The sequence below is a fragment of the Desulfosporosinus shakirovi genome, from assembly GCF_020595055.1.
GTDB lineage: Bacteria > Bacillota > Desulfitobacteriia > Desulfitobacteriales > Desulfitobacteriaceae > Desulfosporosinus > Desulfosporosinus shakirovi.
Genome location: NZ_JAJDOO010000009.1, coordinates 57,672 through 115,342, shown reverse-complemented (window position 1 = coordinate 115,342; position 57,671 = coordinate 57,672). Strand labels below are relative to the sequence as shown.

56 protein-coding genes (2 of these 56 cut by a window edge) are annotated in these 57,671 nt (G+C 41.1%); 50 read left to right on the top strand and 6 right to left on the bottom strand.

The window, feature by feature from the left end; genetic code table 11:
• From LJE72_RS10210 to LJE72_RS10175, 8 genes are all read left to right on the top strand, one after another.
• Positions 1–649 carry the 3' portion of a phosphotransferase enzyme family protein gene (locus LJE72_RS10210; RefSeq protein ID WP_229247480.1) on the top strand. It extends 560 nt beyond the left edge of the window, so the window shows 649 of its 1,209 coding nt (coding positions 561–1,209); its start codon lies off the left edge, out of view; the stop codon is at positions 647–649.
• Between the two features lie 64 nt (positions 650–713).
• On the top strand, positions 714–2,156 hold the full coding sequence (locus tag LJE72_RS10205; protein ID WP_229247479.1) for a trimethylamine methyltransferase family protein: 1,443 nt from the start codon (positions 714–716) through the stop codon (positions 2,154–2,156).
• A gap of 50 nt (positions 2,157–2,206) precedes the next feature.
• Complete coding sequence (locus LJE72_RS10200; RefSeq protein ID WP_229247478.1) at positions 2,207–2,833, top strand: corrinoid protein; 627 nt, start codon at positions 2,207–2,209, stop codon at positions 2,831–2,833.
• Positions 2,834–3,161: 328 nt separating this feature from the next.
• The gene (locus tag LJE72_RS10195; RefSeq protein ID WP_229247477.1) at positions 3,162–3,965 is read left to right on the top strand and encodes a methyltetrahydrofolate cobalamin methyltransferase; all 804 of its coding nucleotides are present in this window, start codon (positions 3,162–3,164) and stop codon (positions 3,963–3,965) included.
• A gap of 142 nt (positions 3,966–4,107) precedes the next feature.
• Complete coding sequence (locus LJE72_RS10190; protein ID WP_229247476.1) at positions 4,108–4,728, top strand: HAD family hydrolase; 621 nt, start codon at positions 4,108–4,110, stop codon at positions 4,726–4,728.
• A gap of 161 nt (positions 4,729–4,889) precedes the next feature.
• A complete protein-coding gene (locus tag LJE72_RS10185) occupies positions 4,890–6,722 on the top strand; it encodes an ASKHA domain-containing protein (RefSeq protein ID WP_229247475.1) in 1,833 nt (610 codons plus the stop codon).
• A gap of 120 nt (positions 6,723–6,842) precedes the next feature.
• Positions 6,843–8,408, top strand: coding sequence for a methylenetetrahydrofolate reductase C-terminal domain-containing protein (locus tag LJE72_RS10180; protein ID WP_229247474.1), 1,566 nt, complete (start codon positions 6,843–6,845; stop codon positions 8,406–8,408).
• A 71-nt stretch (positions 8,409–8,479) separates the two neighbouring features.
• Positions 8,480–8,797 carry a DUF6951 family protein gene (locus LJE72_RS10175; protein ID WP_229247473.1) on the top strand — a complete coding sequence of 106 codons (318 nt, stop codon included), beginning with the start codon at positions 8,480–8,482 and terminating at the stop codon, positions 8,795–8,797.
• 220 nt (positions 8,798–9,017) lie between these two features.
• Here the strand turns inward: LJE72_RS10175 and LJE72_RS10170 are convergent, their stop codons facing one another.
• The gene (locus tag LJE72_RS10170) at positions 9,018–9,257 is read right to left on the bottom strand and encodes a DUF2922 domain-containing protein (RefSeq protein WP_229247472.1); all 240 of its coding nucleotides are present in this window, start codon (positions 9,255–9,257) and stop codon (positions 9,018–9,020) included.
• Positions 9,258–9,292: 35 nt separating this feature from the next.
• Positions 9,293–9,517 carry a DUF1659 domain-containing protein gene (locus tag LJE72_RS10165; protein ID WP_229247471.1) on the bottom strand — a complete coding sequence of 75 codons (225 nt, stop codon included), beginning with the start codon at positions 9,515–9,517 and terminating at the stop codon, positions 9,293–9,295.
• A 284-nt stretch (positions 9,518–9,801) separates the two neighbouring features.
• Here LJE72_RS10165 and LJE72_RS10160 point away from each other — a divergent pair, with 284 nt between their 5' ends.
• The 5 genes from LJE72_RS10160 to LJE72_RS10140 all read left to right on the top strand — a co-directional run bounded on the left by LJE72_RS10160 (position 9,802) and on the right by LJE72_RS10140 (position 14,648).
• On the top strand, positions 9,802–10,674 hold the full coding sequence (locus tag LJE72_RS10160) for a DUF3102 domain-containing protein (protein WP_229247470.1): 873 nt from the start codon (positions 9,802–9,804) through the stop codon (positions 10,672–10,674).
• Between the two features lie 136 nt (positions 10,675–10,810).
• Positions 10,811–11,113 (top strand): ArsR/SmtB family transcription factor, encoded by a 303-nt coding sequence (locus LJE72_RS10155; protein ID WP_229247469.1) that lies wholly within the window; start codon positions 10,811–10,813, stop codon positions 11,111–11,113.
• Between the two features lie 168 nt (positions 11,114–11,281).
• Positions 11,282–12,037, top strand: coding sequence for an EFR1 family ferrodoxin (locus LJE72_RS10150; protein WP_229247468.1), 756 nt, complete (start codon positions 11,282–11,284; stop codon positions 12,035–12,037).
• A gap of 152 nt (positions 12,038–12,189) precedes the next feature.
• Complete coding sequence (locus LJE72_RS10145) at positions 12,190–13,287, top strand: MBL fold metallo-hydrolase (RefSeq protein ID WP_229247467.1); 1,098 nt, start codon at positions 12,190–12,192, stop codon at positions 13,285–13,287.
• A 1,145-nt stretch (positions 13,288–14,432) separates the two neighbouring features.
• The gene (locus LJE72_RS10140; RefSeq protein ID WP_229247466.1) at positions 14,433–14,648 is read left to right on the top strand and encodes a hypothetical protein; all 216 of its coding nucleotides are present in this window, start codon (positions 14,433–14,435) and stop codon (positions 14,646–14,648) included.
• 172 nt (positions 14,649–14,820) lie between these two features.
• Here LJE72_RS10140 and LJE72_RS26740 read toward each other — a convergent pair whose 3' ends face one another.
• The 3 genes from LJE72_RS26740 to LJE72_RS10130 form a co-directional block, all read right to left on the bottom strand.
• Positions 14,821–14,955 (bottom strand): DUF6199 family natural product biosynthesis protein, encoded by a 135-nt coding sequence (locus LJE72_RS26740; RefSeq protein ID WP_396390806.1) that lies wholly within the window; start codon positions 14,953–14,955, stop codon positions 14,821–14,823.
• Positions 14,956–15,073: 118 nt separating this feature from the next.
• A complete protein-coding gene (locus LJE72_RS10135) occupies positions 15,074–15,523 on the bottom strand; it encodes a hypothetical protein (RefSeq protein WP_229247465.1) in 450 nt (149 codons plus the stop codon).
• Between the two features lie 236 nt (positions 15,524–15,759).
• Positions 15,760–16,104, bottom strand: a complete 345-nt coding sequence (locus LJE72_RS10130; protein WP_229247464.1) for a helix-turn-helix domain-containing protein — start codon at positions 16,102–16,104, stop codon at positions 15,760–15,762.
• Between the two features lie 771 nt (positions 16,105–16,875).
• Between LJE72_RS10130 and LJE72_RS10125 the strand changes: the two genes are divergently transcribed.
• The 7 genes from LJE72_RS10125 (at position 16,876) to LJE72_RS10095 (ending at position 21,750) form a co-directional block, all read left to right on the top strand.
• Positions 16,876–17,805, top strand: coding sequence for an ABC transporter ATP-binding protein (locus tag LJE72_RS10125; RefSeq protein ID WP_229247463.1), 930 nt, complete (start codon positions 16,876–16,878; stop codon positions 17,803–17,805).
• A gap of 1 nt (position 17,806) precedes the next feature.
• On the top strand, positions 17,807–18,757 hold the full coding sequence (locus tag LJE72_RS10120; protein ID WP_229247530.1) for an ABC transporter permease: 951 nt from the start codon (positions 17,807–17,809) through the stop codon (positions 18,755–18,757).
• A 367-nt stretch (positions 18,758–19,124) separates the two neighbouring features.
• The gene (locus LJE72_RS10115) at positions 19,125–19,784 is read left to right on the top strand and encodes an acetate uptake transporter (RefSeq protein WP_229247462.1); all 660 of its coding nucleotides are present in this window, start codon (positions 19,125–19,127) and stop codon (positions 19,782–19,784) included.
• 370 nt (positions 19,785–20,154) lie between these two features.
• Positions 20,155–20,409, top strand: a complete 255-nt coding sequence (locus tag LJE72_RS10110; protein ID WP_229247461.1) for a helix-turn-helix transcriptional regulator — start codon at positions 20,155–20,157, stop codon at positions 20,407–20,409.
• Positions 20,390–20,848: a peptide deformylase gene (gene def, locus LJE72_RS10105; RefSeq protein WP_229247460.1), complete on the top strand. Its 459-nt coding sequence runs from the start codon at positions 20,390–20,392 to the stop codon at positions 20,846–20,848. Before LJE72_RS10110 ends, def begins: the two co-directional genes overlap by 20 nt.
• Positions 20,849–21,337: 489 nt before the next feature.
• Positions 21,338–21,514, top strand: coding sequence for a hypothetical protein (locus LJE72_RS10100; RefSeq protein WP_229247459.1), 177 nt, complete (start codon positions 21,338–21,340; stop codon positions 21,512–21,514).
• Positions 21,496–21,750, top strand: coding sequence for an RNA polymerase sigma factor (locus LJE72_RS10095; RefSeq protein WP_229247458.1), 255 nt, complete (start codon positions 21,496–21,498; stop codon positions 21,748–21,750). The genes LJE72_RS10100 and LJE72_RS10095 overlap by 19 nt, the downstream gene beginning before the upstream one ends.
• A 208-nt stretch (positions 21,751–21,958) precedes the next feature.
• On the opposite strand, the gene LJE72_RS10090 is transcribed toward LJE72_RS10095, so the two are convergent.
• A complete protein-coding gene (locus LJE72_RS10090) occupies positions 21,959–24,049 on the bottom strand; it encodes a glutamine synthetase III family protein (protein WP_229247457.1) in 2,091 nt (696 codons plus the stop codon).
• A 269-nt stretch (positions 24,050–24,318) separates the two neighbouring features.
• Here LJE72_RS10090 and LJE72_RS10085 point away from each other — a divergent pair, with 269 nt between their 5' ends.
• From LJE72_RS10085 to LJE72_RS09940, 30 genes are all read left to right on the top strand, one after another.
• Positions 24,319–25,911: an ATP-binding protein gene (locus LJE72_RS10085; RefSeq protein ID WP_229247456.1), complete on the top strand. Its 1,593-nt coding sequence runs from the start codon at positions 24,319–24,321 to the stop codon at positions 25,909–25,911.
• A 47-nt stretch (positions 25,912–25,958) separates the two neighbouring features.
• Complete coding sequence (locus LJE72_RS10080; RefSeq protein WP_229247455.1) at positions 25,959–26,654, top strand: response regulator; 696 nt, start codon at positions 25,959–25,961, stop codon at positions 26,652–26,654.
• Positions 26,655–26,779: 125 nt separating this feature from the next.
• Positions 26,780–27,808 carry a TRAP transporter substrate-binding protein gene (locus tag LJE72_RS10075; RefSeq protein WP_229247454.1) on the top strand — a complete coding sequence of 343 codons (1,029 nt, stop codon included), beginning with the start codon at positions 26,780–26,782 and terminating at the stop codon, positions 27,806–27,808.
• Positions 27,809–27,912: 104 nt separating this feature from the next.
• The gene (locus tag LJE72_RS10070; protein ID WP_229247453.1) at positions 27,913–28,947 is read left to right on the top strand and encodes a DctP family TRAP transporter solute-binding subunit; all 1,035 of its coding nucleotides are present in this window, start codon (positions 27,913–27,915) and stop codon (positions 28,945–28,947) included.
• Positions 28,948–29,052: 105 nt separating this feature from the next.
• Positions 29,053–29,553 (top strand): TRAP transporter small permease, encoded by a 501-nt coding sequence (locus tag LJE72_RS10065; protein WP_229247452.1) that lies wholly within the window; start codon positions 29,053–29,055, stop codon positions 29,551–29,553.
• Positions 29,554–29,557: 4 nt separating this feature from the next.
• A complete protein-coding gene (locus tag LJE72_RS10060; protein WP_229247451.1) occupies positions 29,558–30,838 on the top strand; it encodes a TRAP transporter large permease in 1,281 nt (426 codons plus the stop codon).
• Between the two features lie 206 nt (positions 30,839–31,044).
• On the top strand, positions 31,045–31,650 hold the full coding sequence (locus tag LJE72_RS10055) for a succinate dehydrogenase (RefSeq protein WP_229247450.1): 606 nt from the start codon (positions 31,045–31,047) through the stop codon (positions 31,648–31,650).
• 70 nt (positions 31,651–31,720) lie between these two features.
• Entirely contained in the window at positions 31,721–33,460 is a 1,740-nt protein-coding gene (sdhA, locus tag LJE72_RS10050) for a succinate dehydrogenase flavoprotein subunit (RefSeq protein WP_229247449.1), read from the top strand.
• A 12-nt stretch (positions 33,461–33,472) separates the two neighbouring features.
• Positions 33,473–34,225, top strand: coding sequence for a succinate dehydrogenase iron-sulfur subunit (gene sdhB / locus LJE72_RS10045; protein WP_229247448.1), 753 nt, complete (start codon positions 33,473–33,475; stop codon positions 34,223–34,225).
• 139 nt (positions 34,226–34,364) lie between these two features.
• Positions 34,365–34,565 (top strand): hypothetical protein, encoded by a 201-nt coding sequence (locus LJE72_RS10040; RefSeq protein ID WP_229247447.1) that lies wholly within the window; start codon positions 34,365–34,367, stop codon positions 34,563–34,565.
• A gap of 291 nt (positions 34,566–34,856) precedes the next feature.
• A complete protein-coding gene (locus LJE72_RS10035) occupies positions 34,857–35,702 on the top strand; it encodes a CvfB family protein (RefSeq protein ID WP_229247446.1) in 846 nt (281 codons plus the stop codon).
• A gap of 59 nt (positions 35,703–35,761) precedes the next feature.
• Complete coding sequence (locus tag LJE72_RS10030; protein ID WP_229247445.1) at positions 35,762–36,220, top strand: YaiI/YqxD family protein; 459 nt, start codon at positions 35,762–35,764, stop codon at positions 36,218–36,220.
• A 110-nt stretch (positions 36,221–36,330) separates the two neighbouring features.
• Positions 36,331–38,178, top strand: coding sequence for a molecular chaperone HtpG (htpG, locus tag LJE72_RS10025; RefSeq protein ID WP_229247444.1), 1,848 nt, complete (start codon positions 36,331–36,333; stop codon positions 38,176–38,178).
• A 442-nt stretch (positions 38,179–38,620) separates the two neighbouring features.
• Positions 38,621–39,166 (top strand): RsbRD N-terminal domain-containing protein, encoded by a 546-nt coding sequence (locus LJE72_RS10020; protein WP_229247443.1) that lies wholly within the window; start codon positions 38,621–38,623, stop codon positions 39,164–39,166.
• A gap of 17 nt (positions 39,167–39,183) precedes the next feature.
• Complete coding sequence (dsrM, locus tag LJE72_RS10015) at positions 39,184–40,185, top strand: sulfate reduction electron transfer complex DsrMKJOP subunit DsrM (protein WP_229247442.1); 1,002 nt, start codon at positions 39,184–39,186, stop codon at positions 40,183–40,185.
• 6 nt (positions 40,186–40,191) lie between these two features.
• Complete coding sequence (gene dsrK, locus LJE72_RS10010) at positions 40,192–41,811, top strand: sulfate reduction electron transfer complex DsrMKJOP subunit DsrK (protein WP_229247441.1); 1,620 nt, start codon at positions 40,192–40,194, stop codon at positions 41,809–41,811.
• Entirely contained in the window at positions 41,811–42,293 is a 483-nt protein-coding gene (gene dsrJ, locus LJE72_RS10005) for a sulfate reduction electron transfer complex DsrMKJOP subunit DsrJ (protein WP_229247440.1), read from the top strand. The genes dsrK and dsrJ overlap by 1 nt, the downstream gene beginning before the upstream one ends.
• Positions 42,290–43,090, top strand: coding sequence for a sulfate reduction electron transfer complex DsrMKJOP subunit DsrO (gene dsrO / locus LJE72_RS10000; RefSeq protein ID WP_229247439.1), 801 nt, complete (start codon positions 42,290–42,292; stop codon positions 43,088–43,090). The genes dsrJ and dsrO overlap by 4 nt, the downstream gene beginning before the upstream one ends.
• Positions 43,083–44,243 carry a sulfate reduction electron transfer complex DsrMKJOP subunit DsrP gene (gene dsrP, locus LJE72_RS09995; protein WP_229247438.1) on the top strand — a complete coding sequence of 387 codons (1,161 nt, stop codon included), beginning with the start codon at positions 43,083–43,085 and terminating at the stop codon, positions 44,241–44,243. The genes dsrO and dsrP overlap by 8 nt, the downstream gene beginning before the upstream one ends.
• Positions 44,244–44,423: 180 nt before the next feature.
• Positions 44,424–44,741 carry a TusE/DsrC/DsvC family sulfur relay protein gene (locus LJE72_RS09990; protein ID WP_229247437.1) on the top strand — a complete coding sequence of 106 codons (318 nt, stop codon included), beginning with the start codon at positions 44,424–44,426 and terminating at the stop codon, positions 44,739–44,741.
• Between the two features lie 300 nt (positions 44,742–45,041).
• Complete coding sequence (locus tag LJE72_RS09985) at positions 45,042–46,307, top strand: hypothetical protein (protein WP_229247436.1); 1,266 nt, start codon at positions 45,042–45,044, stop codon at positions 46,305–46,307.
• An 82-nt stretch (positions 46,308–46,389) separates the two neighbouring features.
• Positions 46,390–47,130, top strand: coding sequence for an ABC transporter ATP-binding protein (locus tag LJE72_RS09980; protein ID WP_229247435.1), 741 nt, complete (start codon positions 46,390–46,392; stop codon positions 47,128–47,130).
• Entirely contained in the window at positions 47,102–47,854 is a 753-nt protein-coding gene (locus LJE72_RS09975) for an ABC transporter permease (protein WP_229247434.1), read from the top strand. Before LJE72_RS09980 ends, LJE72_RS09975 begins: the two co-directional genes overlap by 29 nt.
• Positions 47,855–47,863: 9 nt before the next feature.
• Positions 47,864–49,288, top strand: a complete 1,425-nt coding sequence (locus LJE72_RS09970) for a sensor histidine kinase (protein ID WP_229247433.1) — start codon at positions 47,864–47,866, stop codon at positions 49,286–49,288.
• Between the two features lie 15 nt (positions 49,289–49,303).
• Entirely contained in the window at positions 49,304–50,005 is a 702-nt protein-coding gene (locus LJE72_RS09965) for a response regulator transcription factor (protein ID WP_229247432.1), read from the top strand.
• An 81-nt stretch (positions 50,006–50,086) separates the two neighbouring features.
• On the top strand, positions 50,087–50,737 hold the full coding sequence (locus LJE72_RS09960; protein ID WP_229247431.1) for a class II aldolase/adducin family protein: 651 nt from the start codon (positions 50,087–50,089) through the stop codon (positions 50,735–50,737).
• A gap of 259 nt (positions 50,738–50,996) precedes the next feature.
• Complete coding sequence (locus LJE72_RS09955; RefSeq protein WP_229247430.1) at positions 50,997–52,256, top strand: adenosylhomocysteinase; 1,260 nt, start codon at positions 50,997–50,999, stop codon at positions 52,254–52,256.
• A 490-nt stretch (positions 52,257–52,746) separates the two neighbouring features.
• Entirely contained in the window at positions 52,747–55,083 is a 2,337-nt protein-coding gene (locus LJE72_RS09950) for a type IA DNA topoisomerase (RefSeq protein WP_229247429.1), read from the top strand.
• Positions 55,080–56,456 carry an MATE family efflux transporter gene (locus LJE72_RS09945; RefSeq protein ID WP_229247428.1) on the top strand — a complete coding sequence of 459 codons (1,377 nt, stop codon included), beginning with the start codon at positions 55,080–55,082 and terminating at the stop codon, positions 56,454–56,456. The genes LJE72_RS09950 and LJE72_RS09945 overlap by 4 nt, the downstream gene beginning before the upstream one ends.
• A gap of 490 nt (positions 56,457–56,946) precedes the next feature.
• Positions 56,947–57,671: the 5' portion of a BCCT family transporter gene (locus tag LJE72_RS09940; RefSeq protein ID WP_248286302.1), read on the top strand. It continues 859 nt past the right edge of the window; the window shows 725 of its 1,584 coding nt (coding positions 1–725); its start codon is at positions 56,947–56,949; its stop codon lies beyond the right edge, outside the window.

The following is a 57,671-nucleotide window of genomic DNA, read 5'->3' as shown; positions in this document are numbered from 1 at the left end:
TTTTGATCCGCAAGGTCTGGAGCGAATAGAACCGAAGATTATGGAATTTCTCCCGACTTTGCCGGAAAAATATAAAGAATTAGCCCGGAAGGATATCGACACGAAGTTTCACAAATATTACAGGAGTAAACTGGACTCAATTTTGAAGGTCATTGAGAGCTCGCAAATTCCTCAGGATGTGCTGGAAAAAATGCCGCTCACACCTTGTCACAATGATTTTCATGCGGGTAATTTAAAATACGTAAATAGCAAGGTTGTAGGAATCTTCGACTTTGATTGGTCTAAGATTGACCATAGGCTCTTTGATGTAACTTTAGGGATGGCTTATTGCTGCAGCTCATGGCAAGATGAACAAGATGGGGTGTTGCTTCTCGATAAATGTGCTATTTTTCTTAAATCTTATCAGCAAAAATTGATTGAATTGAAAGGGCTAGAACCTTTGAATGCCGTGGAAATTGAGTATCTGCCCACGATGATCGCCGCCTCAAATATGTATTTGATAAATTGGGATGTAGCAGCATACTATGCCGGAACTGATCTGAATGAATATGAGTATATTGCCTATCTGCAGCATAATGTTCGGTTGATGAATTGGATTGAAAAGCATAAAGCAGAGATATTAGAAGTGGCAAAATCCATATTAGTGTAGTCGATTTAAACCCAATAGCTCGACTGAAGCATCAATCCGAGCAGAAGGAAAGGGGATTTTAATTGTGGAGTTCACTAAATTATTTAGTCAGTCAGAAGTAGAGCGCGTACATGAGGCCTCATTGGAAATTCTGGAAAACGTCGGGATGCTGGTTCGTAATCAGAAAGCAATGGAAATATTTTCCAAAAATGGCTGCCAGGTTGACATGGAAACAATGATGGTTAAGTTTCCCCGAGAGGTTGTTGAGAAGGCAAGAAAAACCTTTGTTCCTACCTATACTTTTACTGCTCAAGATCCAAAATTTGATGTCACAATGCCCGGCGACCGCCCGATTGTCGTAACAGGGAGTTCCGCTCCCAATATTATCGATCCGGAAACAGGTGAAGAACGTCGCGCTACCTCTGATGACATAGCTAATATCGCTTATTTGATTAATGAACTGCCTGGATTTGATGTCTTTTCAATATCAACTCTGGCGGAGGATGCCCCAGAAGGACAGTTTAGTCTGTCCCGTTTTTATCCTGCCTTGAAAAACTGTAAAAAGCCTGTACGAAGCAATACTCCTAACATGGAGGACCTTAAAGCAGTACTGGATTTAGGAGCCCTGATCGCAGGAGGGGAAGAAGAGTATCGTAAGCGTCCATTTATTAATCATCATTATTGCCCGGTTGTTTCACCGTTGACCTTTGATGTGGATTCTACTGAAGCAGTTATCTATCTGATTGAACAAGGACTGCCGGTCTACGGAACAATTGTTCCAAATGCCGGCATGACTTCTCCTCTAAGCTTGATGGGGACTTTGACCTTAGGCAATGCAGAATTCCTGGGACTTGCAACCCTGACTCAAATGATTCGTCCGGGAGCCCCCATGATCTATGCTGTCTTGTCCACAGTTGCGGATATGCGGACAGGAGCCTATGCCCCAGGTGCTATCGAAACGGGAATGCTGCAAATGGCGCATACAGAAATGGCGAGATTTTACAATGTTCCTTCCGGCGGATATATCGGCTTGACCAATGCCCATTCTAATGACGCTCAATCAGGGTATGAGACAGGAATGAACACCACAGGCGCTTTGCTTGCCGGAGCAGACTTATTCAATATGGGGGGGCTTTTAGGGAGTCTGATGGCCTTTGACTTTGCTAAAGCTGTGATCGACAATGAAATAGCCTTGATGCTTAAACGAATGAAAAAGGGTTTTGAATACAACGAAGAAAACTTGTGTTTAGACTTGATTGCGAAAGTTGGCCCCGGTGGGAGTTACATGGATTTGGATCATACTATGAAAAATATGCGAACCATTGCCGTTTTACCCAAAGTGGCAACAAGAGAAATGCGTCGCCGTTGGGAAGATCAAGGGAAACCAGACGCTCACAGCCGTGCAATGAAAGAAGCCGCAAAAATCTTAAGTAAACCGAATAAGTCGCGCTTTTCAGAAGAACTGGATGCTAAAGTTCGCGGCCATTTCAAAGGACTTGTTGCAGGGGATGCTAAGTGGGGAATTTAATCTTTACACAACGTGACGGTCTTGTGACTGAAAGGAAAGGGAGATAATTAATGAGCGTACAGACTATTTATGATGCAGTAATAGAATTTAACATTGATAAAGTAGTGTCTCTGGTTGAAGCTGAAATTAAGATTGGCACGGATGTCTCGGAAATTCTAAGCAATGGATTAATTGGGGCAATGGACGAAGTCGGGCAACGCTATTCTGAAGGAGAATTCTTTGTTCCGGAAATGCTCATGGCTGCTAAAGCCATGAAAGCTGGACTTGAGGTATTAAAACCATTATTATCACATGGAGAAAGCGAAAAAAAGGGAACGATTATTATCGGAACCGTCAAAGGGGACTTGCATGATATTGGCAAGAATTTAGTCTCCATGATGATGGAAGGCGCCGGATTCGAGGTTTATGATCTGGGGGTAGATGTGGATACAGAGAAATTCCTGGCCACCGCAAAAGAGAAAAAAGCCGATGTCATCTGTATGTCCGCTTTATTAACGACGACCATGCCCTTTATGGAAGTAACTGTGAAAGCTATTCGCGAACAAGGGTTAAGCTTTAAGACCATGGTTGGCGGAGCACCCGTGTCAGAAGATTTTGCAAAGAAAATCGGAGCGGATGGTTGGAGCACTGATGCCCCCGGAGCGGTAGAGACTGCTCGTAAACTTACGGCTAAATAAGACATCCTGTGAGATGCTGTTAAATAGTCTATAGAAGCTAAAAACTTCAGAACTGACTTCTAAATTTAAGTCTCATCGACTTAGTTTTGACGTCAGTTCCTTTGGTGTAAGTCTATCCTGACTTGTTTTTAAGTATCTGATATTCCAAAACTTAATAAATTAAGCTTAATAGGGACCTGGAATGTTGAAAACTCACTGGAAATCAAGTAATATTTAGCTAAGTTTTCATCGCAACATAATTGGCACGGAATTTGCAGTATTAGTCTTCTTAGAAATCCTAGTTCTAAAGAAATAATAATTAAGAGCTGAATATGAGGAGGAAAAATTCATGTTAGTAGTGGGAGAATTAATTAATGCAAGTCGTAAAGCCGTCGGAGAGGCCATCAAAGCACAAGATGCTGAATATATCAAACAGGTGGCTAGGGATGAACATGAAGCAGGAGCAGATTATATTGATGTCAATGCCGGTATCTTTGTCGGTAAGGAACCTGAATACCTGCAATGGCTTGTAAAAACAGTTCAAGAAGCTGTAGAGGCACCTTGTTGTATTGACAGTCCGGACCCCAAGGCTATTGAAGCTGCTCTATCTGTACATAAAGGTATCGCCATGATTAACTCGATATCCTTAGAAAAAGAGCGCTATGACGCCTTGATTCCTGTCATTGCAGGCACCGACTTAAAAGTTGTAGCTCTTTGTATGAGTGATGAAGGTATGCCGGAAACTATGGACGCTCGTCTAAGAATCGCCGAAAAGCTGATTGATGGACTTGTCAAAAACAATGTACCTCTTGAAAACATATATGTAGACCCGTTGGTTCAGCCAGTTTCTACTAACAGTACCTTTGCCGTTGAGTTTATTAATTCGGTAGAGGCGATCATGACTCGCTTTAAAGGAGTTCATACCATTTGCGGTCTGTCCAATGTATCTTATGGTTTACCCGTGCGTAAATTTATGAACCATGCCTTTGCTATTATGGCTATTGGCAAAGGTCTGGATGGCCTTATTATTAACCCTCTGGACAAGATGATGATGGCAAGTTTAGTTACTGCTGAAACACTTGCCGGGCGAGATGAGTATTGCGTCAATTATCTTAAGGCCTTTCGCAATAAACAATTTGAGTTCTTAGGTTAATAGTTTTAAGTTCAATCAAACTGGATAAAAATGAATACATTAGGTTAGTATTTGTATAAGATCCCCTTCTCTATAAGAGCAGGGGATCTTATACAATCAGTTTCTTTTAATACACGGCAGTGATTTTCAAGGAGGTAAAGGTGTGGCGCTCGTAATGTTTGATTATGATGGGGTTATTGTGGATTCCCTGGAGGTTTTTATTTCGCGTTTTTCACAAGCCTGTCTTGAGAATGGGTTCCGGGGAATCAATGAACCAAAAGATGTCATTTCATTATTCGAGGGTAATGTTTATGAGACAATGATGAGTCGAGGGATCAGTGAAGTTGCCATAAATGACATATTGAAGAGATATGAAATATTACAAGGTGAACAATTGACAGACCTTGAACTCTTTGACGGGATTGGGAAAGCCTTACAGAGGATCTCGGAAAAACACCATGTATATGTTATTACTTCAAATCTTTCCGGTGCAACCAAAGAGATTTTGAATAGGAACGGAATTACTTGTTTTGAGGATGTTATTGGAGCAGAAAAAGAGAAAAGTAAGATCAAAAAAATTCACAACACTATGGCATTGCATCCGGGTATCTCGGCCTATTATGTAGGGGATACCAAAGGGGATATGATAGAAGGTAAACACGCAGGTACACAAACGATTGGAGTGACCTGGGGATGGCATACTCCTCAGAAAATTAACGAGGGCAACCCGGATTTTCTTGTTAATTCCCCGGAAGAACTTGCGGATTTTCTGGTTAAGGTATGAAGTAAAGAAGGAAAATAAGGGAATAGATCGAATTGTATAAATAAGGCATTGAATTCATAATAATGGGATAAGGCAGTTTTGTGCATTTGGCCGATTCATGTGTTCTGCTTGATCTTCGTTTTTAGGAATTTACTGACCTAAAATTCTTCCAGGAGGTAATTATGGAAATAAAAATACTCCCAAATCGGGTTATTGAAACTAAAGATACAGAGACTTTAATGGAAGCTCTCATTCGTCATCAACTTCCCGTCGATAACATCTGTAATGGTAAAGGAACCTGTGGTAAGTGTAAAGTTCGAGTGATGGAAAATGCTTCAGAGCCAAGTGCTCAGGATTTAAAACATCTTAATGAGGTCGAACTCCAAGCGGGATTCCGACTTGCTTGTACTGTGGTTCCCGAAGAGGGCATGGTTATTCAGCTGAATTTCGTAGAAAGTCAGGATCGAAAAGAAAGTGCACTCTTAGGAATGAAAGCATCTGTCTTAGATCCGCGGGTGGAAAAGATTTGTTTGACCATCAGTAAACCTTCACTTGAAGATGAACGGGGAGACTGGGATCGCCTGGCAGATGCTCTCAGCACTTCCACAGGGAGGAGCTATAACTCCCCGAGTCTGTATATCCTTAATAAAGTGTCGGATGTTTTGAGAGAGGATAAGTATGTCCTAACAGTTACTATTTTTGAAAATGAGATCTTGGAGATTGAGCCGGGAGACACTGGGAAGAGATTGTATGGAGTTGCCGTCGATATAGGGACAACCAGTGTTGGGTTGGCTCTATATGACTTGATTGAAGGTGACCTCATAAAGGTCGTCTCAATTGAGAATGAGCAGACCGCCTATGGTGCAGATGTTATTTCTCGTATTTCCTTCGCTAAAGAAAGCCAAGAAAATGCTTTGGCCATGCGCAATGCTGTCAGAAGAACTATTAATCATTTGTTAAAAGAGCTTGAATTAAAAACTGATGTAAGAAAAAACGAAATCGTGAAGATGTCTATAGTAGGCAATACGACGATGCATCACCTCTTAATCGGCTTAGATGTGTCTCATTTAGCGGTATCCCCCTTTGTTTCCGTTTGCAATAGACCGTTAGAATTCTCAGCGCATGAATTGGGAGTAGAAATCAATCCTCAAGCTAAAATATTCTTCCTTCCTAATATAGGAAGTTTTGTTGGGGGGGACACAGTAGGGGCTATCGCAGGGGCTCCTGAGGTACTGGAGCCGGGAAATCACTTACTCATTGATTTAGGCACTAACTGTGAATTGTTTTTGAAAACTGACAACTTGATGATGGCCTGTTCTACAGCAGCCGGACCAGCCTTTGAAGGTGCGGGAATAGCCTACGGAATGAGGGCAAAGCAGGGAGCCATCGAAAGTGTGAGTATTACTGACAAGGGTGTGAACTGTGAAGTAATCGGGGGACAGGAACCTATCGGGATTTGCGGATCAGGTCTTATTGAAGCAATTGATGAGATGAAAAGAGCCGGAGTAATAAATAAACAAGGGAAAATTGCTGTTCCTGAAACAGCAGATCATCTTTCGGTTGAGCTTCGCAATCGGATACGGCCTGCTGAAAAAGCACGTGAATTCATCTTGGCCTACGGAACAGATCAAAGCTCAGATGTAACTATCAGCCAAAAGGATGTCGGGGAATTACAACTGGCTAAAGGGGCAGTCTGCGCAGGAATTAAAACTTTGGTTGAAATGGCGGGCATCAGTGTTGCTGAGCTGGATTCGGTTATATTATCCGGGACCTTTGCCACTTATCTTAAGGCTAACAACATTTTAAACATTGGTCTCGTACCGGATATCCCGCCTAAAAAAATAAAAATGGTTGGGAATGCGGCTCATGTCGGTGCAATACGAACACTTCTAAATCACCGGGAGATGAATATGACAGAAGAATTATACAGGAAGATTCGTCATATTGAATTAGGAGGCAGCGCCACATTTTCCAGTTATTTTATGAATAGTTTATACCTAGAACGATTGAGTTAGTTAAAAGTTAAGAAAAAACTGAAAATGTCTTAAAATATTGTCTGAGAAGAGTTATAATGGTTAGAGAATTAAAGGACAATCTTCGGAGTATAAATAGGTGATAAGGGAGAGGAACAAGGAATGGAAAATAAATTTAAAGAGTCATTACTTGACAAAAACACCCTATCCGTGACATGGGAACTCGTACCAGGAAGAGGAGCGAATGAAAAAGCTCAACTAACCGCCATTGCCTCGGCAGAGCAAGCAGCTAAAGGCGGCAGGGTTCATGCTCTTACTATCACGGATAACCCCGGTGGTAATCCGGCAATTCTCGCTGATTATTTGGGAATGGAGATCCTTAAATTGGGGATCGAACCATTAGTACATTTTACTTGTAAGGATAAGAACCGGAACCAGATGGAAAGCCAACTTTATGCCTTAGATCGTGCAAATGTTCGTAATCTCTTGGTTATGACAGGAGACTATACCTATTCAGGGTTCAAAGGACGCCCTAAGCCGGTTTTTGACCTGGATCCTTCTAATACCTTACAACTGATAGCCGACATGAATAAGGGCTTAGAAGTTCCGGGTATGAAAGGGCCAACTTATCACGCTCCCAGTGACTTTTTTGCGGGGGCGGCTGTTTCCCCTTTCAAGTCAACTGAGGCTGAGCTTATGGTTCAGTACTATAAGTTGAAAAAGAAAATTCAAGGCGGCGCACAATTTGTCGTTACACAACTGGGGTATGATGCTCGAAAATGCCACGAAGTCATCCAGTTCCTGAAGGTTAATAACCTGGATATTCCGGTTGTGGGAAATATCTACGTTCTTCCTTATGGAGCGGCAAATGTTATGAATCAAAACAAGTTGCCGGGTTGTGTCGTCACAGACAAACTTTTAGCAGAACTCAATGAGGAAAAAAGTGCCGCGGATAAAGGGGTTGGCCAGCGGATGTTGAGGGCCGCCAAATTGTATGCGATCTTGAAAGGTATCGGTTGTGCAGGCGTTCATATCGGCGGGCATAATCTTAAATACGAGCAATTAGAGTACATTCTTGACAAAGGGGAGGAACTTTATCCGAACTGGCAAGATCTGGTCAAGGAGTTTGATTATCCTCAAACCAATGGATTCTATTATTTTGAAAAGGACGAGAAGACAGGTCTAAACACAGATCAACCTGTGAATCGTGCTAACCGCCCCTTAGACGCACCTGTCGGAGCAATGAACTCGCTGATGAGAGGGATGCACAGTCTCATGTTCACACCTGATAAGAAGCTTTTCCCTATGATGCGCAGCATGTATCATGCAGCAGAAGGTAAGAAAAAAGCTGAAAAGAGACTTCACGCCCTTGAGCACATTGCCAAAGTTATCATGCTTGATTGCAAGGATTGCGGCGATTGTGCCATACTGGATATAGGCTATCTCTGTCCTATGTCACAATGTCCAAAAAATCAACGTAACGGTGCTTGTGGCGGAAGCTTGGATGGCTGGTGTGAAGTTTTCCCGAAAGAGAAGAAGTGCGTTTGGGTCAGAGCTTATGCCAGACTGAAGAAATATGGAGAGGAATCAACCTTAGACGTTCCTCCGGTACCGCCTGCTAACTGGGATTTCTATCAGACGTCCTCTTGGTCTAATTTTTATTTAGGAAAAGACCACTCAGCGCCTGTCTTGGGTATCAAACCCCCGGAAAGCAAAATTAAAAAATAAGTTTAAGTGCAAGGTTCACCGCGAATTACGGCATTTCCTAAGGGAAGCTTAACTATAGGAGGAGCATTATTATGGCAACAGGAGTTATTAAAGCCGGTGCTTGTGGTTTTACTATTAATGTTAAAGCAGAGAGCGGTGATGGTCACAAAGTAAAACTTGAGATATCAAGTGACTGCCCGAATTACCAAAAAATAGCGGCAGAACTGGTTGAAGTCGATGCCTTTGAAGAGATTTTCAAGAAACTCCATATGGGAAAAGTTTATGAAGTCTTTGCCAAGCATAGCCCCCATCCCAGTTGCCCAGGTGTTTCTGGAATAATGAAGTCGATAGAAGTTGCGGCGGGCTTGGCTTTGCCACAGAATGCAAGCATTAGCGTAACTAAGGAGTAATTTTTTGAATCGAAGGGATGTCGCAGAAGGCCACATGGATGATTAATGAGATCGTCTATGGGCCTTTTTTCTGTTGTTAACCTAATAATCTAGGTCAGCAACCCGGACAAGGTAATCTTTGCCGACCCGGAAACCACCCAAAGGGAAGGGATTGGCTTTGATCCAGTGGCGTCCGTTATATGATGGCGGCCGCCCAGCCGCCGTTTCGAGGTCGATCCGCCTAAACCTGGGGCGGATCGAATAGATCGTTAGTCGAGGTATCTATCACCCGGATATCCCGTTTTTCAACCAATTCGCCGCCGTTCGTAATGAAGATATTTTTCGAAATAATCGTATCCATTACAGCTTCGGCTTCAGCCTTCGTCAGGTCTGTCCGCGGATTGGGCAGCGTGATTGAAAAGGTCTTACCGGCAACAGTGGTAAATGTCAACTTGATCACTTTATTGGTTGTAACTGCCATTATATCACCCCCTTCCATGCAAATATTGGGGATAGTTACTCTTTATTCAGTTCGAAATTTTTTCTCAGGAGCACCTGCAGCAGCGGATAATCAACTAGACTGAACAATGCCTCAGCTACATCATAGAGGTCTTCTTCCGTAGCGTCGTGTTTCACACCATTCAAGCCTTTCTGTCTGATCACCGGGGCACCGGCGGGTGTCAGTTCGAGCTGGTATTTCACAACCAGCGCCGAATCTAAGGGCAACGCTTCTACGGCCATGCTTTTCGCCTCCTTTCTGCGCACTCTCAGGCTAAGTGTACTCTGCCTGTCCTATAGCGTATGAGTCAGATTGCCCGGAGGTTACAAGGGGAAGGGAATATATGAGAAAGTTTGGGACTGAAGCCGGAAGAACCCTGCTGCGGCGGCAGCAAGCTTCTTATAGATAGCAGGTTGTTCAAGAATCGACAGCGCTGTCGATTCTTGCAACCTGGCTATGAGCTTGTCACACTCTTAAATCCGGATACATATTATGAGAATAAAGTAAGAGCAGGGAGGAAGTTGTGATGAGCGATTTAATTAATGGCCGCACGCCCTTCGTCATCGCGACAGAAATAAATACGATTAAATACCAGGTGGGGAAAATCTTTCTGCAGAGTATTATCGAGATTGGGTGCCGCCTGAAGGAAGCCAAGGGGTTGCTTCAGTATGGGGAATGGGGCAAGTGGTTGGAGGAATCCGTCAGCTATTCTCAGAAAACGGCGGAAAGAATGATTCGGGTTTTCGAGGAGTACGGGCCTAAACAGCTCGAATCCGCCGACGCCCAATCTCCCACCGCCGACACCCAGGCGCAAGAACTGCCGAATTTGAACTTCACCCAGGCACTTATTCTCCTCGGAGTCCCGGAAGAGGCCCGGGGTGAGTTCATTGATGAGCTGGATATGGATAATATAACCACCCGAGAGCTGCAAAAGAAGGTCAATGATTGGAAACTGGCCCGGGAAGAACGGGATCAGGCCCGACAGGAAAACACCGGCCTCAGGAAGGTTGTGGATGAACAGGCGAACCAAATAACTCATCTGACCAAGGCTAATGAAAACCTGAAGACCAAGTCGGAAGAGTTAAGTGAGTCCAACCGGGCTCTGGAGCAGGAAACCGGAAATAAGCAGGCAGAGTTGGAGAAAATAAAAAATAGGGCATCTTACCAGACCGTCGAAAAGATGAGTAAGCGACTTACTGAGGTGTATAACAAGGCAGTGGCTAATAAAGTGGCTTTTTTATACGAAAACCTGGAAAAAACATTCAAGGAGCTGATGTGGGAAATGAAAGAGCTCGCCGCCAAGGAACCGGAGACTCATGACATGTTCCAAAAGAGTGTGATTGATTTTTTGATGAAGTCCTTGAAGGAGAATGTGCATACGGAGAATGAGCAGGCATAAGATTTATCAGGAAAAGAATTATAAAGAATTTAATATCAAAAGGAAATTCAGTGGGCTATTGACAGGAGCATTTAGAAAAGTTACAATATATTTCGATAGTTATCGAATCGTTATAGTATGAGTTTGGAGTTGGAATATGGACACGAAAAAAGCGGCAAAGATATTTAAGGCACTATCGAATCCCAATAGACTAGAATTGTATTTTAAAATTGCTGAGATGCATGAATCTAGTTTTCCAACCGATACCGATTCGGAATGCTTTGTTACGGATATCATCCGTTCGTTGAATATTGGTGCTCCGACTATTTCACATCATATCAAAGAGTTAGTAAATGCAGATTTAATTAGTACAGAGAAAAAAGGGAAGTTTTTGATCTGCAAAGTAAATGAAGAGTTAATTGAGGAAGTTCGTAAGTTGTTATCATTACAGCAGCAATAATTTAGCGCAGCTTTAAAAATGCATAACGATTCGATAGTTATAAAATTATAGAATCGTTTTACCCTTAAACCATCTATTGGCACTCATAAGAAGTATTAGGGTATTTCGAACATTCATGTGTTTGAATTCTATTCAACAAACGAACGATAAAATTAATGGAGGTACATTATGAAAGTGTTTTATTTTACAGCGACTGGTAACAGTTTAGATGTTGCAAAAAGATTTGGAGGAGAAATTTATTCGATAGCAAACGTCTTAAAGGGTGATCAATTTCATTTTGAAGACGAAAAGATAGGGATTATATTTCCCTGTTACGGCTTTGCAGCTCCAAAGATTGTCCGGGAATTTATTGAGAAAATTACACTTAAGAGCCCTTATATTTTTGTCATCATGACCTATGGAAACAAGCTTGCTGGCGGTGTCAATTGGTTTGTACGGTATGCTGAGGAAAATGATATTCATGTTCAATATGCAGAGGGTTTACTCATGATTGATAACTATTTACCATTTTTTGATATTGAGAAGCAAAAGCTGAAAAAGAAATATACTGAAGAAAATTTGAACCGTTTGTTAAATGATGTTAATCAAAAGAAAGAATATATCAGGAATGGGTCATTCACAGATTCAATGTTGACCAAAGCTATTCAGTATTTCTACAGAAGAAACCCAAACTTTAATACCGATAAAGATTTTTCTGTCGGGAACGACTGTAATCAATGTGGAACGTGTGTAAAGGTTTGCCCGCGTAACAATATAAAACTCGATGAGCATAAACCAGCCTATGGGGGTAATTGCGAATTTTGTCTGGCGTGTATAAACCTTTGTCCGCAAAAGGCGATCCGATTAAAAAAAGAAAGTAATCCAAATGCACGTTATTTGAATGAAAATATTACGCTAAAAGAAATTATTGCGGCAAATAATTAAATAAGGTTTGGTTAAACGAATTATCAATTAATGGGCCAATATTTGAAAAATGGAATTTGAGCGATCAGTGATAGCTAGGCAATAACATTTCAGCAGTAATGAAGAAATAGTAGATGGCAGTCTAATCCAGAAAAGGAATGAGGAGTTGAATCATGATCCTGCGGGTTATGCTTAGTTTGGTTATCGGGATTCTCCTGGCTGGTTTTCTATTCCTGAAATATCATCCAGTCTTTGGTGGAAAAGCATCTAAGGAGAAAGCTAACGCCTTAAGTCAATCTGAAAATTTCGCCAGGAATAAGTTTATCAATCAGATCCCGACGGTAATGGATACTCGAATAAGGACGATGGTTAGCATGTTGAGAGATCTTATGAAAGGTAATCCAAAGGGTAAGCCAAAGAGGGCAATTCCTGTGGAGCCTTTAAATTCTGTCATCATGCCAGATAAATATTCAAAAGTTACATGGTTTGGTCACTCGACTTTATTGTTGGAGATGGACGGGAAACGATTATTATTAGACCCAATGTTTTCTAAGACTCTTTCTCCCTTTTCTTCGCTCGGGGGTAAACGCTATAGTAAGATATTACCCATCGAACTCGAGGAGCTATCTGCCATCGATGTTGTCATCCTGTCTCACGATCATTATGACCATTTGGATTATCAGTCAATAAAGAAACTGAAAGACAAAGTCAGTCAGTTCTATGTTCCCCTTGGCGTTGGAAATCATTTGGCAAGATGGGGTGTCGAAGCAGAGAAAATTAAAGAGTTCGACTGGTGGAATGAATATAAACTTGATGGTTTGACATTGGTCTGTACTCCGGCTAGGCACTTTTCAGGTAGGAGTGTGTTCGATCGAGACACCACACTATGGAGTTCTTGGGTGATCGTAGGGCAAGAATCACGGGTCTATTTCAGTGGAGATACTGGTTATGGTCCTCATTTTGCAAAGATCGGAGAAAAGTACGGACCTTTTGATTTAACTCTCATTGAATGCGGTCAATATGATGAACGATGGTCTGCTATTCACATGATGCCAGAGGAAACAGTTCAGGCTCATTTTGATGTGAAGGGAAAAATTCTGATCCCCATACATTGGTCAGCCTTTACGTTAGCCTTTCATGATTGGACAGATCCCATTGAACGGGTAACGAAGGCAGCGAGAAAACGCAACTTAGACATTTCAACACCCAAAATTGGGGAAACAGTGTTGATAGGCTCGGTGGAGTACCCTAACTCTATTTGGTGGAGATAATTATGAAGTCTGCTATTCCTGCATATCCTGGCGGAGATATTACTATGCAAAATAAACTTTGGAATGGAACCAAAATACTTTAGCGGTAGGGATTTCCTTGTTTTACAAACAAAATCGATCTAGAGGTAGATGCTCCAGAAAATATTCGCAAGATTCGTTTCCGGCAGCATTATCTAGTCTTTGTAGTTCGTAAGTGAATGTGAGATGAATGTTTCGGAAGATATGGAGGGAATGAGAAAAGACCCCTTGATGAGGAGGTCCTCCATTTGAATGTTCAAATAATTAAATATTTGAACTATTTCCCCAAAAAATATGATATAATTTTCAATGTGGTTAGCGTCCCATACCACCTCAATAAGTTGTGTATTGGTGAGGAGTTCTTCTTTCTTTTCTTTATTCTCACGAGTCCATAAGGGAAGGAGGTGGAAGGCATATGGATATTATTCTTTTTAATACGCTCGGTACGCTGTTTGGTAGCTTATTGTCATCGTACGTAATCTACAAATTAGCAAAGAAAAAGAGCGTCCTGAGAAAACGCCCTAACCACATAGACTTTTAGTTTTTACACAAGAGAGGGTTGCCGCCCTCTCATTTATTATTATATCACAAAAACTTATGAAAAATAAATATTTTCATAAGTTTTTTATAGGTTTTTATAAGTTAGGATATTATCTCATTCTGCCATCTTTTTCTGTCGAATCTCTCAAACTCTGTCTAATTTATAGTAGGATTGGAAGGAGGTGAGAGAGATGAATAGAATACCTGTAAGTTCTAGCACAATATACAGACAGTACCGCCTCGCCTCCACCAAATAAGTGATATAAAATATAAGAACATAAAAAGTCCAGTAATACTGGGCTTTTCGGCTTTTTAGGGTACACATCGCTTGAAGCGGTTCTTTTTGTGTTTTTGCACCCTAATCGTTAAAAGATGCCCCCCCGGTGAAATACGTTCCGTTCAAATTAGAAAACCCTACCATCAATTGGAAGAGCAGAACCATGAAAAAGAGTGGACAGTTGAAGAAGATGCATGAGCTTTTCTGACAGATGCTGGATTAGTCGGTCGCCTGACAATGGCTCAACAGGGGTGTTGGTCGACAAAAACACGTTGGCGTTATTTAATTGCAAGATTTATTGAGGTTATCTTTGTTTCCGTGGACAGCGCATTATGGCACAAGCGTCGTTGGAATTTTGCAGTTGTGGGTTTCACGGAGCATCTGTTTTACCAACAGGGATTCACTACTGGAAGAGTTTGATGATGAAATATTTAGTGCGTTGGTTGAGAAAATAGAAATTCTCACGCCAACGCATTTTGTTTTTGGATTGAAAAGTGGGATGAGGGTTGAGGAGATATTGGGGTGAAAAATTTTATCAAAATGGTTGTTTTTACTTACGTTGAGTGTTGACGACGCGTCATATCCCTACAGACTGCCAAGTGTCGCTAACCCTTGGTTGTCTGATTAAGTCTCAAATACTAGATCAACTAAACGCCATCTTTCCATCTTTAGTAATAGAATAGTTAGCCCTTAAATGGTTATCGGGTGAAAGCACCAAAAAGAAAAAATGCGATTCCAATTATCGAAAAGACAGCTCCAACAATTCGTCTAATCATAAAATAGGAATCCTGTGGTTCTTTTGTTGCTTTCCAACTTTCAGTTATTTTCCACATGAACCTGGGGATTTATTACATTACTAATTGCAATAGCAATCCAAACTAACATAAAAAGCGTAGTAAATATGTTTATAATGTTTAATGGATTAACATTCATAGATTTATATCCCCTATCCTAAATCTCTAGTCGAGTATTATTCTCTGATTTTGTGGTAAAAATTGATTGGTTCTTGTAAAAACTTGTGACAATTGAATATCCTAAAATTAATGCTGAAACCGTAGAAAATAAATTACCATTGTAAATGAAGCTTGGAATTGGAATTACAAAAGTAAAAGCCAAGGGAATGTAGAAAGCAAAAATAGCTGATGGAATTCCTAGTATTATTAGCCTTGCAATATTTACTGACCATTTCCCTTGGCTACGATACTGTATTACAAAGTGTTCTAGCCCTATCAAAATTCCTATAAAAACAAAAATCAAACTTGTACCAATAAACCCTGGTATAGGTCTATAGGTTCGACCTACCCAGATTTTAAGCATATTTGTTGCCCAGGTACTAACAGCCAAAGTTCCAAATAAAACAATCAAATACATGAGATAAGTCAGTATCTTTGAAGTTTTCATACAAATCGCTCCCATTAATTCTATTTCTACCTGATCATTCTAGATAAGAACCTTTCACATAATGATTCACCCTGACCCAGGGTTATACTTATTCAGGCCATCTTTTACATAACGTTCTGCATATTCCCGAAGTCTGGTTATTACCTCATATTCTCTCCGATTTTGGGAATATGCTGTTGGAGGATGTGCCAACAAACCTCTTAGCAAATCTTACTCATTGCATTCCCTACTTATATTTATATTTTCAATCTGAATTTAGATATTGAAACCAACCATGCTGTAAGGGACTCTTTACTAAACCTTACTTCATTATTTATTGAATAATATGGAATTGCTATGTCACCACTATACAGTTCAGCTGTTTTAATTAGGTCTTGCAGTCGTGCTTCAGATATGTTCAAAAATGAAGCTGCCTCGGTTGTTGTAAGCATATCATCATTTATATTTGAAATATTATTGACTCTAGTAGAATCATAATCAATCTGTTTCTCAGTTTTTAGAATATCACCCAAATAGAAACTGCTTAATAAGATTGAAGCTGACAAAATTATTATAGAGATTGGTGTCCATTTATTTCCCATTTTTAAACCCACCTTTGGTTTGTATAAAATTCTCCGATATTGGCATTTTCTCCCTAACAGATTCATTACGAACTTCGTTAATGGTACTCTGAATAAACTTATATAAGACCAGTTCGTATATTTTACCTTTACTGGCACATGGAATTTATTGGTCAGTTAGGAGTTGTTCTCCTTAATTTACTCCTAGAGTCCTATAACCAACATTTGTCGTAAAGTCCATCAAAACTGTATTCTCCGTATTCGGCCAAATACCTCTCTGACAGCCGATTTACAATGGCGCTTGTTTCCTGTTTTTACCAATTCTGGTCACTCTAATCCTTGGGGCGTGGATAGTGCCGGCCTGGGCATTTTACTCCAGAAAATTGTATATTAAGTGAGGGATTCTCACACCGACGCATTTTGTTCGAGTTGAAGAGTTGGATGAGGTAGGTAGAAAACTATTTTACTGTAAGTCGGAAAGCGAAGTCAGAAAAAGTGGTGTATAAGGAAAGGGTACCGAGCGGCGTATTGACGGTGGTGACTTTGATTAGGGCACTTCATATGTACAACTAGTCCTTATTGACAATTAGAGGAAATAAAAAGCTTAGTATTATGCTTTAAGTATGGGAAAGTTAAATAAACGAGGATTAGAAATACAACGGAAGTAAGAGCAACTTGAATTTTCAAAGTGGAAGGCATAAATGTTAAAAGCTGAATAAAAAATTAGTGTTTTTGCAGAGATCTGGAAGTGGTATGAATCTCGTGTAATCATTAATAGAAAAGAGGGAACCTGTGCAAACAAAACCTGTTGCCCAATTTAAGAACATTAAAAAGAGAATTGGCAGTAAACTTATCATTGATGACATATCCTTTGAGGTTAATGCGGGCGAGATCTTTGGTTTCTTGGGACCTAATGGAGCGGGCAAAACGACCACCATTCGTATGCTTTTTGGACTTATTTCTATATCTGAAGGAGAAATAAGTGTTAACGGTTTTAGTATAACCGATGATTTTGAAAAAGCGATAGCAGGCATGGGCGGAATTGTTGAGAACCCTGAGATGTATAAGTATTTAACGGGATACCAAAATCTTGTCCATTATGCCAGAATGTATGGCAATCTCACAAAAGAGAGAATTGATGAAGTTGTTGCTTTGGTGGGACTTGAGCAAAGAATTAAGGATAAAGTTAAAACATATTCGCTGGGCATGCGCCAAAGGCTAGGTTTAGCTCAAGCTATCCTCCATAAACCAAGTTTAATAGTCTTAGATGAACCTACTAATGGCTTAGATCCCGCAGGAATTCATGAGTTTAGGATGCATTTAAGACAACTTGCTGAAAAGGAAAATGTTGCGGTCCTGGTATCAAGCCATCTACTTGGAGAAATGGAATTAATGTGTGACCGCATCGGGATCATTCAAAATGGAAAATTGGTTGATATCCAAACCGTCAACGATTTTCTTGCCAAAGATGAAGTCGTCATGCGCGTAACGTTTACCGTAGATGATGTTATTAAGGCGAAAGCTTGTTTAAATAAGCTGTATAAGGATCAAGATACTATAGTAAAAGAAACTTCAATTTCCATATTGATGGATACAGTTCGAATTCCTGACATTGTAACGGCTTTTGTCCATGAAGAAATAAGAGTTTCTGGCATTGACAAAGAAACCCAAACCCTCGAAGATAAATTTCTTAAGATAACAGGAGGGTCTGGAATTGCGTAGAATGCTTAATTTAATTCAAAATGAGAACATGAAGATCTATCACCAGATGAGTACCTACATTATGTTGGGTCTAATGATTGTGGTGGTTATTGCCGGCGGATTTATTTCCACAAATGGTGGACCAGGACAACAAGCTACGACAAACTCAGATTGGCGAACTGAGCTTACTGAGCAGAACACTAATCTTCAAGAAACGTTGAAAGGGATTCAGTCACAAGGTATTGCTGTAGAAAGTGCCCAAATTGAGAAACTTATTAAAACTAACAATTACCGCCTTGAGCATAATTTGCCTCCGGAGTATGGCGTATGGGGGTTTGTAACGGAGTTTTCCGTTTTAGTAGACTTAGTCTCCTTGTTCGTAATTATTATTGCCGCAGGGATCGTCGCAGGAGAATTTAATACTGGAACCATAAAACTATTGCTGATCAGACCAATAAAACGATGGAAGGTTTTGTTATCGAAATACATAGCTGTTTTATGGTTTGCTTTCGTTGCGCTGATTCTTCTTTTCGTTGCGACATTTGTAGTAGGTGGAATATTTCACAGCTTTAATGGCTTAAATCAACCTTATCTTGGGTATAAGAATGGAAATGTGACTGAAATAAATATGCTGTGGCATATTTTCATAAACTATGCCTATGCTTGCGTTAATTTGCTGATGATGGTCACCTTTGCATTTATGATTTCCGCTGTTTTCCGTAACAATACTTTAGCGGTAGGGATTTCCTTGTTTTTGATGTTTACGGGTAATTTATTGGTGGGTTTGCTTAGCAACTATAGCTGGGTGAAATATATCCTCTTTGCCAATATAAATTTGACAGTCTACACAGATGGAACTCCCGTCGTTAAAGGGATGACCATGACATTCTCTTTGATGGTACTGGCGGTCTATTTTATAGTCTTCAATCTCATCTCTTGGTATGTTTTTATGAAAAGAGATGTAGCGACTTAAATTCTTACATTTGGCAACGATCCTCAAGCTTCCTCAACTGAAGATACACATGACACTGACTAAGTTTCGTTCATGCACAAAATAAGACTTAACAAAAAAACTAAATAATAGGGAATTTTTAAAATAGGCGAATCGCTTGTGCTCCAAGCGATTCGGCTATTTTTCTCCCTCAACTTCTAAAGTCAGGACAGATGTTAAGAGAAAATTCTCTATATTCAGAACAATGGTTTCAGGGTATAATGATATTGGTACTCTGGAGATAAGATTTTAGAGGGGGGGGAGAATTGATAAATTTAGTGATTTACGCGGATTTATTCTAATACTAATATTACCTATTAAACAATATGAAAATTAAGGAGGAAAATTAATGAGTGTACAAGAAGTAAAAGTAGCTTATACAGGTGCAGATCCTACAGCGTTTGGAGTTATGGGTTTGTCGTTGATATGTTTTGTGGCTTCATCTTCTAAATTAAGCTTTACTGATCCTAAAGCAACCGGTTTACTTGTTATTTGGGCAGCATTGTTGGGCGGACTTGTTCAAATTATAGCTGCATTGATTGACTTCAAAAAGGGTAACGTATTTGGCGGCACAGTTTTAGGTGCTTATGGTTTTTTCTGGGTTGGAATGGCTTTTTCATGGGCAACTTTGAATGGTATGTTAGGTGAAGGCATGAAAGCTGTAGCTGATCCTAAACAGTTAGGTGTAGTATTTGTTGGTTATCTTATTTTCTCTCTGTTTATCACGATAGCTTCTTTCGAAACGAACGTACCTTTTATTATAATATTACTTCTCATTGACGTTCTATTTTTCACCCTTGCTTGCGTATCATTTAAATGGGGTCCTGTCGCTTTGTATGCACAAATCGCTGGCTGGGCAGAGTTTGCTATCTCCTTAGTTGGTTTCTATGCTGTCGGGGGAATATTTTTCAAGAACTTCTACGGTCGTAATATATTACCTATGGGCGCACCAATGGGTCTTATCAAAAAAGCTGCTCCTGCTCCTGCTGCTAGAACTAAAAGTGTCTAAGATAATATCATCAAAGTTTAGTGTAAATAAAAAGATCGAGCAATGCTCGATCTTTTTAGCGGGTGGGAATCCCGCCAAAACAAGGTTTGGCTAGTAAGCCCTTGATAAAATTCAAGGACAGTGACGGTTGCCAGGGAAAAATAAGCCGGTTTATAATGGGCAGGGTGCATAAGGAAGCAAGTACCACATAGCAAAAATAAGATAGACAGTCAATAGACGGTAATGTTTTTCAAAGTATTTTAGGAAGACGTCTGATAGAATTGTATAAAAAGTTTTGACTATATGTAAGGTTAGGTTGACACTGAAATTGTATTATGCTAAAATTGCATTGTAAGGTTAGCGTGACATTTTAGGAGGTGGAACAACCATTATGAAAAATAAAATTCGGCAATTACGAGAGGCGTTAGGTATGACACAAGAACAGTTGGGTAAAATGGTCGGAACATCAAGACAGGCCATCAACGCTATTGAAACAGAAAAAAATGAGCCTTCCATATGGCTTGCGTATGACATAGCTCAAGTTTTCAATGAACCAATTGAAGGTGTTTTTCTATTTGAAGAAAGTGAACGAAAATCCCGTGCAGATATCAGCAGGAGGCATGCCTATGGCTCTCAGAGAGATTAGAACATTTGATGATGAATTTTTACACAAAGTAAGTAAGCGTGTTGATAAGGTAGATGACCACGTCAGAGAAATCCTTAATGACATGGCAGAAACAATGTATAGCACACAAATTGGTGGTGGATTAGCTGCTTGTCAGGTTGGAATATTACGCCGCTTAGTTGTTGCTGATATGGGACAAGGCTTATTAAAACTGGTGAATCCTCAAATTGTTGAATCCGAGGGAAAACAACTTGTTATTGAGGGTTGCCTAAGCTATCCCGGTATCTGGGGCAAAGTGTTGAGGCCCCAAAGAGTATTGGTTAAGGCTCTTGATGAAAATGGGGAAGCCATTACTATTGAGGCTTTTGACGAACTTGCAAAATGCCTTTGTCATGAAACTGACCATTTAGATGGAATTTTATTTACAGATAAAGTAATCGAGTATGTGGAAATCAAATAGGATTCGGCCTACATTTCAGATGGTGGCCAACATCTAAAATGTAGTAGTATATAACTGCCAATAACATGGCGGTTTCTTAAATGCGCGCTTTTAAAGACCTTCCAATGGCAGTTATGCGATTGGAGGGCCTTTTTATGCACACAAGCATTTTTTGTTGGCTGTTGGAGGAGCCGCCACTTTACCGTGACGGTTTGGCATAGCTGATGGTCTAAGGCTATATAAATTCAAAAAATCATATCAAAAAATGGGCGGCTACTGCGCACATTTTTCATTCGACACCTTTCAGGGATTTTCCCTCAAAGGTGTTTTTTTGCGCCCTTTTTTGACCGCCGTTTTATCGGACAAGCCCCTTTATCACTTCGGGCCAACTTGGCCCGAAGTCAACCGCTTCCGCTTCTGGACAACATGTCCAGAAGTGCGCTGCCGCTCCCCGCCGCGCTCCGTTCGATTTTTAACGCTTACTCTCAAAAATCGAATGGAGGTTTACTTATGGTAACAATCAATTTGCGGGATTTTTACCCGTGGTGCAAGGAAGATGTTTTCGTAGAAATCATCGAGGAAATGCTGGAAGCTATGAAAGCGGCTGACAGGCAGGAATCCGCATATAAGCGGCGCACGTACCGTTACAAGGCCATTACACCCTCGATATGGGCGATGGCATTGTAAACGAGTGCGTTATCAAGCCGGAAACGCCGGAAGAAATCTACATCAGCGAAGAAGCGACAAGGGAGCTTTTCGCCGCTATCGGCAAGCTCACGGAGATACAGCAGCGGCGGCTAATCGCCTACTACTTTGAGGGGATGAACTTCCGGCAGATTGCGGAAGCGGAGGGCGTAAACGCCGGAAGCGTAACGCAATCGGTCAAGGCCGCGCTGAAAAAGCTGAAAGGCTTTAAGGCATAGCGGAGCTTGACCCGCGCCGCCGTTTCGGCGCGTAGCGGATCGGCGGCGCACCATCAAATGCTGTGCACCCCGTCAAGAGGACAATGAAAAAGTCGCTTGAAAGCGATAAATAAAATGGGGCTGAAACAACATGTTCAAGTTGTTTCAGCCCCATAATTCATATAATATTTGCAGTTACGTGAGGACTAATTTCATGGTTTGCTCAATATTAAAGCATAAATAACATTTCTGCATACGTGGGAAGCGGCCATAGTTCAGAATCAACAATCGTCTCAAGTTTATCTCCGTCAATCCTGAGAGTTCCCATGGCTTTAAAAACTACATCTCGATAATTAGCAGCTTGCTCAAAGGCATCTGTCAGAGACGCAGCTTGCTGAGTAACGGTTTCAAGGGTGGTTAAATTTGTTTTAAGGGAAACCAAAGTTGAGCAGAGGTCGATCAAGAGGCCTTCTTGGACAGATACATCGACAGCACTCGAAGCGGATTTTATGGCATTGATTGAACTAGCTAATTCAGTGGAATATTTGACGGCGGCAGGAATGATTTTATGCTTAGCCATGTCAATCATGGTTAAAGCCTCAATGTTAATTTGTTTAGAATATTGCTCTAAGCTGATTTCATAGCGGGATTCTAATTCTATTTTATTCAGAACTTGATGTTTTTCATATAGTTTAATGGTAGACTCCCGTAGCAGAACTCGTGCGGAATCAACAGTTGAAGTGATATTGGGAAGTCCGCGTTTTGTTGCTTCTTCAACCCATTCCTCAGAATAGCCGTTACCATCAAAGAGGATTCGATGATGCTTAGTAGCTGTTTCCTTAAGCAACTCGAGGAGGGCTTGATCGAAGTCCGTTGCTTTTTCGAGGCGATCTGCAAATTGGGAGAAGACTTCAGCAAATATAGTGTTGAGTACTACGTTTGGACCTGAGATGGATTGAGAAGATGCTACCATTCTAAATTCGAATTTGTTGCCGGTAAAAGCGAAGGGGGAAGTGCGATTACGGTCTGTAGAGTCTTTACGGAAGGCGGGCAGGGTGATTACACCGCTGGCTAATCTCTCCCCTTGAAGGGAACGAGTGACTTCCCCATTTTGCAACTGTTTAAAGATATCAGAGAGCTGTTCACCCAGGAAAATAGAGATGATGGCTGGAGGGGCTTCGTTTGCACCAAGACGGTGGTCATTCCCTGGAGTAGCTGCTGAAAATCTGAGTAATTCTGCATAATCATCGACAGCTTTAATGATAGCACATAATATCGTTAGGAATTGCAAGTTTTCATGGGGAGTCTTACCAGGATCCAAGAGGTTAAGTCCATCGTTGGTGGACATTGACCAGTTGTTGTGCTTGCCGGACCCATTGACTCCTGCAAAGGGTTTTTCATGAAGCAAGCAAACCATGTCATGACGCAGGGCAACTTTTTTCATGGTATCCATGACAATTTGGTTATGGTCCGTGGCCATATTTGTTGTTCCGAATATAGGAGCCAACTCAAATTGTCCCGGAGCCACTTCGTTATGTTGAGTTTTGGCAAGAACGCCCAGCTTCCATAAATCAATATTTAAGTCATGCATAAAGGCAGCTACCCGAGCTTTTAAACTACCGAAGTAATGATCTTCAAGTTCTTGCCCCTTTGCTGACATCGCTCCGAAAAGAGTCCGGCCTGTGAGCATAAGGTCCATACGTTGGTCGAAGAATTTCTTGTCAACGAGAAAATACTCTTGCTCTGCACCGACTGTGCTGGTGACACGGGTAGAGGTTGTATTGCCGAAGAGTCGTAATAAACGCAAAGCTTGTGTAGAGAGGGTTTGCATAGAGCGTAAGAGAGGGGTTTTTTTGTCGAGTGCTTCACCGGTGTATGAGCAGAAGGCTGTTGGAATACATAAGGTTAAGACACCGCCGTCTTCTTTAAGAAAGGCTGGAGATGTACAGTCCCAAGCGGTATAACCTCTAGCTTCAAATGTAGCGCGAATCCCGCCACTTGGGAAGGACGAGGCATCCGGCTCACCCTTTATTAATTCCTTACCAGAAAACTCCATAACCACACGGCCATCTTGGGTAGGAGAGATGAAAGAATCATGCTTTTCTGCAGTGATTCCGGTCATAGGTTGAAACCAATGGGTAAAATGGGTTGCTCCCTTTTCAATGGCCCAATCTTTCATACTGTTGGCCACAACTTCAGCTACATCAGGGTCTAGAGGGAGTCCCTCTTCAATTGTATTGCGTAAAGATTTGTAAGTAGCTTTTGGTAAACGCTCTCTCATTATTGCGTCATTAAAGACGTTCTCCCCAAAAATATCCATTGATCATTGCCTCCTTCAGTTTTAGCTTTTTTGTAAAAAACAAAAAAACGCTCCCCTCAAAGATTATACAATAAATCTTCAAAGAGCGTCATTGCTCTATTTGAATATGATATAAACTTAACATTTTATTGAACCGTTGACAAGAGAAAATTTTATATGTATACAGTATAAAAATTTGAAGAGATTCCAGGGCATAATCAGAAGGTATTTTAATTGAATTAACGAATTAATATGTATATTCAGAAATATCTGAGAAAGGAGAACGGTTCTTGAAAGTACCTCATTTAAAATTGGGAACGAAAATTGCAATCCTCTCCTTTATTTTAGTTTTGCTGTCTGTGGTATTGGCTGGAATGGTTATAGTCAACCGTATTTCAAGTAAGATGGAACAAGAGATTGGACATAGGGCTATGGCAATCTCTCGTACTGTGGCTCAATTGCAGGAAGTTCAAGAAAATCTATATAAGCAAGAGGGCTCTAAGTGGATTCAACCACTTGCTGAGCGAATACGCATTGCAACTGGGGTTGAATATATTGTGATCTTTAATATGGAAAGAATGCGTTATTCTCATCCCTATTTAGATCGGATAGGAACTATTTTTAATGATGGAGATGAGGGACCATCCTTAGAAAGAAAAGAATATCTTTCTCAAGCGGTTGGGGTAATGGGCCCATCAATACGTGCGTTTGTACCAGTTCTGACGGATGAAGGAACCCGCCAAGTTGGAGTAGTAGCGGTGGGAATTCTCGTGCCGACAATTAGAGATATAGTGGGTACATTAAGAATCCAACTTTATTCTTCGTTGTTAGTAGGATTAGCCTTTGGAATCATAGGCTCATTTTATTTAGCGAGAAACATAAAAAAAAATATGTTTTCCCTTGAACCTAATGAGATTGCCAGGATACTAGAAGAACGTGTAGCTATTTTCCAAGCCATGGATGAAGGGGTCGTAGCATTAGATATCGAAAACCGCATTACAGTGATTAATGATAAAGCTTATCGAATAGCCGGTATCAATAGAAAGGTTCTGGGAGTTCGTTTAGAGGATTTTGAAGTACTTTGTGTTCTTGCTGACCTTCTGGAAGCAAACGGTTCTTCGGAAACCACGGAACTGCTCCTTAATCAAACATGGGTCCTTATTAATTTTCTCAAGGTGAAGGTTAACGATCAGATCGTAGGGCATGTCATTACAATTAAAGACAAAACAGAAGTGCGTAAAATGGCGGAGGAATTGACGGGAGTTAAGACCTTTATAGAAGCCTTAAGAGTCCAAAATCATGAGTCCTTAAATAAATTGCACACTATTTCAGGGTTAATTCAGCTAAATAAGGCTCAAGAAGCTATGGATTATGTTTACAAAGTGACTGAGGAACAACAAGAAGTTACGAGATTCTTAAGTCATAAGATGAAACACCCAAGCGTGGCCGGCTTACTTTTAGGAAAATACAACCGTGGTAAAGAACTTAAAGTTGACGTATTTTTTGAGCAGGATTCCTGCTTAGGGGAGTTACCTGAGACCTTGGATACTAACTCGCTAACAATTATCTTAGGGAACTTACTGGAAAATGCCATGGAAGCGGTGGTGGGTAAGGCCTTATGTGAAGTGCACTGTCGTATCAAACAAGAGGAGACAGAATTGATTCTTAGCATCGAGGATACTGGGGGAGGGATAACTCCAGAGAACCAAGCTAAGATATTTCAGTGGGGGTTTTCAACAAAAGGAACCGGGAATCGAGGAATTGGTCTGCCTTTAGTTAAACAGACCATCGAAAGGCTTGGTGGAACTCTGGATCTGGAGTCAGGAAGCTGGGGTACGCGCTTTGGAGTGAAAATACCTCTTAATTATTCTCAAAAGTTTTAGTGACTGTTGGAACACTTAATTTGAAGTTCGTTAGGAGGGTGACAAAAATGAATCCTATTGACTTAGTCTTAGTTGAAGATGATCCCATGGTAATGGAGGTCAATGAAGGATTTATTAAAAGAATCGGTGGATTTCGAGTTTGTGGTAAAGCTAAAACAGGGAAGCGAGCCCTGGAAATTATTCAAGAGCTGCGGCCTCGCTTAGTGATTTTAGATATTTACCTGCCTGACTTCAATGGAATTCAGATTCTTCGAGAGATACGGCGTCAAGGGATTCCCACAGATATTATCCTAATCACTGCAGCTCAAGATGTTGCAACAGTTCAAGCAGGCTTGCGTTTTGGGGTTGTGGACTATATTATAAAACCCTTTAAATTTGAACGGATCAATACAGCCTTAAACAATTACCGGACTTACTCGGAGCAATTTAGAAATCGCGGAGAAATGAATCAAGAGGATCTGGACAGATTGATTAAAATTCTCCCTAGTCGAGAAAATCCATCTAATCGGATTAGGGGGGAATTACCAAAGGGATTGAGAGAAATCACCCTACAACAAGTTTATAACTTTCTTAAAGAGAGCCGTGTAGGGCTGTCGGCAGAGGTAGTGGCTGAAGGGGTTGGGTTGGCGCGAGTTACAGCACGCAGGTATTTAGAGTATCTGGAAAAGAATGAGAGAGTTATACTGGAAACTCAATATGGGTCGGTAGGCAGACCTATCAACAAATATAAAATTGTATTTTAGGTACAATTTTATTATTTTGACCAATAAGACCATAAATATCAAAAGGACCTAAAGTATTGAGAATTATCGGAATATAAAATAAACTAAAAACATTCAAACTAATACATGTGAAGGGATCGTACCATATGGGTAGGAAGAGCGGGATTTGTTTAATGATGATCCTTTTTCTGGGATTATCGGGTTGCAGTAATAGGGTTATAGATGGGCAGCAAGTCAATAAGGAAGAAAAAATAGTCATTAAGTTCTCTCATGTTGTTGAGGAAAATACGCCTAAGGGACTGGCCGCCATACGCTTTGCCCAGCTAATAGAGGAACGGTCACGGGGTTCCATTGAAGTTCAAGTTTTTCCGAACTCCCAATTATTTAAAGATGGCGAAGAATTCGAGGCTTTAAGTAGGGGCGATGTACAAATGATTGCTCCAGCCACCTCTAAGATGTCCCAACTATTTCCGCAGTGGCAGATATGGGATCTTCCCTATTTGTTTTCTGATCTTGAAAGTGTTCATCAAATAATGGACGGTCCCTTGGGAAAAACCTTACTTGAGCAGTTAGAGGAGAAAAATATGCGGGGGCTGGCCATGTGGGATAACGGCTTTAAACATCTAACGAATAACATTCATCCAATTATCAAACTTAGTGATTTAAAAGGCTTAAGGTTTAGAGTCATGTCTCCGGGGATTTTGCAGGAACAATTTTTAAATTTTGGAGCAAATGCCACAATTCTTCCCTTCAATGATGTCTATGAGGCCTTAAGAGAAGGCAGCGTGGAAGGTCAAGAAAATACTGTTTCCAATATTTATACAAAAAAATTCAGCGAAGTTCAGAAATATTTAACCCTCAGTCAACATGGTTTTATGGGGTACGCCGTAATTGTAAATGCGGATTTTTGGGATCAACTGCCAAGTCAAGCACGTGAACTTATAGAGAAAACAATGTCAGAAGTAACACTATGGGAAAGAGAGACTGCGAAAGAATTAGATCAAGAACAATTAGAGGAAATTAAAAAAGCGAAAGTGATCAATATCTACTCTTTAACTCCTCAAGAAAAAATGATTTGGAGAAAAGACTTCTCCTCTGTGTATACCAAGTTTGAAAAGGAAAATGGGTCGGAGTTTCTTAACGAAGTGAAGAAATGGAGCGAAGAAATGGAGTGAACCAAAAGAAAACAGTTTTAAAATGAGATTGGGGGGTGAGGCTGGGAAGGGAACAATAGAAATTCGGTTAATGGGTGTATGAATAAAATAAGAGGGGGAGAGAAATGTTTAGAAAAAAACCAATGGCTTTAGCGTTGAGCACTGTGCTAGTCTTAACACTTTCTTTAGTTGGATGCGGAGGAAAACCTGCAGCTACCGGTGGGGATAAAGAAGTGAAACCGATCATCGTTAAATTTGCTCATGTTGTGACTCCCGATACCCCAAAGGGGCAGGCAGCTTTAAAGTTTAAGGAGTTAGCAGAACAAAAAACCAATGGAAAAGTAGTAGTCGAAGTATATCCCTCATCTCAGCTCTATGGAGATAAGGAGGAATTGGAGGCAGCTCAGTCAGGTAATGTGCAAATCATTGCACCATCAGTAACAAAATTAGTCGGGTTGAACCCCAAATTCCAATATACTGATCTTCCGTTCTTATTCCCAAATAATGAAGCTGTCTATAAATTCTTTGCTTCAGATCAAATGAAAGGACTCATGAATTCCTTAGATAAATATAATCTGCAAGGGTTAGCTGTCTGGCCGAATGGATTTAAGCAATTTACCAATAATAAGCGTCCGTTAGTAAGCCCGGAAGATTTTAAAGGTTTAAAGTTCAGAACTCAAGCAGGAAAAGTTTTGGAAGCTCAGTTTAAATCCTTGGGAGCCGGTTCTGCGACCATTGCTTTTGGTGAAACCTATGCTGCCCTGCAACAAGGCACGGTGGACGGACAAGAGAATACCTTTAATAACATTGATACTCAGAAATACCAAGAAATTCAAAAGTATCTTACAGTCACAAATCATGGTCGGCTCGATTATATGATCATTGTCAATAAGAGTTTTTGGTCAGGACTAGAGCCGGACATCCGCAAAGCATTAGATGATTCTATGGCTGAAGCAACTAAATTTGCAGTTGAACAAGCAGAACTTCTTGATAAAAAAAGTATGGATAACTTAAAAAATAGCGGGAAAATGCAGTTCACAGAGCTAACTCCTGCTCAACTGGGAGTTTTCCAAGAAACTATGAAACCGGTTTATGCCCAATTTGAAAGTGTCCTCAGCAAAGAGTTAATCGATGCTGCCATTAATGCCGGACAGAAATAAGTCAAGTCTCTTCCAATTCTAAAGAGATAAAGAGGGTTCTTCTTGGGAGAACCCTTTTTATCAAAAGTTATCCCGTGTGATCCCATAAGATTTGAGGTGAAATGAATGAGAAAGTTTTGGCGAGTCTTTGAATTTCTGGAGGACATCGTTTCTGGGGGACTGCTTTTGGTTGGTGTTACGATGATTTTCTACGGGGTTATCATGCGTTATGTGTTTAATGATGCCCGTTCTTGGGTTGATGAGATTTCTCAATACACAATTATCTGGGGGACGTTAATTGGCACCAGTGTCGCCTTGCGTAATGATCATCACATCAAGGTAGATATGTTATTTAATGTCTTGTCGAAAAGAGTGCAGCACTTTGTAACTTTGTTTGCCCATACGGTTGGAATCATGTTCAGTCTTTTCTTGGGTTATTATGGCTATAAATTGGTCTCGTTCACCCACAATACAGGGCAAGTGTCTACAGACGTAGGAATTCCTCTGTATATGGTTTACAGTATTCTTCCGCTGACTGGAGCGCTTTTAACGTTTCGCTTTGTAATCAAACTCTATGAAGCTGCACGTAATACTGGCGGGACCGGTAAAGTGGCGGAAAGGATGTAATAAAATGTTAGTAGCGTTATTGTTTATACTTTTCGTTGTTTTCTTCTTGTTGAACGTTCCTATTGCCATAAGCTTGGCAATGTCCACAATTGCGCTTATTGTCACTACGGAAACCTTTAATTTAATGATGATTCCTCAACGGATGTTCGCCGGATTGAATTCGGCGACTTTAATGGCGATACCGGGCTATATTTTAGCCGGAGTTTTGATGTCTCGCGGGGGAGTCTCAAAATATTTAATTGAGAGTTTGCGGTCTTGGATTGGGCATTTACCCGGGGGTTTATCCGTAGTTACTATTTTGGCTTGCATGATTTTTGCAGCCATATCAGGATCCAGTCCAGCGACTGCGGCAGCCATCGGGGCTATAATGCTTCCGGCTATGGTGGCAGGCGGTTATCCAAAACGCTATGCAATGGGACTGATTGCAGCAGCCGGGACTCTTGGTATATTGCTTCCGCCCAGCATACCTTTGATTGTCTATGGTGTCACTGCAGATGAATCAATTGGAAAGTTGTTTATGGCCGGAGTAATACCTGGTTTGATTTTAGGAAACATCTTGGTGTTTTCTGCCATAATCTATGCTAAAAAGCACAACTATGGGCATGGAAAAAAATACACTTGGTCTGAACGGTGGAAGGCCTCGCTAAAGGCCATACCTGCGGCCCTGTTGCCTGTGGTTATTTTAGGAAGCATATACTCGGGGATTTGTACCCCGACCGAAGCAGCGGTGATTGCCGTCTTTTATACTCTGGTTGTTTCCATCTTCATTTATCGAGAACTTCACTTTAAAGACATTCGTGGGATTCTAAGGGAAACAATCAATACATCTTCGATGATCTTTCTGATTATCGCTGCAGCTTTAGTCTTTGCACTCTATTTAACAAATAATCAAATACCTAATAAAGTCGCTGATTGGATAAGTGATGCGAATCTAAATATTTTCTTGTTTTTTATGGTCACTCAACTGGTTTTCTTTGTAATGGGCACTTTTTTAGAAGCAGTATCGGTTATCTTAATTACGTTGCCGATCTTATTACCGATTATTAAGCAATTAGGCATTGATCCGATTCATTTTGCGATTGTCATGACTGTGAATATGGAATTGGCGATGATCACTCCGCCAGTAGGCTTAAATCTATTCGTTGTCAGTTCAATGGCAAGGGAACCTTTAGGAGAAGTTGTTAGAGGGGTCATTCCTTTTATAGTTTTGATGATTGCCGCGATGATCCTGTTTGTTATTTTCCCCGAGCTGTCGCTCTATATCCCTCGGGTATTAATGGATTAAAGCTTTCCTTAAGGCCGTCAGGCAATATTCGTGAACTTCAAAATGTCATAGAACGGGCGCTATGGTAACAGTGGATGAATTTGGCACGGAGATTGCTATCGGACATAGAAGCAAAAACATAAATGGAGGATTAGACAAAGATGTTCACGCTACAGAAAAATATTTAAATTATTCGGCAAATGAGTTCGGAAGAGAGGATTAAGAATATGAGTACGATACAAAGCCCTTACTACTTTTTAGTTAGACGAGTTCATTCGATTTTAGGTTTGGTGCCAATCGGATTCTTCCTGACATTTCACTTGATTCTTAATTTAACAGCTCTTGGGGGGGCAAAACAGTATGACCTGATTATAAGTACCATGCAAAGTTTCCCGGGAATTTTCATTATTGAACTTGTCGTCATATTTATACCTATCTCCGTGCATGCGATATATGGAACATGGGTGGTCTATACCGGGCAGGTCAATATTTTAAGCTATAAATACGCTCGAAATTGGTTCTATATTATCCAAAGAATTTCTGGTCTTTACACTTTTGTCTTTGTAATTATACATGTTTATCTTTTGCGTTTCGGCGAAGCAAATTTTTCAGCCTTGTCACAATTTTTGAGTCAGCCTCTGGGATTGATCTTTTACCTTTTGGGCGTATTGTTCTCAATCTTTCATTTCACTAACGGTCTATGGGCTTTTGCGATTACATGGGGTTTAACCATCGGACCGCATTCGCAGAAAGTTTGGTTATATACCTTAGGAGTCGTTTTTGTTCTCCTGTCTGCAATTGGAATGTCGGATATCTTTGCTTTTCTAAAATAATAGCAAATTGCTTACACCGGTATCAATATCATCTGCACAAAATTGACATGAAAGAGTGGAGGGTCAGGGGATGAGTAAAGTCATCGTAGTGGGAGGCGGCTTAGCAGGACTTATGGCCACGATTAAGATGGCCGAGGTCGGTACACACGTTGACCTATTTTCGTTAGTGCCTGTCAAACGGTCGCATTCCGTTTGTGCCCAAGGGGGAATTAACGGAGCAGTCAATACCAAAGGAGAGGGAGACTCTACATGGAACCACTTTGATGATTCAATTTATGGAGGAGACTTTCTCGCGAATCAACCCCCCGTAAAAGCCATGTGCGATGAAGCGCCGGGGATTATCCATTTGATGGACCGAATGGGAGTGATGTTTAGTCGAACGGCTGAGGGGCTTCTTGATTTTCGCCGTTTTGGAGGAACAAAGTTTTGTCGGACAGCCTTTGCAGGGGCTACAACTGGTCAGCAGCTTCTCTATGCCCTTGATGAGCAAGTTCGACGTTATGAGGTTGGAGGATTAGTTCAAAAATACGAACACTGGGAATTACTCTCGGTTGTGCTTGATGAAGGGGATTGCCAAGGGATCGTTGCTCAAAATCTGCGAGATATGAGCATTGAATCATTTGCCTCTGACGCCGTGATCATTGCTACCGGAGGCCCGGGGGCGGTCTTTGGCAAAAGCACAAATTCCACAATTTGTACCGGAAGTGCAGTTTCAGCATTATATCAACAAGGAGTGAAGTACGCCAACGGTGAGTTTATCCAAATTCACCCCACTGCTATCCCGGGTGATGACAAGCTTAGGCTAATGTCTGAATCTGCTCGGGGAGAAGGTGGACGCGTATGGACTTATAAAGACGGGAAACCCTGGTATTTCCTCGAGGAAATGTTTCCGGCTTACGGAAATTTGGTTCCAAGGGATATTGCGACACGTGCCATTTACGAAGTGGTCTTCGACAAGGGACTTGGTATTAATGGCGAAAATATGGTTTATCTGGATCTGTCGCACATTGATCCCCACCGTCTGCAACTTAAATTGGGTGGAATCCTGGAAATCTATGAGAAGTTTGTTGGGGATGATCCGAAGAAAGTGCCTATGCGTATTTTTCCGGCAGTTCACTACTCTATGGGCGGTCTTTGGGTGGATTATGACCAGATGACAAATATTCCGGGACTTTTTGCTGCTGGGGAATGTGAATACCAGTATCATGGTGCAAACCGTCTGGGGGCTAACTCATTACTTTCTGCTATCTACGGAGGTATGGTAGCCGGTCCGAAGGTGATGGAATATATTAAGAACAATAATAAAAACCAGACTCCTAGCATTCATGAGCCGGCCTTTCAGAAAGAAAAGAAACATCAAGTTGAGCAATGGGCTGAGATACAGGCTATGAAGGGGCCGGAAAACCCTTATCTTCTTCATAAAGAACTGGGTGATATTATGACTCTGAACGTGACTGTCGTACGTTATAACGATAAATTAGCTGAAACCGACGCTGTGCTTCAGAGTCTCATGAAACGTTGGCATAATATCGGAAGAAGCGACAACATCGAATGGGGAACCCAGGAAGGAACGTTTATTCGCCAACTTTGGAACATGCTGGAATTAGCCAGAGTCATAACCTTAGGAGCTTTAAACCGTAATGAGAGCAGAGGGGCTCACTATAAGCCGGATTATCCAGAAAGAGATGATAAGAACTGGTTGAAAACAACCATTGCTACGTGGACAACAAGCGGCCCGGAACTAAGTTATGAACCAGTTGATATCTCATTGATTCCGTTGCGCGCCCGTCGTTACGATATTGATAAATAGGAGGGGTTTAAGATGGCTGAGCAAAAAACTATACGTTTGAAAATACGCCGCCAGGACGGCCCGAATAAGCCCTTCCATTGGGAAGAGTTCGAAATAGCCTATCGTGAAAAGTCGAATGTAATTTCTTGTTTAATGGAGATTCAGAAAAACCCGGTTACCGCTTCGGGCAAAAAGACGACCCCGGTGGTTTGGGAATGTAACTGTCTGGAGGAAGTTTGCGGAGCTTGTACTATGAATATTAACGGACAGGGCAAGCAGGCGTGTTCGGCGCTGGTAGACCAACTTAAACAGCCGATTGTTCTTGAACCCTTAACCAAATTTCCCTTAGTACGGGATCTAATGGTTGACCGGCAGATCATGTTCGATCACTTGAAAACAGTCCATGCTTGGATACCCATTGACGGGACTTATAATTTGGGCTCAGGCCCCAGGATGCCGGAAGTCAAGCGACAATGGGCCTATGAATTATCCAAGTGTATGACCTGCGGTTGCTGCATGGAAGCCTGTCCACAAGTCAACTCACGTTCTAAGTTTATAGGTCCGTCTGCTATTTCTCAAGTTCGTTTATTTAATACCCATCCTACGGGTGAAATGAATAAACATGAAAGATTGGCGGCTTTGCTGGATGAAGGTGGAATCGCTGATTGCGGCAATTCGCAAAATTGTGTACGTGCCTGTCCAAAGGAGATACCCTTGACAACCAGCTTGGCAGACTTAAATCGTGAAACTAATAAATTTGCTCTTGATCAATGGTTAAGAAAGTGATATTTTATGAATATAGTAATATTTTTAATAAAATTCAGAATTTTAATTTACCTACTTAATATACTAGTTAGTATAAAATGGATAGCTTCGATCAATTCTAAGTTAAATGTTAGATTAGTGAAAAGGAGATTTTGAGTCTATGAAAACTCTGCAAGAAGAAGCCTTAGCTCATCAGAACGATATGAGTTCCGCAGAAGCATGGTCAAGAATGTCATTCAGTGATGAAGAGCGCAATGTACAACAAGATAATCTAAGTTTATTTGGCCCATGTTGCGCCAATGGGTGTCAATATTGTCGTCCAAATTGTCACGAGCAGGCTAATAGTTCAAAGTACTTTTGAGAATGGATTTTCATAAGCATTAGTTATTCAGAGCCAGAAAAGAATGTTTTTATAGATACAAATACTTGGGATTAGCCTCTAGGCTAATCCTTTTTGCCTTATAAATCTGTTTCAAGGAAATGTAACACTTATAGGATTATAATGATATGTAAATAAGACATACTACCTTTGGCAGCTGAATTATTTTGCACCATGAGCCCCCTTTCGCTATAATGAATGGGAGTACATGGTGTGTCTTTTAATGGCCTGAGAATTAGAATGGCATATTGCATTAGGGAAAGGAAACTAACAATGATGGAAATAGGAAAATTTTATAAACTAAAGATTGCAAACTTTACATCCTTCGGTGCCTATTTAGATGCGGGTACAGGCGTGAGGCACGATAATGTCTTGTTGCCGATTAAACAATTGCCGGAGGGCGCTAAAGAGGGAGATGAATTAGAGGTTTTCATGTATCGGGATTCTGAAGAACGATTAATCGCCACGACTAGAAAACCCCTGGCTAAATTAGGGGATTTAGCCTATCTTAAGGTCAACGCCAAGACCAAAATTGGAGCGTTTTTAGATTGGGGGTTAGAGAGGGGATTGTTTCTGCCTTTTAAGGAACAGAAATACCTGATTGTAGTAGGAAAGAGTTATTTAGTAAAAGTTTATTTAGATAAGAGTCAGAGACTAAGTGCTACGACAGAAATTTATGAGTATCTCAGTGCAAGTACGCCTTACCAAAAGGACGATAAAGTTGTTGGTACGGTCTACTCTGTAAATCCCGAAATTGGAGCTTTTGTTGCTGTAGACAATAAGTACATGGGACTTATCCCTCTTAATGAGTACTTCGCAGAACTAAAAGAAGGAGATCAAGTAGAGGCTCGAGTGATCCGAGTTCGAGAAGATGGCAAGCTTGATCTGTCTCCAAGAGAACTTTCCCATATTCAAATGGGATCAGATACTGTGAAGATCCTGCAAGGAATTAAAGATCACGATGGATTTTTAGCACTTAATGATAAAAGCAGTCCCGTCGAAATCCAAAGTCGCCTTAACATGAGTAAGGCAGCCTTCAAAAGAGCTTTGGGTAAACTTCTTAAGGAGAACAAAGTGATCCAGACAGAAGATGGTCTGAAAAAATTACCTAACCGATAGGAGAATTATGGCTGTTTCGAAAAAGGTTTCATACATATCGGTTGAGAGAAGTTGAGATTGTGAAAATTATTGTCGATGCTGATGCTTGTCCGAAGGCAGTCTTACAGATTTGCCAGAGGTTGGCCGGTGATTATGCTATCCCTGTCTGGACCGTAGCCAGTTTTAACCATAACATAGTATCTGACAACCATATTGTTGTAGGTAACTCCTCACAAGAGGCCGACATCCGGGTTATAAATGTTGCTCAAAAGGGAGATGTAGCCGTTACTCAGGATTGGGGTCTGGCGGCCATGTTATTGGGGAAAGGGGTAAAGTGTTTAAATCCTATAGGAAGAGAGTTTAACCCTTCTACTATTGAGTTTTTACTGGAGGAACGAGAGGCTAAAGCGAAATTCCGCAGAAGCGGGGGCAGAACGAAAGGTCCCAAGAAAAGAATGCTTGAAAATGATCTGCAATTTGAAAGCTGTCTGCTGGCAGTACTTAAATCAAGCTTTATTAGCGATGGGCAGGAAATTTAACTCAAAATGTTGCAAAAGACTTTGCACTTTTGGTAAAATTTGATTAAACTATGGATAGAGGCTCGACTCGTCGGTGCCCCTGCATATTTAAACAACGATGGAGGTAAACAATGAGTACCGCAGTAGAAACAAAGGAATTCCAAACAGAAATCAGACAATTATTGGACATTGTTATTCATTCTCTTTATACGGATCGCGAAATTTTCTTAAGAGAGCTTATTTCCAATGCCGCCGATGCTATGGAGAAGCTTCGTTATACTCAGTTAACAGGACCTGAGGTTAAGGATAAAGACGCAGTGTTAGAAATCCATATCGATACGGATGATAACTCTCATACATTAACTATAACAGATACCGGAATCGGAATGACCAAAGAAGAGTTAGTTGAGAATTTAGGAACCATTGCTCATTCGGGGTCAAAGGAATTTATTAAACATTTAAGTGCTAAAGGGGATCAAAAGGATCTTAACCTCATTGGGCAATTCGGAGTTGGTTTTTATTCAGCCTTTATGGTGGCAGATAAAGTGACGATTTACACACGCTCATATCATCAAGAGGGTGAAAGCTTTACTTGGGAATCTGACGGTGTCGGAAGTTATACAATTACCGAAGGAGAGGAGTGCGTCAGAGGAACAAAGATGGTTCTCCATCTGAAGGAGGATGCCTATGACTTTGCCAAGGAAGAAACTATCAAACGAGTCATTAAGCAGTACTCCAGTTTTGTACCTTATCCTATCATGGTCAATGAGCAGAAGGTAAATACTGTTGACGCACTATGGACCAAAAATAAGAGTGAGATTTTAGACGATGACTACAATGAATTCTACAAGTTCATTGCTAATGCTCATGACGAACCACTTCTTCGATTGCATTTTTCTTCAGATGCTCCTTTAAATATAAATACCTTATTATTCGTTCCTAAGGAGAATCTCGAACAATTTGGTTTTGGACGAACGGAGCCTGGGGTAAGCCTCTATTGCAAAAAAGTTCTTATTCAAGAAAAGTCCCCACTGGTTTTGCCTGAATGGTTGCGTTTCTTAAGAGGAGTAATAGACAGTGAAGAATTGCCCCTTAATATTTCAAGAGAAACAATGCAAGATAGTGCCTTGATCAGTAAGCTAAACAAAGTTGTGACAAGTCGCTTCCTTAAATTTCTGGACGGTCAATCGACAGCAGAGCCGGAGAAGTTCAAAGAATTTTGGGAGAAATTCAACTTCTTCATTAAAGAAGGAGCTGCCAATGATTATACTCACCAAAAAGATCTAATTAAACTATTACGCTTTGAGTCTTCGAACACACAGGCTGGGGAACTAGTGTCTCTGGCTGATTACACAGGCCGGATGAAAGAAGATCAATCAGCAATCTACTATGTCAATGGTCCATCACGTGAAGTTATTGAGTCTGGCCCCTATCTGGAAGTCTTCAGGAACAAAGGGATTGAAGTCATTTATACGTATGCAGCTATTGACGATTACATCTTTGGAGCAATCAGAGAATATGAGGGTAAAAGACTTATTTCCGCAGATGAAGCGGATTTGAATTTAGGTGATACCGAAGAGCAGGATAGAAGTGAAGAAGCTCTCTCGGAAGAAGAAGTCTTAAATCTTACCGGTTGGCTCAAAGAAGTATTAGGGAGTAAGGTAACTGATGTGCGAGAGTCGAAGCGCTTAGTTGACAGTCCGGCGGTAGTGCTCAGCCCCTATGGCACGAACAGTATGCAACGGATGATGCAAATGATGAATAAGGATCTTAATAATGTAGGCCCCAGTGTCTTAGAAATCAATGCGGCACATGCCATGATTAAGCGCTTAGATACTGCTCGTAAAAATGAAGACTCTTTTGCTAAAATTGCAGCGGAGCAGATATTCGAAAATGCTCAAATCGCCGCAGGACTTATCGTAGATCCCAGAGGGATGGTAAATCGTCTCAATGAGATCCTGGAACGTGCCTTAGGGTAAGATAAACGCTGTCTAAGTCCGGCGTGAGTAATAGAAAGAGTTACCTATTTCAGTAGCTCTTTCTTATTAATGATCGCAATACGATTATCTAATTGATCTATAAGAAATAAGAATTTTACAAGCTAAGTAAAATTACTTAGACTGATAGTGATAATAAGAACAAATGTATTTCTCAGACTTTGGTTTACTGACCCCTTTGTTAAAGAGTTTAAGGATAAAGGAGGATGCGCTCATATTTATGAGTAGAGGGTAGCCATAGTTAAAAGGAGAGATAGGACACCATTTATGTGAAAACGTTCTCAGGATAGGTCGATGTTGAACAGAGCTTTATTCAACATCGACTGAATTGTGTTACAAAGACGTATTGAATGGTGGATTTGAACGTTCCTGGTAGAAAAGACAAAATGGATTTTGCTATTTAAACTACAAGGAGTGGTCAAAATTGGACATGAAGTTTTTAGAAATATTCAACGGAAAAAAAATCGCTATTTCGAGTCGATGGTTAGATGCAATGATAGCGTCCTATCCCAATGACAACTCAGGTTTTTTGATGAATCAAAAAGACAGGTTTGCAAACCCGGTGGGTTACACATTTACAACAGGGATTGAAGGCATCATTGAGGTACTCGTTAAAGGGGAAGACTTTTCGGAAAGCGTGTCATTTCTCGAGGATATAATTAAAGTCAGGGCAATTCAGGATTTTACACCCGCAAAGGCAATGGCCTTTGTCTTCCAGCTCAAAACAATCGTTCGAGAAGAACTTGGAAAGGAAATAAGGCAGAACCAGATCTATGATGGGTTATTGGATTTTGAATCAAAGATAGACGATCTGGCGCTTACTGCCTTTGATATATATGTGAAATACCGAGAACAGATCTATGAACTGAGGACAGATGAGCTGAAACGAATGACCTTTTCCCTGTTAAAGAAAGCGAATTTAATGTCCGAGATTCCAGATCAAGAAGTTGAACACAAAGACCAAAAATAAAGGAAGGAGGTCGTAGAGTGAAAGTCTTGTTTTCTTTCCTCGCAGTCATTTTACTCATTCTAGTCGCCACCATGGGAGCGTTTATTACAAATTTGCATTATGTCTTTGGTATTATTATCCCGTATTTAGCCTTTGCCATGTTTGTAGGTGGATTTATTTACCGAGTTGTTAAATGGGGTCGGTCTCCAGTGCCGTTTCGTATTCCTACAACTATTGGTCAGCAAAAATCTCTCCCTTGGATTAAACAAAATAAGATTGAGAACCCCACAAGTGCCTTGGGTGTTATTGTCAGAATGGCTATGGAAGTCCTCTTTTTTCGCTCACTGTTCCGTAATACCAAGACTGAGTTAAGGGAAGGGCAGAATGGCCCTGAACTATCCTACGGCTCGGCAAAATGGCTTTGGTTAGGCAGTTTGTTCTTTCACTGGTCGTTCCTCATAATCATTATCCGGCATCTTAGATTTTTCTTAGAGCCTATTCCCTTTGCAGTGCAAATTCTTGAGAGTGTTGACGGAATGTTACAAATCGGTCTGCCCGCCATTTATCTAACCGATGTTTTTATCTTAGTCGCAGTTACGTATCTGTTCCTCAGAAGGATTATTGTACCACAGGTGAAATACATCTCACTTCCTGCGGATTTCTTTCCGCTGTTTATGCTTATGAGCATTGCAATCTCAGGGATACTGATGCGCTACTTCTATAAAGTAGATCTTGTTGCGGTTAAACAATTAGCCATTGGATTAGCTACTTTTCAACCGGTGCTTCCAACAGGAATCGGGCCTATGTTTTTTATTCATATCTTCTTAGTCAGTATTCTCTTTGCCTATTTTCCAATGAGTAAATTAATGCACATGGGCGGGATTTTCATGAGCCCAACGCGCAACATGATTAGTAACAATCGTATGGTCAGACACATTAATCCCTGGAATCCCGAAGTAGAGGTTCACACCTATGCACAGTATGAAGACGAGTTCAGGGAAAAAATGAAAAAAGCTGGTATACCGGTAGAAAAGGAGTGATCGTGGATGGCACCGAAAGTTAAACTTCCGAAACCGGAGGAATTAGCTAAGATAGAATTTAAGACACCGGCAACGGATTGGATGGATACACCAGTTGAGTTCAAACCGGGTACCTTTTGCTGGGGATCAAAAGAAAAAGATCTGCTCACGTTAGGCTTACCTAACCCAAGACAGTGGTCGCCAGCCGACGAAGACTGGAAAGTACCGGAGGGTTGGGAAACTACCATCTTGGAAGGAATGGCTGAAAGACTCAGTAAGTATCGTTCTTTCAAGATTTTTATGGACATTTGCGTTAGATGCGGTGCCTGTGCGGATAAATGTCATTTTTATATCGCCACCGGTGATCCCAAGAATATGCCGGTTCTAAGAGCAGAGCTGATTAGATCCGTCTACAAAAAATATTTTACAAAATCAGGGAAATTCCTAGGGCGTTTAGCTGGGGCAAGAGAACTGGATATGGACGTCTTAAAGGAATGGTGGTCTTACTTTTTCCAATGTACTGAATGTCGTAGATGCTCCGTTTTCTGTCCATATGGTATCGACCAAGCAGAGGTCACGATCATTGGCAGAGAGCTTCTGAATCTGGTCGGTTTGAACATTGATTGGATTTCGGGGCCGGTTGCGAATTGCTACATGAAGGGTAATCACCTTGGCTTAGAGCCTCATGCCATTGCCGGAAATATTGAATCCATGGTAGATGATATTGAAGATATAACGGGTATTAGGGTGAATCCAACCTTTAACAGAAAAGGTGCCGAGATATTGTTTGTCACTCCTTCAGGAGACCTTTTAGGTGAACCTGGGATTCAAACTTGTATGGGTTATCTCATGCTGTTCCATGAACTTGGTCTTGACTATACTTGGAGCACCTATGCTTCCGAGGGTGGAAACTTCGGTTTCTTCACATCGAATGACATGGCTAAGAGACTCAATTACAAGATTTATGCTGAAGCCAAAAGACTGGGTGTAAAATATATTATTGGCGGAGAATGCGGACATATGTGGAGGGTCCTGAATCAATATATGGATACTTGGCATGGTCCTGCAGACTTCCTGGAGGTTCCGGTATCGCCAATAACAGGCACAGTCTTTGAAAATGCTAAATCCACTAAAATGATTCATATTTCCGAATTCACGGCTGACTTAATTAAACACAACAAATTAAACCTAGACCCAACTCGCAATGATCATTTGAAGGTAACCTTTCATGACTCATGTAATCCTTCCAGGGGCATGGGACTTCTCGATGAACCGAGAGAAATTATTAAGGCTGTTTGTAATAATTTCTATGAGATGCCAGAGAACACGATCCGAGAAAAGACATTCTGTTGTGGAGCCGGATCAGGGCTTAATGCCTCTGAAAATATGGAACAGCGTATGAGAGGTGGATTCCCTAGAGCTAATGCCGTTAAGTATGTGCAAGAAAAACACGGAGTTAACATGCTAGCTAACATTTGTGCGGTTGACCGGGCCCATTTCCCGGCTCTGATGGACTACTGGAATCCAGGGGTAGGAGTCACCGGTGTGACTGAATTACTAGCAAATGCGTTAGTGATGAAAGGCGAGAAAGAGAGAACTACTAACCTTCGCTTTGAAGACTTGCCGGGAAAAGGGGGTAATGAGTAATGTATAAAGGCGGAAAAATCTTTGCTTCACTCATTATCTTTGCTGCGCTTTTCACTATACCGTTCTTCTATAATATGGGGAAAGTCAATGCCGGACCGGATGTAGCGCTAAATACTGCCGCTATCCAACAACTGCCAGCTTCTGAGCAACAATGTGTTGAGTCACCGGAATTTATGAGAGCCAATCACATGCAACTCCTCAATCAATGGCGAGAAGAAGCCGTTCGAAATGGCCAGACAGTTTATGTCAACAGCCAAGGAAAAGAATTCGAAATCAGTCTTCAAGATACGTGCCTGAAATGTCATGCAACTGAGTCGGCTTCGAAACCGGCAGTTCTGAACAATCCAGTATCGACTACCGCAGGAGTGAGTAATCCAGCTTTAAATGAGTCACCTGAATTTTGTGCCTCCTGCCACGATTATTCAGCTGTGAAGCCGCAATGTTGGAGTTGCCATTTTGAGCCAAAGGAGGCAGCGAAATGAGCATCAATAGACGACAATTTTTGAGAAGAGCTGGGATGATCACTGCATTAGGATTAGGAAGTTCATTTGTTATTAGTGGTTTTCGTAAAAAGGAAGTTGCAGTAGCAGCTGAGTTTGCAACGACTCCAAAAGGTTTGCAGGCTAAACGTTGGGCTATGGTTGTTGATATGAGTAAATTCAAAACCGAAGCTGATATTAATGGGGTTATTGAAGCTTGCCATAAACTTCATAATGTTCCTAAATTCCCAAACACAAAAGATGAGATTAAATGGATATGGGAAGATGATTATCATCATACCTTTGCAGGTGGGCATAACGAATATTTGGATGATCATGTTTTGCACAGTCCTTTTATGGTATTATGTAATCATTGTGAGAATCCTCCTTGCGTTAAAGCATGTCCTACTCAGGCTACGTTCCAGAGACCGGATGGTATTGTTTCAATGGATTATCATCGCTGTATAGGATGCAGATTCTGTATGGGTGCCTGTCCCTTCGGAGCGAGAAGCTTTAACTTTAGAGATCCAAGGCCCTTTATTGAGGAAGTATCCGCGGAATATCCGACCAGAACTCCGGGTGTCGTAGAAAAATGTAATTTTTGCTACGAACGTCTGGCAGACGGTCTCATGCCGGCTTGTGTGGAAAAATCTAACGGTGGATTAATATTTGGAGATTTAGATGATCCTGATTCAGAAGTGCGGAAAATTGTCAGCACGAAATTTACTATTCGACGCAAACCGGAATTAGGCACTCAGCCAAGTGTTTACTACCTGGTAGGGGGTGGCGAAGATGCTTGAGAAAGCACTGTCGGGCAGTAAAAGGTATTGGATTTGGGTTACACTGTTATTAGCTGTTATCGCTGTTGGCTTATTTGCTTATATGAATCAGTTTAACAATGGTTTAGGTGTTACAGGCATGAGCCGGGATGTATCATGGGGATTATATATTGCCCAGTTTACTTTCCTTGTGGGTGTCGCTGCTTCTGCTGTTATGCTGGTTTTGCCATATTATCTGCATGACTTTAAGAAATTCGGCAAGATGGTTATCCTGGGAGAGTTTTTAGCAATCCCGGCTGTGATAATGTGTATCTTATTTATCTTCGTAGACTTAGGGCAACCGATGCGGATTATGAACGTAATCCTCCATCCAAGTCCACGATCAGTCATGTTTTATGATATGATTGTCCTATGCGGGTATCTTCTCATAAACTTAGTCGTTGGCTGGACGACTCTCGGTGCTGAACGTAAGGGAACACCATCGCCAAAATGGGTTAAACCAATCATTTATCTGTCAATCCCTTGGGCTGTTAGTATTCATACAGTTACAGCCTTCTTATACGCCGGTTTACCCGGCAGGCATCTCTGGTTATCTGCTATTATGGCAGCTCGCTTCCTGGCATCCGCCTTCGCAGCTGGTCCGGCAATCCTGATTCTTTTATGCTTTATCGTCAAAAGGGTCAGTAAGTTTGATCCGGATCCTGGGGTGGGAGCAATTCAGTCTCTTGTTAAAATTGTTCGCTACGCCATGATTGCCAATGTATTCTTCTATATTTTAGAGTTATTTACTGCATTCTATAGTAATATCCCGGAATACAGTGCACCTTTAAGGTATATCTTCTTTGGCTTAGATGGTCATACGAGTCTGGTTCCTATTATGTGGACAGCCACTGCCTTAGCCTTTTTAGGAATTGCATTGCTCGTTTTCCCAACCCGGAAAAATGGAGCGGCTTTAACTATCGGCCTATTGTCAATCATTACCGCTAACTGGATTGATAAAGGTATGATCCTAATTGTTGCAGGTTTTGTCCCAAATTCCTTTGAAAGAGTCATTGAATATGCACCGACTCTTAATGAGATATTGGTGACGTTAGGTGTCTATGCTATTGGAGCTTTGCTAATCACAATACTCTATAAAGTTGCAATATCAGTTAGAGAAGAGAAAGCAAGCTAGAGTTAGGTATTGATGGTCTTTGATGCTTGTTTGGGGGGTGAGGGATTATCATTCAGGACGTGCTGTCCCAGCACGAATTGAAACTGTAAAATCACGTATGTGGATAGACAGTACAAAATCCGGTAACTAAATCTCAAACAGTATCAATTTTATAAACACACATAAGGAGGAATTTGAATTATGGCTCAATTACAAGTCGGCGATTTAACTGTTGAACTGGACGAAGACGGTTTTCTTGAGGATCATGCAGCATGGAATGAAGATGTAGCTCATGCTCTTGCTGCTACTGAGGAAGTAGAAGAACTTACTGAGGATCATTGGAAAATGATCAATTATCTCCGTGACTATTATGAGCAGTTTGGTGTTGCACCAATGGTTCGTAAAATGGTTAAAGACACTGGTTATGACCAAAAGAAAATCTATGAATTATTCCCAGCCGGCCCAGGAAAGGGCGCTTGTAAAATTGCTGGACTTCCTAAACCAACCGGTTGCGTATAAGCCTCTAGGTTTTGTTTATTCGGTTACAGTCCAAACCAAAAGAGCCATCACACTTGTGATTGGCTCTTTTTTACCTTCACAACACTTAATAAAGAGTTTAAAATTCTAGCTGATGGAGATGATTTGGACAATCCTCGAAATTCTGAATCATTTATAACAATTTAAATTAGCCGCAGTTGAAATGTATGTCTAAGAGGGATGGGAATAGTTTATAATTTGTTTATATACTGTTTAGGGAAAATCAAGACCACTGGGTTAGAATATATATAGGGTCTTATAAATAGATAGGGAGTTGACAAGATGAAATTCAAAAAGAAATCAGTGATGCTTGTAAGTTTCACGGTTGGAACACTGTTGTTAGCAACAACAGCTCTAGCTGACATTGCAAGTAAAAGCGGGTATGATGAACTTAAGGGTGCGATTAAGCTAACAACTGAACAAGCCAGTGAAAAGTTTGACAGTTTCACCCTGGATTATTCTATGGCTTTGAAGGATAATGGAAAGACGTTAGAGTCTAGTAACGAAACTCAAAAGGTAGATAGAAAAAATAGTGCTTCTGAAAACATATCTTCAAGTTTAAGCGCTAACGGGGATAAGAGATCTTCTCAGAGCTATTCTGACAAGACGACCATTATTCGGGTGAGTGAGAGTGACCCGACTTACTATGTGACTGAATTTACCAAAGAAAGAAAAGACGAGGCTTTTACTAATCCTTTCAAGGAAGAAGAAGCCGCTGATCTTGAAAAAATAGTCGATGCCATTGTAGGGAGTCTTAAAGATCATGTGGTAGTTACAGAAAATCCTGATGGAAGCAAAGCAATTACAGGATCACTAACAGAGGTGCAAATCCCGTCTTTAGTCAATGCTGTTGCTTCGTTTCAGTTAAAGCAAGAGTTCAATAATCAAAATAGCAATCAGAATAACAGCAAGATGCCTCGTCTGACCAAGGATGTCTTTGTCAAAGAAGTAAAAGGTTCAGCAAAAGTAAACGCAGATGGCGTGATGGAAAGTATCCTGGGAACTGCAGTGTTGTCGGGGAAAGATGAGCAAGGGACTGTCCATGAAATATCGCTGGAGGCTTTAGTTAAAGTGATGGACATTAACACCACAACGGTCACCAAGCCTGATCTTACGGGGAAGAAAGTCGTTAAGGACATCGCCAGATATGGAGACGCTGAGATGTCTAATCCTGAAAAGTTCGTAGGCAAATTTAAAAACGACATCATAATTGAGAAAGACAGCAAATTTGTCAAAGTCGGTGAGCGGTTTGTAGATATCACTCAAATAGACGGAAAGAGTGTTGCGGGTAGATATTACGCAGAGTATAAGCCCGAATTTGAAGAATATGCTGCAAGTTTGAGCAGTTTTAAATTCGAAGCAAAATTTGAACAAGAACAAAAGACCAGTGCGAATTTCGAAGGCACAAACGATTCCGGAGATAAAGTGCGAGGGCATATCTATCTAAGTGAATATGAAGGCCAAGTAAACTTTAATATTGATAATTTCAATGGATCTTTCGGAAGTGGTTTGATGTTTAATTCATCCTTTAGTCCAGTTTTAGATTAAGAGCGTAAGTCACAACGAAAAGGTGATGACTGCCGGGATATATCCCGGCAGTCGCATTAGTTTCTCACGATGGAGGTTGAGCATGGAGAAAGTTATTGAGATCATGAATCTGACCAAATCTTATGGAAATGGTCGCGGAATTTACGATCTGAATTTGGACATCTACAAAGGGGATATCTTTGGTTTTCTTGGACCGAATGGGGCAGGAAAAACGACGGCTATGAAGATTATGACAGGGCTTATCCGACCTGAACAAGGGGATGTTAGAATCTTAGGACACAGTGTAACGGAAGAGTATGAGAAGGCCCTGGCAAAGGTAGGCTGTCTGATTGAAATTGCAGAGTCTTATCATTATCTGAGTGCCTTTGATAATCTGAGACAACTGGCACGCTATTATCCTGGCGTGGATCATAAACGAATTGATGAGGTTCTCGAACTGACGGGAATGCTTAAATTTAAGCATGAAAAGACGAAAAAATTTTCTCTTGGCATGAAACAGCGCCTGGGACTTGCGGCAGCCGTATTGTCGAGACCTCAGGTCGTCATTCTTGATGAACCCTTAAATGGCCTTGATGTCGAGGGGATGATTGATATTCGCAAGATGATCCAGCATTTAGCGGAAAAGGAACAGACTACATTTTTAATTTCCAGTCATTTGATCCATGATGTAGAGTTAACCTGTAATCGCATCGGGGTAATCTACAATGGGAAAATATTAAATGTCGAAAACACTCAAACGATTTTAAAAAACTATGCGACACTTGAGAATTACTTTGTAAGTGAGGTAGAGAGAAATGGCCGTGTTTCAAGCAGCGCTTCTTAATGAACTGGAGAAGCTCTATAAAAAGAAAAAAGTCTTAGTTGCCATTTTGCTGTCTCTTGCAGTAATTGTTATTGGGCAATTGGTGATTGTAGGAGTAAGAAGCGGATTTGGACTTAGAGGAACGGGCAGTGTAGAGTTTCCAATGCTTGTACTATCGGTTGTGGTCAATACCATTCTGCCACTTTTTACAGCCTTGGTTGCAATTGACAGTTTCTCAGGTGAGTTTAATCAAAACAGTATGCGCATCACTCTGACTCGACCTGTCAGTCGATTTAAGATCTATACAGCAAAAATTACAGCCATTGTCTTATTTATCTTGGGAGCCCTTCTTCTGCTCCTTGTTTTTTCTCTGCTGGCCGGATTTATCTTTAATACCAATTCGGCAACACTTGATTCCTTGGGCAGAACTGTGTTTTCCTACTTCGTGAGCTTGCTTCCATTGACTGTTTTGGCCTTAGCCATTGCCCTGTTGGCAAATATCTTCAAGAGCGGAATAGCTGTCTTTTTTGTATCCGTTTTAGCATTCCTTGCCTTAAAAGTGCTTGGTGTACTTTTTTCTCAGTATTCAAGTTTGTTCTTGACGACTCAACTTGACTGGTATAATCTATTTTTGGTAAATTCTTTTCCAATCTTAAAGATTTTGCGTCAGTTTTTAATTATGCTCGGGTCTGGGATCATGTTGTTTACGGCAGGGTTCTATATCTTTGATAAAAAGGAATTTTAAGGTGACGGTATGAAACTCAAAACACGTCTGATTTTAGCCAATGCTTCGACAGTAATCATTCCTATGATCATTACTGTTCTAGTTGCATTGGTTGCTTTTTTTGTCTTCGACAAGTTATTCGGAAGCGGGATTTCTTATGAACATCAACAAAAACAGTCAATGATCAAGGTTAAACTTATCAATGAAACCAGCACCTGGAAACAGACACCCGAGGTTTTGGAAGAAGAGAGTTATCAGAAATATCTCCTTGAACAGCTTGCTGAGATTCATGGGGAGCTTATGTTGATCAAGGATGACGAAGTGGAATTTTCCTCAAAGAAGTTTTCTAAAATTGAAGTGGCCAAAAGTTTAGCGGCAGGGACTATAAAGGGAAAGAACGAACCTGTTGTTATCGATGATGTTTCATATACTGTCTATGTTACGGATCTTATGTATAAAGAAGGCACTAAGGGAAGTTTGCTGTTACTTGTGCCTGCAGATCGGTGGGAGACAAGTTTTACAGGTTTAATCGCCCTAGTTTCTATTACGTTCATACTTACCTTTGCGCTAACGAATATTATTGTCTCCTATCAATTTTCACGAAGTATTATTAATCCTCTATATACCTTGCAAAGTGCTGCTGCAGAAATAGCTAAAGGGAATCTCGACTACTCGATTGTTGAGGAAGGGGATCGGGAAATTCAAGAGTTGTGTCGTGATTTGGAACTTATGCGCATTAAGCTAAAAGAGTCAGTACACACTCAATTGAAATATGAGGATAATCGAAAGCTGCTCATTTCTAGTATCTCTCATGATTTAAAGACCCCTGTAACCTCCATCAAAGGCTATGTAGAAGGTATTTTGGATGGGATAGCCAGTAATCCGGATAAAATGGAACGCTATTTAAAGACTATAGCCTTAAAGGCTCACCAAATAGATCAAATGATTGACGATCTTTTACTTTATGCCAAACTGGATTTAAACCAGATTCCTTTTGATTTTGAGAGTGTAGACATTGCAGAGTATTTCCAGCATTGTATAATAGAAAATGAACCGGAGTTAGAAAGTAATAATATCCTGATTTCCTTTCACAATGAGCTGAATCATGAGCGAAATGTCCTGTTAGATCGAGAAAGAATGAAACGAGTCATTATGAACATTCTGGATAATTCTCGTAAGTACATGAGCAATGATCAAGGTGAAATTAACATCTTTCTCAGAGAAACCGTTGCCAGTATCATCGTTGAGCTTCGTGATAATGGTTCAGGGATCAATGAAGGAGACTTACCTCATATTTTTGATCGATTCTATCGGGCGGATGCAGCTCGAACCAAAGGCAGCGGGTTAGGGTTGGCCATTGCAAAGCAGATCATTGAAGGGCATAATGGAAGGGTATGGGCTGTCAGCCATGGAAAAGAAGGGACCAGTATCATGATCTCGCTCAGTAAGTCATGATGATGGGGGAAAGCAATGAACAAGAAGATATTAATCATTGAAGATGACTCAAGTATTGCAGAGTTACAAAAGGACTATCTGGAAGTCGCCGGGTTTGAAGTTAGTATCTATGACAATGGAATTGAAGGCTTAAGAGGGTTCCAAGAGAATGAGGTTGATCTGCTCATTCTGGATATTATGTTGCCGGGAATGGATGGTTTAGAGATTTTACGCAGCTTGAAAGAAGATAAAGATGTACCTGTTATATTAGTATCCGCTAAAAAAGAAGAAATTGACAAGATCAAAGGGCTAAGTTTAGGGGCTGATGATTACATAACGAAGCCCTTTAGTCCAGGCGAATTGGTGGCAAGGGTAAAAGCCCATTTGGAAAATTACGAGAGGCTCAAACTTCGGTTTAGCGAAGGGGAAAAGAAGTCAAACCTTTTGACGATTCGCGGACTTAAAATCGATAAGGATTCACGCAGAGTTTTTGCTCTCGGCAAGGAAGTTAACCTGGCCCAGAAGGAATATGCTTTACTCTTGTATTTAGCTCAAAATCCTAACAGGGTTTTTGGGCGTGAGGAGTTATTTGAACGCGTTTGGGGTTTGGATGCTTTAGGTGACTCTGCCACAGTCACAGTTCATATCGCTCGAATACGCGAAAAAATTGAGAGCGATTTATCAAATCCTCAATATGTAGAAACGGTTTGGGGCGCAGGGTATCGGTTTAGGATATAAATTGCAATATTTAAGAAAAGCCTTTCCTTTCTGATGAAGGAATGTAGAGCTTTTTGAAGGTATTCCAAAGGAGGCTAAGAAATGAATCAACTATTGACTGCTCGCAAAAAAGTGATCGAAAAGGGGATAGAAATACTTGCAACGAAGCTAACGGTTGGGACTTGGGGGAATATTAGTTGTCGGATTTCTGGAGAGAATTACATAGCGATTACTCCTACGGGAATGAATTACGATGACTTAGTGCCTGAAGATATTGTAATAATGGACTTAGAAGGAAATATAATTAATGGTATTCGAAAGCCTTCTATTGAAGTTCCTTTGCATTTAGCGATTTATAAAGCACGTGAGGATGCCAAGGCTATTGTACATACTCACAGTGCCTATGCAACTGCAATGGCCGTCGCGCGAAAAGAAATTCCGGGAGCAATTGAAGACTTAGTCCAGATAGCAGGCGGCAATGTAAGGGTCAATGAATACGCATTACCCGGAACGGAGCAACTGGGCATCAATACAGTTAAAGCACTTGAAGGCCGAAATGCAGTTTTGTTAGCTAACCATGGTATGTTGGGGGTAGGGCGCGATTTAGATGAAGCACTGAAAGTATGTCAAGTTGTTGAAAAATCTGCACAAATCGTTCTTCTGGCGCAAATGATGGGTGGAGCAATTGAGTTATCCCAAGGGGATATTGACGGAATGCGTAATTTCTATCTGCAAGGTTATGGACAAAAGTGACAAACGAGTCATTGATCAATTCAAAGAAGACTCCCACTTTGTTTATTTGCGATATACCATATATAATAGAGCGATCTAAAGATTGTTGAAGAAATTCACGATTTTAGAGTATAATTAGTAAGGACAACACATAATTGCTTGAATTGCATATAATAGATACTTACCATACGGTATTTTAGTTTGAATTAAAATTGAGTAGTGTCGAACACACTTCAATTCTAGTTCCTTAATAAGAAGCAAGAAAGAAGGTAATCATAGAATGGATTTAAAATTTACGATTCGAGATTTATCATTAGCATCAGAAGGACAGAGGAAAATTGATTGGGTCATTCCTCGAATGCAAGTGCTTAACAGTATACGTAATGAATTTGAAAAACAATTGCCTTTTGCAGGAAAGAAAGTTGTAATTTGTTTGCATCTGGAAGCAAAGACTGCTTATCTCGCTCAGGTGATTAAAGCTGGAGGGGCAGAGGTGACTGTAGTTGCCAGTAACCCTCTTTCGACTCAAGATGATGTTGTGGCTGCTCTTGTTCAAAGTGGGATCGGGGCCCATGCTTGGTACAATGCGACGGAAGAAGAGTATAGTTCTCATCTGCAGTTGGCGCTCGATACCGAACCCGATTTTATCATTGATGATGGGGGAGACTTAGTTTCAACCATCCACACAACTCGCCCTGAACTCCTGCAGAAAGTTAAGGGCGGAGCCGAAGAGACGACAACCGGTGTTTTACGTTTGCATTCAATGGCTCGTGACGGGGTCCTTAAGTTTCCGATGGTAGCTGTAAATGACGCCCAATGCAAATATTTGTTTGATAACAGATATGGTACCGGACAATCCGTTTGGGATGGAATCATGCGTACGACGAACTTAGTTGTGGCTGGTAAAACAGCCGTAGTTGCTGGGTATGGCTGGTGTGGTAAAGGAGTTGCTCTGCGGGCTAAAGGATTAGGAGCGCGAGTAATCATTTGCGAGATTAACCCTATTAAAGCAAACGAGGCCTTGATGGACGGATTCGAAGTAATGCCTATGGTTGAAGCAGCAAAGCACGGGGATTTCTTTATAACGGTTACCGGCAATATGAATGTAATCAATAAGGAGCACTTTATTGTTATGAAATCCGGTGCGATTATGTGTAATGCGGGACACTTCGATATTGAAGTTAATGTAGCCCAATTAAAAGAGATCTCTGTCTCCGAAAGAACAGCTCGAACTAATATTACTGAGTACACCCTTCCTAACGGCCAAAACTTATATGTACTGGCCGATGGCCGATTAGTTAATCTGGCTGCCGGAGATGGGCATCCGGCAGAAGTTATGGATATGACCTTTGCTTTACAAGCTCTGTCTTTAGAATATATTGCTTTGAATTATGAGGAGTTAGAGCCTAAAGTCTATCAAGTCAATACAGAAATAGACGAAAAAGTAGCAATGTTGAAACTTCAATCCCTAGGTTTATCAATTGATAAATTAACTGAAGAGCAGGCAGCTTATCTAGGGTCTTGGAGTTCAGAAGCTTGAAATGAGGAATATAGTCCGCTTCTATATGTGGGTGTCCCTTGTGAAAACACTTAGTGGCGAAGGAGGTAGAATCCATCCTACGGCACCGATGTACTGGTCTATGGATTATGCGCATTTGGCATACGTCTATCTTTAGCGCAATAGTATTTTATTATGGGCCGTGCGCTTACAGCGATAGTCTTCACTGGAGACTTACGTCTCCGAAGTCTCGATGTTCAGCTTTAGCTGAACGAGTTCACTTAGAAGGTGCCTGACCGTAGAGATATGATCAGCACCTTTTTTCTGTTTCTTATATATTCGCCTTTCTAAGATAGGAAGGATCAGTCGTTCAGAGATAAAAGTTGCCCCCGTATCCTACAAAATATCTATGTGTTAAGATATAATGGTTTGAGATTAGACTATCTATCAAACACATTGTTAAGTGTATTTAGACTTCATCATGTTATATGGCAACAAGTTTAGATAGTTATGTATAAAGTGAGGCTTAGGAATGGAAAGAACACTTATAATCGCAGAAAAGCCTTCACAAGCTCGGGAATATGCTGCAGCCCTGGGAGTAAGAGGAAGAGGCGACGGATACCTGGAAAATGAAAAGTATGTGATTACATGGTGCTATGGACACCTTTTAGAGCTGGAGCGTCCTGAAGCATATATGGATTTGGATCGAGTAGGTAAACGCTGGAGTTTAAATCGTTTACCGGTGCTGCCCAGTTTGCAGGCCTTCCGTCGGGTGGTTAAATCCGGAGCGGCTAAACAATATGAAGTAATCCAAAATTGGTTAAGGTCTTCAGACATTGGAGAGATTATTTGCGGAACGGATGCTGACAGGGAGGGGCAGTTGCTTTTTCAAGAAGTCTGGGATGCGGCTAAGTGCAGTAAGCCCTTGTCGAGGCTGTGGATTTCCTCGCTGACAACTGCAGCTATACGAGAAGGATTAAAAAGCCTTCGATCCGCAGAATCGGTGGTAGGACTGGCAGCTGCCGGAAATGGCCGTGCCCTTGCAGATTGGGATTTCGGAATGAATCTGACGGAAGGGTTCACCGCCTTATTTGGGAGTTTCGATGCTGTAAGGAAAAAACCCAATGTTATTTCTATAGGGAGAGTACAGACACCGACACTTGCGTTGATTGTCGAGCGAGAATGGGAAATTGAAGGCTTTGTTGCTCAGCCGTTCTTTGAAGTAAGGGCTGAATTTTCGAGTGCAAATGGGGAGTATCTCGGTAAATGGTTTGATCCAAGCGAGGACTCAAAACGGATTACAGATCCTCAAGTCGCCGAGAAGATCGTAGCCAAAACTCAAGGAAAAACAGGAAGAGTTACTAAAATAGAACAAAAAAACGTACAGGAGCCTGCGCCCCTGCTCTTTGATCTGACCTCGCTGACGATTGCTGGTTCCAAAAAATATGGGTTTAGTGCGGAAAAGGTTCTCCAATTAGCCCAGTCACTCTATGAGAAAAAAGCTATTACTTACCCACGGACTGATTGTGCTTATCTCTCCGAAGACATGGTTCCAAAGTTGCCGGATCATCTTAAAGCGGTACATCAAGAGCCCTATTCGAAGTTGGCAGATGAAGCCAGTCTATTAGGTGTGCCTAAAGGTAAACGCGTAATCAATACGATCACTGCCCATCATGCCATCATTCCGACGACTGAAAAAGTCGCCATTCACAAGCTCAATCGTGAAGAACAGAACCTCTATGATTTAGTCGTTCGACGTTTTCTGGCTGTTTGGTTTCCTCCTGCTCAATATCATCAGACGGATGTAGAAACAATGATCGAGGGTGAATCTTTTCGAACCAAAGGCAAGGTATTATTAAGCCTGGGATGGAAGAAAATTTACGACCCAGATGATTTAGAGGATGAGGGTGTCAAAAAAGGCAAGAAGAAGGACAAGCGGGAGCAGACAGAGGATGAGAACGCAGCGCTGCCTCCCTTGAGTAAGGGAGAAGATGTGCAGACAAAACGTGTTTTCAGCGAGGAAAAGAGCACAAAACCGCCAAAACGCTTTACCCAAGGAGACCTTCTCAAAGCCATGGAAGGTGCAGGCAAGCAGATTGATGATGAGGTGCTCCGTCAGCAATTGAAAGGGAAAGGGTTAGGTACTGTGGCGACTCGTCCGGCTATTATGGAAAATTTAATTGACAGGGGATACATACTGCAGGATCATAAGGCTTTGAAACCCACAGAAAAAGGGGTCGAACTTATTCGACTGATTAAGGAAAAACTTCCTCAGGCTCAGCTCCTTATCAGTGCGGAAATGACCGGACAAATGGAGTTTGATCTTTCTAAAGTGGAAAAAGGAGAACTAAGCATTGAACAGTATATGACAGAAGTAGAAGATGCAATCGGACGAATTATTAAGGAACTGCGTTCCTTCGAACAACGACACGGTAAAACCCCTCTGGCTCTTGCACCGACGGCACATGCTTCAATAAAGGGTAAAGGAAAAGAGGAGCCAAGAGCAAGAACTGCTCGTAAGAAAGAAAATAAGGTTAGAGAGTCCTCGAAGCAGGTCGATGAAAATAAAGTAACAAACAAGAGTCAAGTGCTGGCATTAGGGAACTGTCCTAAGTGCGGTGGAGAGGTGATCGAAGGCCAGAAGGGGTTTGGGTGTTCGAATTGGAGACAAGGATGTCATTTTGTCCTCTGGAAAACTCCGATCTGTGGTAAGGTGCTTACTCCAAATCAAATCAAAAGCTTGTTGAAGAAGGGGAAGACTCCGTTGATTAAAGGTTTTAAATCGAAATCGGGAAAGTCTTTTTCGGCCTATTTGATCTGGGAAGATCAGTCAGAAGCTAAATTGAAGTTTGAAATTGAGACCTCATGAAACAGACATTTTCGCTCCTGCAAAAGATTAGACAATTGTTCGCGATTATGTGGCCTATCCTGGTTGCACAAGTTACAATGTTTTCTATGAGTTTTTTTGATACGGTCATGTCTGGACAAGCAAGCACTCCAGATTTGGCGGGAGTTGCAATCGGTTCCAGCGTATGGGTGCCCATAGGTGCTGGTATAGGCGGAATTTTCGTAGCTGTAACTTCGATTGTTGCTCAATTAATTGGGGCGAGGCATAAAGAAGATATAGCTTTCCAAGTAATGCAGGGGATTTATTTAGCATTGTTGATTTCAACTCTAGTTATAGCCGGAGGGGCCTTTGCTTTAGATCCAATTCTTTCGCTCATGGGGTTGGAGGATAACGTACTTCGAATTTCACGCAGTTACTTGTTGGCACTTGCCTGTGGAATTCCGGCACTCTTTGTATATCAAGTTTTGCGGGTATTTATCGATGCGTTGGGGAAAACCAGAGTAACTATGATGATTGCCCTATTGTCATTACCAATTAACGTGTCCCTGAATTATGTTCTTATTTTTGGGAAAATTGGTTTTCCAGCCTTAGGCGGTGTTGGGGCTGGTGTAGCATCGGCACTTACTTATTGGTTTTTGGCGCTTATTACATACACGATTATTAACAGTCAAAAATCCTTCGCCTCATTTCAGGTGTTTAAACATTTTTATGGTATATCACTTAAAGAATGGAAAGATCAATTAAAGATTGGCTTGCCAATTGGGTTTGCTATTTTCATCGAGACTAGTATCTTTGCAGTAGTTGCTTTACTTATGAGTACATTTGATACTGTGACTATCGCAGCTCATCAGGCGGCAATGAACTTTGCTACTATGCTCTATATGGTGCCATTAAGCATTTCCTCTGCCTTAACTATTTTAGTGGGGTTTGAGGTTGGTGCTAAAAGGGATAAGGATGCTCGTCACTACAGCTATCTTGGTATGGTAATGTCAATTGGAATGGCCAGTATTTGTGCTGTAATCCTGTTACTCTTTAGGGAGCAAGTGGCTGCCTTATATTCTCGGGAAGTTGCTGTGATTCAAATGGCCCAACATTTCCTGATATATGCTGTATTCTTCCAATTATCAGATGCCATTGCTGCTCCGATCCAGGGAACGCTTCGAGGCTATAAGGATGTGAATGTAACATTCCTCATGGCTTGCATATCCTATTGGGTTATTGGATTACCGGCAGGGTACTATATGGCTAATACTACTTCCCTCGGGGCAACGGGTTATTGGATTGGTTTGGTTCTGGGATTGGCTGTGAGTGCTATTGGCTTATTAGGGCGTCTTTTAGTCGTACAGAGTCGACATAAAACTCTAGAAGTTGCTTCTTCAAAGAAAAAAAGATAGATGTTATCTAAGCGCATTCTCCGTTAATGGATTTGGATGTTTCAATTCAAAATTGACAGTCAAGTTAAATTTTCTTGACTTATAGCAATACTCCGAAAATTAAGTCTTGGTGACTCATTTAAGTCTCGGTGACTTAAATGAGTCGCCGAGACTTAATAATTTGTGATGGAAAAGTTCTAATCCTTATATTACTCCGAGTTAAGGATTTTCAAGTGTTTGATAAATAGGGCCTGAGAGTTTGGCATAAATCCTTGAAATACGTACATAGTCGACTTTTATTAAACTTTCTGAGATAACATATTAAATTATGTGATAATTGGCAAAGAATTTGCAATCAAAGTAGTGGGACAGAAGTTAAGCATTTTATAAAAGGAGGTTTTGATGGTCATTTGAGGTAATGAAATACTATAGATGACACGTGGAATTTATCAGCTGACTTATCTTCTTAAACCTGGTATTTCAGATTGAATCACAAGAAAGGGTGAAAAACTTGTTACAAGAGAATCTGGAAAAGATACCTAAATCTAAAAGTATATATGCTCTTATTAATCCTGTTGTTTTCTGGGGCAGTGCTATTTTATGTGTCCTGTTATATGCTCCCATGCTTATTTTTGGTACAGAACTGAAACCCTATGTTTCAACTATATTAAAAGCTATAACCTATAATTTGGACTGGTTATGGTTATTATTTGCTTTGGGCTGTGTACTGTTTTCACTTTGGTTAGCTTTTGGCAGATATGGCAATGTAAAATTGGGCGGAAAAGATGATAAACCAGAATTCTCAGACTTCAGCTGGATATCGATGATGTTCACAGGCGGTGTTGGAGCAGGTTTAGTTTATTGGTCCATGGCCGAGCCTATTTTTTACCTTAAGTGGCCTCCTTACTGGGGTGAGGCCTTTTCAGCGCAAGCTGCGCAATTTTCTATTGCTTATGGAATATTTCACTGGGGTGTTTCGGCCTGGGCTATCTTTGTCCCAGGGGCCATCGCCTTTGCCTACATGATTCACGTAAGAAAAAAACCCTACTTCTACCCAAGCTATGCTTGCAGGGGAATATTAGGGGACCGGGTTGACGGATGGCTTGGCAGAGTCATCGATATCTTTGTTATTATCGGTCTGGTAGGCGGATTAGGAACAACCTTAGGAACGGTTGTACCTATGATGTCGGCTGTAAGCGCCAATATGCTGGGTATTGAGGATACTATGACGGTAAA

Bases quoted from the DNA above. Each gene is read 5' to 3' on its own strand.
- LJE72_RS10200 (WP_229247478.1), top strand. From the start codon at position 2,207: ATGAGCGTACAGACTATTTATGATGCAGTAATAGAATTTAACATTGAT.
- LJE72_RS10195 (WP_229247477.1), top strand. From the start codon at position 3,162: ATGTTAGTAGTGGGAGAATTAATTAATGCAAGTCGTAAAGCCGTCGGA.
- LJE72_RS10185 (WP_229247475.1), top strand. From the start codon at position 4,890: ATGGAAATAAAAATACTCCCAAATCGGGTTATTGAAACTAAAGATACA.
- LJE72_RS10180 (WP_229247474.1), top strand. From the start codon at position 6,843: ATGGAAAATAAATTTAAAGAGTCATTACTTGACAAAAACACCCTATCC.
- LJE72_RS10175 (WP_229247473.1), top strand. From the start codon at position 8,480: ATGGCAACAGGAGTTATTAAAGCCGGTGCTTGTGGTTTTACTATTAAT.
- LJE72_RS10170 (WP_229247472.1), bottom strand. From the start codon at position 9,257: ATGGCAGTTACAACCAATAAAGTGATCAAGTTGACATTTACCACTGTT.
- LJE72_RS10165 (WP_229247471.1), bottom strand. From the start codon at position 9,517: ATGGCCGTAGAAGCGTTGCCCTTAGATTCGGCGCTGGTTGTGAAATAC.
- LJE72_RS10160 (WP_229247470.1), top strand. From the start codon at position 9,802: ATGAGCGATTTAATTAATGGCCGCACGCCCTTCGTCATCGCGACAGAA.
- LJE72_RS10155 (WP_229247469.1), top strand. From the start codon at position 10,811: ATGGACACGAAAAAAGCGGCAAAGATATTTAAGGCACTATCGAATCCC.
- LJE72_RS10150 (WP_229247468.1), top strand. From the start codon at position 11,282: ATGAAAGTGTTTTATTTTACAGCGACTGGTAACAGTTTAGATGTTGCA.
- LJE72_RS10145 (WP_229247467.1), top strand. From the start codon at position 12,190: ATGATCCTGCGGGTTATGCTTAGTTTGGTTATCGGGATTCTCCTGGCT.
- LJE72_RS26740 (WP_396390806.1), bottom strand. From the start codon at position 14,955: ATGTGGAAAATAACTGAAAGTTGGAAAGCAACAAAAGAACCACAGGAT.
- LJE72_RS10135 (WP_229247465.1), bottom strand. From the start codon at position 15,523: ATGAAAACTTCAAAGATACTGACTTATCTCATGTATTTGATTGTTTTA.
- LJE72_RS10130 (WP_229247464.1), bottom strand. From the start codon at position 16,104: ATGGGAAATAAATGGACACCAATCTCTATAATAATTTTGTCAGCTTCA.
- LJE72_RS10120 (WP_229247530.1), top strand. From the start codon at position 17,807: ATGCTTAATTTAATTCAAAATGAGAACATGAAGATCTATCACCAGATG.
- LJE72_RS10115 (WP_229247462.1), top strand. From the start codon at position 19,125: ATGAGTGTACAAGAAGTAAAAGTAGCTTATACAGGTGCAGATCCTACA.
- LJE72_RS10110 (WP_229247461.1), top strand. From the start codon at position 20,155: ATGAAAAATAAAATTCGGCAATTACGAGAGGCGTTAGGTATGACACAA.
- def (WP_229247460.1), top strand. From the start codon at position 20,390: ATGGCTCTCAGAGAGATTAGAACATTTGATGATGAATTTTTACACAAA.
- LJE72_RS10100 (WP_229247459.1), top strand. From the start codon at position 21,338: ATGGTAACAATCAATTTGCGGGATTTTTACCCGTGGTGCAAGGAAGAT.
- LJE72_RS10095 (WP_229247458.1), top strand. From the start codon at position 21,496: ATGGGCGATGGCATTGTAAACGAGTGCGTTATCAAGCCGGAAACGCCG.
- LJE72_RS10090 (WP_229247457.1), bottom strand. From the start codon at position 24,049: ATGGATATTTTTGGGGAGAACGTCTTTAATGACGCAATAATGAGAGAG.
- LJE72_RS10080 (WP_229247455.1), top strand. From the start codon at position 25,959: ATGAATCCTATTGACTTAGTCTTAGTTGAAGATGATCCCATGGTAATG.
- LJE72_RS10075 (WP_229247454.1), top strand. From the start codon at position 26,780: ATGGGTAGGAAGAGCGGGATTTGTTTAATGATGATCCTTTTTCTGGGA.
- LJE72_RS10070 (WP_229247453.1), top strand. From the start codon at position 27,913: ATGTTTAGAAAAAAACCAATGGCTTTAGCGTTGAGCACTGTGCTAGTC.
- LJE72_RS10065 (WP_229247452.1), top strand. From the start codon at position 29,053: ATGAGAAAGTTTTGGCGAGTCTTTGAATTTCTGGAGGACATCGTTTCT.
- LJE72_RS10060 (WP_229247451.1), top strand. From the start codon at position 29,558: ATGTTAGTAGCGTTATTGTTTATACTTTTCGTTGTTTTCTTCTTGTTG.
- LJE72_RS10055 (WP_229247450.1), top strand. From the start codon at position 31,045: ATGAGTACGATACAAAGCCCTTACTACTTTTTAGTTAGACGAGTTCAT.
- sdhA (WP_229247449.1), top strand. From the start codon at position 31,721: ATGAGTAAAGTCATCGTAGTGGGAGGCGGCTTAGCAGGACTTATGGCC.
- sdhB (WP_229247448.1), top strand. From the start codon at position 33,473: ATGGCTGAGCAAAAAACTATACGTTTGAAAATACGCCGCCAGGACGGC.
- LJE72_RS10040 (WP_229247447.1), top strand. From the start codon at position 34,365: ATGAAAACTCTGCAAGAAGAAGCCTTAGCTCATCAGAACGATATGAGT.
- LJE72_RS10035 (WP_229247446.1), top strand. From the start codon at position 34,857: ATGATGGAAATAGGAAAATTTTATAAACTAAAGATTGCAAACTTTACA.
- htpG (WP_229247444.1), top strand. From the start codon at position 36,331: ATGAGTACCGCAGTAGAAACAAAGGAATTCCAAACAGAAATCAGACAA.
- dsrK (WP_229247441.1), top strand. From the start codon at position 40,192: ATGGCACCGAAAGTTAAACTTCCGAAACCGGAGGAATTAGCTAAGATA.
- dsrJ (WP_229247440.1), top strand. From the start codon at position 41,811: ATGTATAAAGGCGGAAAAATCTTTGCTTCACTCATTATCTTTGCTGCG.
- dsrO (WP_229247439.1), top strand. From the start codon at position 42,290: ATGAGCATCAATAGACGACAATTTTTGAGAAGAGCTGGGATGATCACT.
- dsrP (WP_229247438.1), top strand. From the start codon at position 43,083: ATGCTTGAGAAAGCACTGTCGGGCAGTAAAAGGTATTGGATTTGGGTT.
- LJE72_RS09990 (WP_229247437.1), top strand. From the start codon at position 44,424: ATGGCTCAATTACAAGTCGGCGATTTAACTGTTGAACTGGACGAAGAC.
- LJE72_RS09985 (WP_229247436.1), top strand. From the start codon at position 45,042: ATGAAATTCAAAAAGAAATCAGTGATGCTTGTAAGTTTCACGGTTGGA.
- LJE72_RS09980 (WP_229247435.1), top strand. From the start codon at position 46,390: ATGGAGAAAGTTATTGAGATCATGAATCTGACCAAATCTTATGGAAAT.
- LJE72_RS09975 (WP_229247434.1), top strand. From the start codon at position 47,102: ATGGCCGTGTTTCAAGCAGCGCTTCTTAATGAACTGGAGAAGCTCTAT.
- LJE72_RS09970 (WP_229247433.1), top strand. From the start codon at position 47,864: ATGAAACTCAAAACACGTCTGATTTTAGCCAATGCTTCGACAGTAATC.
- LJE72_RS09965 (WP_229247432.1), top strand. From the start codon at position 49,304: ATGAACAAGAAGATATTAATCATTGAAGATGACTCAAGTATTGCAGAG.
- LJE72_RS09960 (WP_229247431.1), top strand. From the start codon at position 50,087: ATGAATCAACTATTGACTGCTCGCAAAAAAGTGATCGAAAAGGGGATA.
- LJE72_RS09955 (WP_229247430.1), top strand. From the start codon at position 50,997: ATGGATTTAAAATTTACGATTCGAGATTTATCATTAGCATCAGAAGGA.
- LJE72_RS09950 (WP_229247429.1), top strand. From the start codon at position 52,747: ATGGAAAGAACACTTATAATCGCAGAAAAGCCTTCACAAGCTCGGGAA.
- LJE72_RS09945 (WP_229247428.1), top strand. From the start codon at position 55,080: ATGAAACAGACATTTTCGCTCCTGCAAAAGATTAGACAATTGTTCGCG.